Origin of the sequence: Amycolatopsis sp. CB00013, assembly GCF_001905755.1 — a bacterium.
GTDB classification, from domain to species: Bacteria; Actinomycetota; Actinomycetes; order Mycobacteriales; family Pseudonocardiaceae; genus Amycolatopsis; species Amycolatopsis japonica.
This window is the reverse complement of sequence record NZ_LIWC01000004.1, coordinates 113,513-168,895: the sequence shown is the minus strand read 5'-3', so window position 1 is coordinate 168,895 and position 55,383 is coordinate 113,513. Positions and strand designations below refer to the sequence as shown.

Here is a 55,383-nt window from a genome sequence, read left to right as displayed (position 1 = left end):
CCGGCGAAAGGATGTTGTTCGCCGACAGCATCAGGATGCGGGCCTCGGCCTGCGCCTCCGCGGAAAGCGGGAGGTGCACGGCCATCTGGTCACCGTCGAAGTCCGCGTTGAACGCTTCACAGACCAGCGGGTGCAGCTGGATGGCCTTGCCTTCGACCAGCTGCGGCTCGAAGGCCTGGATACCGAGGCGGTGCAGGGTCGGCGCACGGTTCAGCATCACCGGGTGGCCGGTGATGACCTCTTCGAGCACGTCCCACACCTGCGGACGCGACCGCTCCACCATCCGCTTGGCGGACTTGATGTTCTGCGCGTGGTTCAGGTCGACCAGCCGCTTCATGACGAACGGCTTGAACAGCTCGAGCGCCATGTCCTTCGGCAGACCGCACTGGTGCAGCTTCAGCTGCGGACCGACGATGATGACCGAACGGCCCGAGTAGTCGACACGCTTGCCGAGCAGGTTCTGACGGAACCGGCCCTGCTTGCCCTTGAGCAGATCGGACAGCGACTTCAGCGGGCGGTTACCGGGACCGGTGACCGGGCGGCCGCGGCGGCCGTTGTCGAACAGCGCGTCGACGGCCTCCTGCAGCATCCGCTTCTCGTTGTTCACGATGATCTCGGGCGCGCCGAGGTCGATCAGCCGCTTCAACCGGTTGTTCCGGTTGATGACCCGGCGGTAGAGGTCGTTCAGGTCGGAGGTGGCGAAGCGGCCACCGTCGAGCTGGACCATCGGGCGCAGGTCCGGCGGGATCACCGGGACGGCGTCGAGCACCATGCCGCGCGGGTCGTTGCCGGTGGCCTGGAAGGCCGCGACGACCTTGAGCCGCTTCAGCGCGCGGAGCTTCTTCTGCCCCTTGCCGTTGCGGATGGTGTCGCGCAGGCTCTCGGCCTCCGCCGCGACGTCGAACTCGGTGGCCAGCTTCTGGATGGCCTCCGCGCCCATGCCGCCGGTGAAGTACTCGCCGTACCGGTCGATGAGCTCGCGGTAGAGCAGCTCGTCGGCGATCAGCTGACGCACGTCGAGCTTGGTGAAGGTCGTCCAGACCTCCTCGAGACGGTCCAGCTCGCGACCGGCGCGGTCACGCAGCTGACGCATCTCGCGCTCGCCGCCTTCCTTGACCTTGCGGCGGACGTCGGACTTCGCGCCCTCCGCCTCCAGCTCGGCCAGGTCGGCTTCCAGCTTCTGCGCGCGTGCCTCGATGTCCGCGTCGCGCTTGGTCTCGAGGTTCTTGCGCTCGACGCCGATCTCGTTCTCGAGGGTCGGCAGGTCGTTGTGCCGCAGCTCGGTGTTCACACCGGTGATCACGTAGGCCGCGAAGTAGATGATCTTCTCGAGGTCCTTCGGCGCCAGGTCGAGCAGGTAGCCCAGGCGGGAGGGAACACCCTTGAAGTACCAGATGTGGGTGACGGGAGCGGCCAGCTCGATGTGGCCCATCCGCTCACGGCGCACCTTGGCGCGGGTGACCTCGACGCCACAGCGCTCGCAGATGATGCCCTTGAAGCGGACCCGCTTGTACTTACCGCAGTAGCACTCCCAGTCCCGGGTCGGGCCGAAGATCTTCTCGCAGAAGAGGCCGTCCTTCTCGGGCTTGAGCGTCCGGTAGTTGATGGTCTCCGGCTTCTTCACCTCGCCGAAGGACCACTGACGAATGTCGTCGGCGGTGGCGAGGCCGATGCGGAGCTCATCGAAGAAGTTGACGTCCAGCACGTCTTTACATCCCCTTGGGGTTGATGCGACTAGAGGAGTTGGCGAGCGGAGGCGGGAGCCCACGGGAGGCAGGCTCCCGCCTCATCGCGGGTCAGTGCACGACGTCGTCCACCGAGGGCGACTCGTTGCGGGACAGGTTGATGCCGAGGTTGGCCGCGGCACGCTCGAGGTCCTCGTCGTCGGAGTCGCGCATCTCGATCGCGGCGCCGTCGCTGGACAGCACCTCGACGTTGAGGCAGAGCGACTGGAGCTCCTTCAGGAGCACCTTGAACGACTCGGGGATACCCGGCTCGGGGATGTTCTCCCCCTTGACGATGGCCTCGTACACCTTGACGCGGCCGACCACGTCGTCCGACTTGATCGTCAGGAGCTCCTGCAGGGTGTATGCGGCGCCGTACGCCTGCATCGCCCAGCACTCCATCTCGCCGAACCGCTGGCCACCGAACTGCGCCTTACCACCCAGCGGCTGCTGCGTGATCATCGAGTACGGACCGGTGGACCGGGCGTGGATCTTGTCGTCGACCAGGTGGTGCAGCTTCAGGATGTACATGTAGCCGACGGAGACCGGGTACGGGTACGGCTCGCCGGAGCGGCCGTCCAGCAGCGTGGCCTTGCCGTTCTGCTTGACCATGCGCTCGCCGTCGCGGTTCGGCTTGGTCGCGCCGAGCAGCCCGGTGAGCTCCTCTTCCTTGGCGCCGTCGAACACCGGGGTCGCGGTGTTCGTGCCGGGGTCGACGTCGTAGAGCTCCTCGTTGAGGTTCTTCGCCCAGTCGGGCTGCCCTTCGATCTTCCACCCCTGCGACGCCAGCCAGCCCAGGTGAAGCTCCAGGACCTGGCCGATGTTCATACGACGCGGGACACCGTGGGTGTTCAGGATGATGTCGACGGGCGTGCCGTCCTCCATGAACGGCATGTCCTCGGCGGGGAGGATCTTGCCGATGACACCCTTGTTCCCGTGGCGGCCGGCGAGCTTGTCGCCCGGCTGGATCTTCCGCTTCTGGGCCACGTAGACGCGGACCAGTTCGTTGACGCCCGGGGGCAGCTCGTCGTCGTCCTCGCGCGAGAACACGCGGATGCCGATGACCTTGCCGGTCTCGCCGTGCGGCACCTTCAGCGAGGTGTCGCGGACTTCGCGGGCCTTCTCGCCGAAGATCGCGCGGAGCAGGCGCTCTTCCGGGGTCAGCTCGGTCTCGCCCTTGGGCGTGACCTTGCCGACCAGGATGTCGCCGTCGCGGACCTCGGCACCGATGCGGATGATGCCGCGCTCGTCGAGGTCGGCGAGGACCTCCTCGGAGACGTTCGGGATGTCCCGGGTGATCTCCTCGGCGCCCAGCTTGGTGTCGCGGGCGTCGATCTCGTGCTCCTCGATGTGGATCGACGTGAGCACGTCGTCCTGCACCAGGCGCTCGGAGAGGATGATCGCGTCCTCGTAGTTGTGGCCCTCCCACGGCATGACCGCGACGAGCAGGTTCTTGCCGAGCGCCATCTCACCGTTCTCGGTGGACGGGCCGTCGGCGATGACCTGACCCTGCTCGACCCGGTCGCCCTCGTTGACGATCGGGCGGTGGTTGAAGCAGGTGCCGTGGTTCGAGCGACGGAACTTGTACAGTCCGTAGCTCTTCCGCGTGCCGTCGTCGTGCATGATCGTGATCAGGTCGGCCGAGAGCTCCTCGACCACACCGGCCTGCTCGGCGACGAGCACGTCACCGGCGTCCACCGCGGCACGCAGCTCCACGCCGGTACCGACCAGCGGGGCCGAGTTGCGCAGCAGCGGAACGGCCTGACGCTGCATGTTCGCGCCCATGAGCGCGCGGTTCGCGTCGTCGTGCTCGAGGAACGGGATCATCGCCGTCGCGACCGAGACCATCTGTCGCGGCGAGACGTCCATGTAGTCCACGTCCAGCGGGTCGATCAGCTCGACCTCGCCGCCCTTCTTACGGACCAGGACGCGGTCTTCGACGAAGGTGCCGTCGTCCGAGATCGGCGCGTTGGCCTGCGCCTTCACGAAACGGTCTTCCTCGTCCGCGGTGAGGTAGTCGACCTGGTCGGTGACGCGACCCTCGACGACCTTGCGGTACGGGGTCTCGATGAAACCGAACGGGTTGACCCGCGCGTACGAGCAGAGCGAACCGATCAGGCCGATGTTCGGGCCTTCCGGCGTCTCGATCGGGCACATGCGGCCGTAGTGCGACGGGTGGACGTCACGGACCTCCATGCCGGCGCGCTCACGCGACAGACCACCCGGGCCGAGGGCGGACAGACGACGCTTGTGCGTCAGCCCCGACAGCGGGTTGTTCTGGTCCATGAACTGCGACAGCTGCGAAGTACCGAAGAACTCCTTGATCGCCGCCACGACGGGACGGATGTTGATCAGGGTCTGCGGCGTGATCGCCTCGACGTCCTGGGTGGTCATCCGCTCGCGGACGACGCGCTCCATCCGGGACAGACCCACGCGGATCTGGTTCTGGATGAGCTCGCCGACGGTGCGGAGACGACGGTTGCCGAAGTGGTCGATGTCGTCGGTCTCGACCGGGATGACCTGGTCGCCGACGGTCGCCTTGTCCTCGCCCGCGTGCAGGCGGACCAGGTACTCGATCGTCGAGACGATGTCCTCTTCGGTCAGCGTCCCGGTGTCGTACGGCGTGGTCAGGCCGAGCTTCTTGTTCAGCTTGTACCGGCCGACCTTGGCCAGGTCGTAGCGCTTCGGCTTGAAGAACAGGTTCTCCAGCAGCGTCTGCGCGCTCTCCTTGGTGGGCGGTTCGCCCGGGCGCAGCTTGCGGTAGATGTCGAGCAGCGCCTCGTCGGTGCCGGCGGTGTGGTCCTTCTCGAGGGTGGCGAGCAGCGTCTCGGAGAAGGAGAAGCGCTCGCGGATCGCCTCGGTGGTCCAGCCGAGCGCCTTCAGCAGCACGGTGACCGGCTGGCGGCGCTTGCGGTCGATGCGGACGCCGACGGTGTCGCGCTTGTCGACGTCGAACTCGAGCCACGCACCCCGGCTCGGGATGACGCGGACGTTGAAGACGTCCTTGTCCGTGGTCTTGTCGACGCTGGTGTCGAAGTACACACCCGGCGAACGGACCAGCTGGGACACGACGACACGCTCGGTGCCGTTGATGACGAAGGTGCCCTTGTCGGTCATCACCGGGAAGTCACCCATGAAGACCGTCTGGCTCTTGATCTCGCCGGTGTTGTTGTTCACGAACTCGGCGGTCACGAACAGCGGGGCCGCGTACGTCATGTCCTTGTCCTTGCACTCCTCGACGGAGGCCTTGACCTCGTCGAAGCGCGGGTCGGAGAAGGACAGCGACATGGATCCGGAGAAGTCTTCGATCGGCGAGATCTCGTTGAGGACCTCTTCCAGGCCGCCGACCGGGTTTTCTTCACCTTCTTCGACGCGGCGTTCGAACCACGCCTCGTCGCCGGTGAACCATTCAAAGGACCTGATCTGCACGTCGAGCAGGTTCGGGGTGCTGAGCGGCTCGCGAATCTTTGCGAAGGAGACCCGCTTGGGGGCTCCCGGGATTCCCGTGGACTCCGAGCGAGATACAGCCGAGGTGGTCGCAGCAGTGGCCTGGTTCGCGGGAGAGACTGCCAAGATGCGTCCTTCCGGGGACAATGAGCGGTGAGCAGCCGCGTCAGCAACAGCTGATGCGGTCTGTCAAGGGTGCCGTGTGCCCACTATCCTAACTACCGGCTCCGGGCAGCCTGAAAGAGGGCAGCGCAAAGAAGCAGTCTAGCCCGAACGTCGCGGTCTGTCCAGGGGGCGCTCCCGATGGGGCCCAGCCTGCATCGCAACGTCTTCAGGTATGCCTCTCCTCGGCCTCCCCGGGCCGTCCCTCCCGCAAGGGCACCGCCGGTTCTCACCGTTGCCAGTAAGCGTGACCCCACAGGGGCTCTGAGTCAAGATGCCGCGCGGTGGTCCCGCCGGTTGGCGCAGCGTGGAAGTAGCTCCGCAGCGGGCGCTTCACAGGACGATCATCCTGGTTACCGCCCGGTACCCGCAGGTGACGGCGCCGGCGCGCCGACCTGCGTTTAGCGGGCTAAACGCGATCCGGCCGCCGGGGCTTCCCGGACGGTCACCGGGTCGGGCCAGGCGACCGGCGGGGTGCCCATGGCGGACTCGGCCCGTGTGACCGCTGTGACCGGTGGGCCGTCTGGTGCGGTGCACAGGCGACGCGACGCACCTGCGTTTCGCGGGCTAATCGCGACGCGCGCCGGGTGGGCGCTGCCAGACTGGGCGGCGTGAGCGAAACGTGGGAGCAGGACGCCAGCGCCGAGATGCCCCCGGTCTTTCTGCGGCCGGAAGCCGAACTGCGGCAAGCCGCGGAGCGGAGCCCCCTCCTCGGCGAGGTCCTCGGATACGTCGCCGGGGCAGCCGGCGACGATCCGCTGATTGCCCGATGGGCGGAGGTGGCCGGGCTGGTCCGCGACGTCGACGGCAAGCACGTGCCCGTCGAGGAGAACGCGACGCTCGTCGACGACCCTCTCCGGCTCTGGGAGCGGCTGTATTCGACGATCGGCGAGGCCGAGCGTCTGCCCTTCGGACTGGTCGCGACGATCACACTCACGCTCTACCGATCTGGTCCGGTCGCTGTGCCGGTCGAGCTCCTTTTCGAAGCCCTCGAACTCGGGCAGACAGCGGACGAGTCGACGCGGTACACCTCAACTGTCGCGCTGGACCTGTTGGAACGGCTCGGCGCGATCGAGAAGGGCACCGCGGACCCGGCCGGGCTCGCACTGATCGCCGAGATCGCCGGGAAACCCGATCCCTCCCCGTTGCTCCTCAGCCTTACCCCGATCGCCGTCTGGGCGATCAACAGGGAGCTTCGCGAGGCCGGAATGAGCGCGCCGGTCATCGGTGAGGCGGCGGAAAAGAGTCTCGGCGAGCTGAGCCCACGCCTCGCCGAGTCCGGGCCGGGGATCATCGACGCGGAGCTGAAGGCCTGGGTGCGGCACCGGTCACCCTCCGACGCGGCAGCGGAGGCGAGTGAGTTCCTCCGCACGGCACGGCTCCCCGTGGAACGACTGTTCGCCTTGATCGTGCTCGGGGAAACCGGCGAGTTCGGCCTCGAGACCGCTGCCGGAGTCCGAGCCGAAGGCGGTCTGGTCGGCGCGGCCGCCGCGATGTGGCTGTCCGAACGTGGCGCGGTCGACCGGGAAACGATCACCCGCGACGAGGTCGTCCTCGGGATGGCCGACCATTACGCGGCGATGCACGCGCTCGGCGCGTTCGTCCATCAACTCGCCGACATGGACGACCGCTTCGACATCGTGGACCTGCTGACGTCCTCCGGCCATCCGGACCGGCTCCAACTCCTGAACGTCGTCGGCACGGACCACCCGGACCCGAAGATGGCCAAGAAGGCACGCACGGCGAGCTACAAGCTCCGGTCGAGCGGTGGCGCCTGAGCCCCCTGGTCAGCGCGCCGACGCGTGACGTTTAGCCCGCGAAACGCAGGTCAGCGGGGTCGCGGAGCCGGATCGCGTTTAGCGGGCTAAACGCGATCCGGGGCGGGTCACTTCGAGGGGGCCGGGGAGGCCGGGGGTGAAGCGGGGGCCGAGGAAGCGGTGGGGTTCGGCGGAGCGGCGTAGGTGTTCATCGCCGTGATCTTCCACTTGTCGCCCTGCAGCTCCGCGTTCAAGTGCAGCTGCGCGCTCCCGGCGGTGGTCTTGTTCGTGTCGGCCCGCGTCGAGCTCTGGTCGACGAACACCATCACGTCGGCCCGGTCGCCTTCCAGCCGGATGACGGCGCTGCGGGTGACCTTGCACGTCACGACCATCTTCTGCTGCGGGGCCAGCCGCTTGACCTCGCCCATCAGCAGGTTGTACTTCGCCCGGACGTCGTCGTTGACCAGCAGATCGGCCGCCGCGGTCTCGGTCTTCGCGATGTTGTTGTAGTCGTACGAGAACAGCGCCTCGGTCGCCTTCGCGACCTGGTCCTTGACCTGCGCGGTCTTCGCGACGTCCAGCAGCGCCGTGTTGTTCGTCGAGCTGGACACGTCGTCGGCCTGGATCTTGAAGAGCACCGCGGTCGCGGCCAGCAGCAACCCGACGACGACCAGCGCGCCCGCCAGGATCAGCTGCTTCGAGCCCGGCTTCTTCTCGTCCTCCGAAGATTCGTCGACGTCGGCTTCGGCCTCTTCGAGGTCGTCCGGCTTCTCCTCGGCGACCGCGCGGGCCTTCGCACGCGGGGTCGGCTTCGCGACGACCTCTTCTTCGGGAGCGTCGGGCTCTTCAGCGACCTCGGTGTCCTCAGCGGACTCAGCGGACTCAACGGCCTCGGTGTCCGAGACGTCCTCGTCGACCTCAGGCTCCGGCTCAGGCGTGGGCTCCGGCTCAGGAACCGGAGCCGGCCGCGGCGACGGACGGCGAACCGGCGCCGGCTTCGCCACCGGCGTCTCGTCGACCTCGACCTCCGAAACAGAAGCCTCCGAAACATCCGAAACAGGAGCGGAAGCAGGAGACGCACCGGGCCGTCGCAGGCCGGCCACCCGGGGGCGGCGCACCGGCGGAGTGCTGCGAGGGGGCTGGCGACGGGAGGGGGGCACTACGTGGCTCCGTTCTAGGTGACGCTCTTACTGACCGGCCGCGACGAGGGGCACGTTGTCGATCCCGGACAGCTTCCACTCATCGCCGACCCGGGTCATCGAGACCTCCAGGCGCAACGCCTTCGAGCTCGCCTTGTCGCCCTGGGTGACCTGGGTGGAGATGGCGGCGAGGAAACTCGCCTTGCCCTCGTGGTCGTCGAGTTCCTCGACCGCGATGTCCTGGATGGTGGTCACGACCTTGGTCTTCGCGTCGCCGAGCGCCTTGCGGTAGGTCGGCTCCAGCTGGGCCAGCTGCTGGCTCATCTTCTCGTCGGAGACGGCCTTCTGCTTGTTGAAGAACTCGTCGAGGTTCTCGAAGTCGACCTCGGTGTACGCCTTGATCGCGGTGCCGCCCGCCTTGACCACGTCGTCCCGCGAGCGCGCCAGGTCGGCGTTGTCGTCCGACGCGGCCACGGCCCACATGACACCGAAGATCGCCGCGGCGAGGAAGGCGGCCAGCGCGAACGCCGCCGCCCCCAGTACCAGGGTCCGCGATCGAGAAGAACTCATGACACTCCAGGGTAGGTATACGGTCTCGGGCTCAGCCGGGCAGGCCCAGCAGCGTGCCGAGGGTGGGCAGGCTGACCCCGGGGCTCTGCAGGACGCTCGGCATACCCTGCGCCGCGCGCAGGCTGGCCAGCTCCTCGGCCGAGCGGCCCGCGTTCGCCGCGACGTCGCCTTCCGACGGGATCTGCGGGACCCCGTTGTACGGCACGTTCTGCGAACCGCGCACGTTGATCGGGCTGCCCTTCGGCTCGGCGCAGTATGCGTCGTCCTTCGGCGCGCGAGGCGTCGTGTCGGTGCCTTCGCGGTACTTGTCGAGGCCGATGTAGCCCTTGGTGCACGAAGGCGGGTTGAACAGGTTGAGCGCGAGGCCCAGGTGCGCGGTGCCGTCGTTGGCGACGCTGTTCGCGCCCGCGGCCAGCATCGGGTACGTCACCAGGCCCTGTTCGAGCCCGTCGAGCCGGGTCACCAGCAGGTTCGACGTCGTGAGCAGATTCGCGGTCAGCGCGCCCAGCCCCGGTCCGGATTCGGCGAGCACCTCGCTGATCTGGGTCGCCACCTGCGGGGTGATCCCGATCAGCTTCCGGATGTCGGCGTCGGAGTTCTTCAGCGTGCCCGAGAGCTTGTTGAGGTCCGCGCTGAACGACTTCATGGAGCTCGACATCTCGTTCTGCGTTTCGAGGACCTGCCCGCCCTTTTCCAGCAGCTGGATCGTCTGCGGCAGGTACTCCTGCGCGGTCGTCGTGAAGCTCCGCGCGGTGTCGAGCAGCCGCTGCAGGTCCGGGCCGGTGCCGTTGAAGGCGTTGTACGACTCGTCGACGACCTTGCGCAGCGAGTCGGTCGGCACCGAGGCCGCGAGGCTGTCGAGGTCGCCGATGAGCTGCTCGGTCGGCACGGGCGTCTTGACCTTGTCGGCCGGGATGACCGAACCCGCGTTCAGGAACGGTCCCTTGTCGCTCTTGGGCTTCAGGTCGACGAACTGTTCGCCGACCGCCGACCGGTTCGCGACGACGGCGTCGAGATCGGCGGGCACCAGCGGGGCGTCCGGTGAGATGTTGAGGTCGGCTTCCAGTCCGGTCTTGGTCAGGCGCAGCTCGCCGACCCGGCCGATGTTGAAGCCGCGGTACGTGACCTCGGCGTTGGTGAAGATGCCGCCGGATTGCTTGAGCTGCAGCTTCACCGTATAGCCCTCGTCGCCGAAGACCTGGCCGAGCCCGGCGAACCGGATCAGCGCGTACACGATGGCGACCACGGAGATGATCGCGAACGCGACCAGCTGGATCTTCGTCCTACGGACCAGCATCAGCCGGCACCTCCCGAAAGCACGCCGAAGATACCGGCGGGTCCGGTCTGTTGCGGCTGCCCGCCACCCTGCGGCGCGCTCGCCTGGCCGCCGGCGACACCGCCGACGCTGTCCGGGATCGGCAGCGGCGGATTCGCCCCCGGTCCCTCCGTCCCGCCGGTGAGGCCCGGCACCGGGATGACGTCCTGGAGCGGGTTCTGACGGCTGCGGCCGAGGTTCTTGAGGATCTCGTTCAGGTTCAGGTCGATCTTCGCGAACAGGTTGAAGTAGTCGCCCTTGACGCCGTCGTAGGCGGCGTCGCTGAACGGGAAGGTCAGCAGGATCTCCAGCGCCTTCGGCAGATCCGCGCCAGCTTCGCCCAGCTTCTGCAGCGTCGGCTGCAATGCCTTGAGGTCGGCGACGAGGTCTTCCTTGCTCTTGTTCACCGTGTCGACGGCGACACCGGAGAGGTGGTTGAGCGCGTTCAGCATGGTCACCAGCTGACCGCGCTGCTGCTCCAGCACACCGAGCCCGGGGCCGAGGTTGTCGACCGCGCCGACCAGCTTGTCCTTCTGTCCGTTGAGCGTGAGCGAGAGCCGGTTCAGCCCGTCGAGCGCCCGCGTGATGTTCGCGGACTGCTTGTCGAGGTTCGTGACCAGCTCGTTGGTGTTGTTCAGCAGCGCCTTGAGCTCCGGCGAGCGGCCGGTGGTGGCATTGTTGAGCTCCTTGGTGATGGTGTTGAGCTGTTCCACCCCACCACCGTTGAGCAGCAGCGAAAGCGCGCCGAGCAGTTCCTCGACCTCGACGCTGCGGTTCGTGCGGGCCAGCGGGATCACCGCGTTGTCGGCGAGCTTCCCCTGTCCGTCGGGGGGTGCGGCCAGCTCGACGTACTTCTCGCCGAGGAGGCTCGACTGCTTGACGTTGGCGAGCGCGTTCGCCGGCAGTTTCACGTCGCCGTTGACCCGCAGGGTGACCTCGGCGTTCCAGCCGTCCTGGGTCAGGCCGATCGCTTCGACGCGACCGATGGCGACCTCGTTGACCTTCACCCCGGCCTGCGGGGTCAGGTCGAGGACGTCGCGGAACTGCACCTTGACGGTGTACGGGTGGTCGCCGAGCTCGGCGCCACCGGGCAGCGGGACGTCGTAGATCCCGCTGAACCCGCAGCCGCTCAACGTCAGCGCCGCGACGGTCCCGACGGCCACGAGGGCAATTTTCGTACGCATCACTTCGCCGCCGTTCCGTAGAGCTGACCCGCGATCGGGAGCGGCAGCGGCGGCAGCTGGCCCGCCTGCGACGACTGGATCACCTGCGCGATGGACGGCAACGGAACCAGCCCGTCGACCAGCCCGGCGACGCCCTTGCACGCGTCGCCCAGCGCGTCGAGCGCGTCCGGGGTCTGCTTGAGCAGGTTGCACACCATCACCAGCGGCGGCTGGGTGAGCTCGTTGAGGTTGGCCCGCGCGTCGAGCGTGCCCGACGAGGCGTTGTAGGTGTTGACCAGGTTCCCGAGGCCGACCGGGGCGACGTCGAGGATCTCGGCGAGCGCGCCGCGCTGGTCCACGAGCACCTTGGTCACACTGGCCAGCTTGTCCACATTGGACTTGAGCCGGTCGCGGTTCTTCTCGATGAACGCCTGCACCGCGGTGAGCGTGTCCGACAGCTGCTTCACCGTCGCCGAGAGGTTTTCCCGCTCCCCCGCGAGGAATCCGCTGACGTCGGCGAGCTGCCGCTCGAAGTCGCGGACCTGCTTGTCGCTGTTCACCAGCGTCTTCGAGAAGGAGCCGAGGTTCTCGACGGTCTTGAACAGGTCGTCCTTGTTGCCCGACAACGTGCCAGCGGCCTGGCCGAGCTTCGTGATCGTGTCGTGCAGCGCCTGCCCGTTGCCGTCGAAGTTCTTCGCGGCGGTGTCGAGCAGGTTCGACAGCGAACCGTTCTTGTTGGCGCCGTTGGGCCCGAGCGACTTGCTGACCCGGGAGAGGCTGGCGGCGAGCTCGTCGACCTCCAGCGGGACCTCGGTGCGGTCGAGGCCGATGACGGCGCCGTCGGCGATCCGCGGTCCGCCCTTGTACGCCGGGGCGAGCTGCACGTAGCGGTCGCTGACCAGTGACGGCGAGACGATGATCGCCTTCGCGTCCGCGGGCACCGCCACCGAACGGTCGTATTCGAGTTCGACGCGGACCTGGTTGCCCATCGGCTGGATCTTGGTGACCGTGCCCATGTCCACGCCGAGCATGCGGACACTGTTGCCTTCGTAGAGGCCGACGGTGCCCGCGAAGTACGCGGTCACGTGATTGCGGCCGGCGTCCTTGAGCGTCCACCACAGCGCGCCGGCGACGACCAGCGCGAGCACGATCGCGATGGTGAAGCCGCGCGCGAGGCTGGAACCGAGACGGGTACTCATTTCTCGTAGCACCCCTTGTCGTTGATCGGCCCGAACGACGGCAGGACCAGTCCGCAGATGTAGTTGTCGAACCAGCGGCCGTTGCCGATCGTGTTCGTGAACACCCGGATGAACGGCGCGAACCGCGCGATGCCCTGGCCGAGGGCGTCCTGGTTGCGCTGCAGCATCGAGGTCAGCTGGTCGAGCTGGGCGAGCACCGGGTCGAGCTGCGCGTCGTTGTCGTCGACCAGGCCCTTGAGCTGGGTCGCGAGATTGCGCGAGCCGTCCAGCAGCGCGGAGATCGCCTCCTTGCGCTTGGCCACCTCGCCGAGCAGCTTGTTGCCGTCGGCCAGCAGCTTCTGGAACTCGGCGTCCCGGTCGACGAGCGTCTGCGAGACCTGCCGCGTGTTCGCGAGCAGGCTCGACAGCTGCGAGTCCCGTTTGGCGATGGTGTCCGAGAGGCGGGAAAGGCCCGTCAGGGCGCCCTTCACGTCGGCCGGGGTGTCGGCGAAGGTCTCCGTGATGACGTCGAAGCTCTTCGCCAGCTGCGTCGTGTCGATGTCGTCGACGGTCTGCGAAAGACCGCGGAAGGCGTCGAGGACGTCGAACGGCGACATCGTGCGCTCACGCGGGATGGTCGCGCTCGGGTCGAGCGTGCGCTGCCCCTGCGGATCGAGCGCCAGGTACTTCTGGCCGAGGACGGTCTTGATCTTGATCGCCGCGCTGGTCTTGTCGCCCAGCCAGGCGTCCTTGACCTTGAACGAGATCCGGACCTTGTCGCCGTCGAGCTTGATCTCGGAGATCTTCCCGACCTTCACACCGGCGACCCGGACGTCGTTGTCCTCCTGCAGACCCGAAGCCTCGCTGAAGTCCGCGGTGTAGGTCGTCCCGCCGCCGATGACCGGCAGGTCCTCGGAGTTCAGCGCGGCGATGAAACCGAGCAGCAGCACCGAGATACCGACCAGCGCGATCGGGATCGGATTGCGTTTCTGGAACGACTTCATGCCGTGCACCTCGCCCGGTTCACCGGCAGCAGCGGCAGGTTGATCGGCTCGTTGATCAGCGGAGGCAGGGCGACGGCTCCCGTCATCTCACAGGCGAAGAAGTTGAACCAGGAGCCATAGTCGGCGGTGCGGGTCAGCGCCGTCACCTTCTGCGGCAGGAACTGGATGAAGTGCTCGACGATCGGCTGGCTGTCGTTGAGGTTCTTCGACAGCGTGCCGAGCGCGGCGATGTCCTGCTTGAGCGGCTCACGGGCTTCACCGAGCAGACCGGAGGTCGTCTTGGCGAGGGTGCCGAGCGAGTCGATGGCGTCGCCGATCGGCTCGCGGTCCGCGGCCAGCCCGGAGACCAGCTGCTGCAGCTTGACGATCAGGTCGTTCAGCTGCGGCGTGTGCGCGTTGACCGTGTCGAGCACCGAGTTCAGGTTGTCGATGACCTCGCCGATCACCTTGTCCTTGTCGGAGATCGTGGTGGCCAGCGACGCGGTGTGCTTCAGCAGGCTTTCGACCGTGCCGCCCTCGCCCTGCAGGACCTGGATGACCTCGTAGGACAGCTTATTGATGTCGTCCGGGTTGAGCGCGGTGAAAAGCGGCTTGAACCCGTTGAACAGCTGCGTCAGGTCGAGCGCGGGCGTGGTCCGCTCCAGCGGGATGTTCCCGCCGGGCTCCAGGTTCTTGCCGGAGGAGTCGGTGCCCTGCCCGAGCGAGACGTAGCGCTGGCCGACCAGGTTCCGGAACTTGATCTGCGCGGTGACCCCGGCGGGCAGTTTGCGCCCGGCGTCCACTTCGAACTCGACCTCGGCCTGGCGGCGGTCGACGATGCGGACGTCCTTGACCTGCCCGACGCGGACGCCGGCGATGCGGACGTCGTCGTTGGGCAGCAACAGGGTGGCGTCGCTGAACCGCGCCTTGTAGGCGTTGGTGCTGGTGGTGTTCACGTTGGCGATGCTGATCCCGAGGATGGTCGTGAACAGCACGGTGACCACGATGAAGGCGCAGAGCTTGATCAGCGGAGCGAGCAATCCCCTCACTGGACGTGCACCTCCGCCCCGCGATAGAGCGGACCGACGAGCAGCGATCCCCAGCCGGGCACGTCCGAGGCGGACATGCCGACCTGCGGCGCGACCAGCTGCGCGAGGAAGTCCGATTCGGACGCGCTGTAGGACGGGCTACCGCCGGGCGCTCCCCCGCCGTTGTAACCGCCGACGTTCGCGAAGCCGTTCGACGGCGAAAGGCCGTCGTTCGCCGAGCGTGCCGGCTGTTTGACCGTGCTGCCGTCCTTGATCGGGCCGTCCGGCGGGTACTGCGGGAACGGGTCCGGGAACTGCTTCAGGTCGTAGCAGCGCGGACCGCGTTTGTCCTCGAACCGCGGCTCGTCCTTGCCCGGCAGGTACGGCCCGCGGTTGACAGTGACCTCGATGGTCGCGTGCAGACCGGGCCGGTCGGTGCCCTTGCCGAGGGCCTTGTCGATCTTCGGCAGGTTGGCCGCCATCTGCCCGATCACGCACGGGTATTCCGGCGCGTACTTCGCGAGCAGCTCCGCCGTCGGGCGGGCCGTGTCGGCGAGCCGGATCAGGTTGTCGGCGTTGTTCTGCAGGAACGTCTGCAGATCGACCGAAGCCTGCGTGACGCTGCCGTAGAGGTTCGCCAGGTTCATCTTCTGGTCCACCACGGTGCGGGTGGTGGTGCTCAGGTTGTCCAAGGTCTGCACCAGGTCCGGGGCGACGGCGTTGAGGTTGTCCGAGAACTTCGCGAGCTCTTTGAGGTTCTGCTGGAGCTTCGGCTCGTGCGGGTTCAGCTGCCCGACGTAGTCACCGAGCTGCGCGAGGGTGTCGCCGAGCTGGTCACCGCGGCCGTTGAGGGCGGTGGAGATCGCCGAAAGCGTGCTCGACAGCTTCTGCGGCTGGACCGCCTGCAAGACCGGCATCAGATGAGCGAAGGCCTGCTCCAGCTCGACCGCGCCGGACGTACGGTCCTGAGTGATCACGTCGCCTTCGGCGATCGTCTTCTCCGACGGCGCGTCCGGGATCTCCAGGGAAACGAAACGCTCACCGAACAACGTCTTCGGCAGGAATCGCGCCGAAACGTTCTGCGGGATCAGTTTCGCCGACTCGGGATTCAGCGCGAGCGTGAGCTCGGCACCGTCCGGCGTCGCGGCGATGTCCTGGACCGAACCGACGATGAGGCCGCGGACCTTCACATCGGACTGCTTCAGCAACTGGTTTCCGATGTTGCCCGACTGGAGCTTCACGCTGACGACGGGCGTGAACGCCCTTTGGTACAGCGCGATGCTCAGCGCCACCCCGCCGATGAGCACGGCGACCAGAAGCAGGCCCAGTAGCCTGCGCCGGACTGTCGCGATCATCCTGCGATCCTCACCGTGACGTCGGTTCCCCAGATCGCGAAACCGATGAAGAAGTTCATGATGGACACCGTGACGATGCTCAGCCGGACCGCTTTACCGACGGCCACGCCGACACCGGCGGGGCCACCGGAGGCCCGGTATCCGAAATAGCAATGGGACAGGATGATCAAGACGCTGAACAACAGCACCTTGATGAACGAATACAACACATCCTGTGGTGGTAGGAACAGGTCGAAATAATGGTCGTAGGTACCCGCTGACTGGTTGTAGATGTAGATAACGACCAACCGCGACGCGAGATACGAACTCAGCAGGCCGATGACGTACAGCGGGATGACCGCGACGAAACCGGCGATGATCCGCGTCGTCACCAGGTACGGGAGGCTCGGCACCCCCATGACCTCGAGCGCGTCGATCTCCTCCGAGATCCGCATGGCGCCCAGCTGGGCGGTGAAGCCCGCGCCGACGGTCGCCGAAAGCGCGAGGCCGGCGACCAGCGGGGCGATCTCGCGGGTGTTGAAGAACGCGGTCAGGAAGCCGGTGAAGGCCGAGGTGCCGATCGAGTTCAGCGCCGAGTAGCCCTGGAGACCGACGAGGACACCGGTGAACAGGGTCAAGCCGACCATCACGCCGACCGTGCCGCCGATGACGGCGAGCGAGCCGGAACCGAAGCTCACTTCGGCCAGCAGCCGCAGGACTTCTTTCATGTAGCGGCGAAGCGTCCTCGGCGTCCACAGCAACGCGCGGCCGTAGAACGACATCTGGTCACCGAGGTTGTCCAGTGTCTGCAAAGGACGGTTGGCGACCCGCTTGGCGCCCTGGAGGAAGGTCATGCGTCAGTCCAGCTTTCCGGGCACGATCTGCAGGTAGATCAGCGTGATCACGAAGTTCACCACGAACAGCATGAGGAACGTGATGACGACCGACTGGTTCACCGCGTCGCCGACGCCCTTCGGGCCGCCGGACGGGTTCAGTCCCCGGTAGGAGGCGACGACCGCGGCGATGAAGCCGAAGATCAGCGCCTTCAGCTCGCCGACCCAGAGGTCCGGCAGCTGGGCCAGCGCGGAGAAACTCGCCAGGTACGCACCCGGCGTCCCGCCCTGGAGGACGACGTTGAAGAAGTACCCGCCGAGCACGCCGATGACGCTGACCATGCCGTTCAGCAGGAGCGCCACCAGCATCATCGCGAGCACACGCGGCACGATCAGCCGCTGCACCGCGGAGACGCCGAGAACCTCCATGGCGTCGATCTCTTCACGGATGGTCCGCGCGCCGATGTCCGCGCAGACCGCGCTACCGCCGGCGCCCGCGACCAGCAGCGCGGTGACCAGCGGGCTGGCTTGCTGCACGGTGGCGAGCACCGACCCGGCGCCCGTGTAGGACTGGGCACCGAGCTGGCGGGCGAGCGAACCGAACTGCAGCGAGATGACCGCGCCGAACGGGATCGCGACGAGCGCCGTCGGCAGGATCGTGACACTCGCGATGAACCAGGCCTGCTGGATGAACTCCCGCAGCTGGAACGGGCGCTGGAAGATGCCACGAACGATGTCGAGGCCGAGAGCGAACAGGTTCCCGGTCTCGCGCACCATGCCGATTCCGGGGATCTTCGCCGATGAAGCGGGAGAGCTCACGCGCCACCTGACCCCGGATCTTGTGGCCGCAAGCGGTGGTTGCCCGCTCTCCCGGGGTGCGGGATGTGGGCGACCTGGTCGTCGGGCAGCTGGCCCTGGTGGTGGTTCGGGATCGAGCTGTCGACCGGCGCCGACCGGTGGCCGGCGGTGGCGAGACGCTGCGGGCGGACGCCGTAGCGCTGCTGCTCCTCCGGGGAAAGCGACTCGATGATGCTCTGCTGCGCCTCGGGCGGCAGGCCGTGCAGGATCTGCATGACGCGGTCCTTGCGGCGGACCGCGCCCATCCGGGTGGGCACGCCGGGCGTCGGCTGCATCTGCGGCGGCACCCCGCTGACGTCCTCGACACCGCCCGCGTGGTGACCGGCCTCGAACATCGCGCGCTCCGCGGCGAGCTGGGCCGAGTCCTTCTCCTCGCTCATGCCGATGGGGCCGTCCATCTTGCCGTTGAGGAACTGCTTGACGACCGGCTCCTCGCTGGTCAGCAGCACCTCGCGCGGGCCGAACATGACCAGTTCCTTGCGGAAGAGCATGCCAAGGTTGTCCGGGACGGTGCGGGCGAGGTTGATGTTGTGCGTGACGATCAGGAACGTCGCGTCGATCTGCGCGTTGACGTCCAGGAAGAGCTGGGAGATGTAGGTGGTGCGGACCGGGTCGAGACCGGAGTCCGGCTCGTCGACCAGGATGATCTGCGGGTCCAGCACCAGCGCGCGGGCGAGACCGGCGCGTTTGCGCATACCGCCGGAGATCTCGCCGGGCAGCTTCTTGTCGGCGCCGTTGAGACCGGTCATCTCGAGCTTCTCGAGCACGATCCGGCGGACCTCGGTCTCCGACTTCTTCGTGTGCTCCCGCAGGGGGAAGGCCACGTTGTCGTAGAGGTTCATCGAGCCGAACAGCGCGCCGTCCTGGAAAAGGACGCCGAAGAGCTTGCGCACCTCGTAGAGCTGGTGTTCGGAGCACGTCACGATGTCGACGCCGTTGATCATGCACCGGCCCTTGTCGGGCTTGAGCAGACCGATCATCGACTTCAAGAAGACGGACTTACCGGTTCCGGACGGTCCGAGCATCGCCGAGACCTCGCCCGGAGGCAGGGTCAGCGTGACGTCCCGCCAGATGGCCTGCTTACCGAAGGACTTGGAAAGACCTTCGATGACCACCTCGGCACCCATCGCACCTCCAGGAGCTGTTCCGCGTCGTCGCGCACTGCCTTCCCGTGCCACTGGCCCGAGAGGACGCATGCGTTCGCGCAGCGATACCCGCGTCAACCAGGTGCAACGAGCTGAGTGCGAACAGGTTACTCACCAGTTTTCTTTTCTGGCCAGACCCGCGGGTAACTTTTCGCACAGCCCGCCGCCTGCCCGTGCACCGCTTGCAGCACCGTAGTGCACGTCACTCCCGCGCGCAGATCCACGACCTGCCCCGGCCCAGGCCGGATCGCGATTAGGGGGCTAAACGCAGGTCGTGGGCACAGCGAAGGGGCGGGCACCCGTGTGGATGCCCGCCCCTTCGACGGTGCTGCGGTAGGCGCTGACGCGCCCGAGATCACTTGATGGCGATCTTGGCGCCCGCGGCCTCGAGCTTCTCCTTGGCGGCCTCGGCGGCCTCCTTGTCGACCTTCTCCAGGAGGGCCTTGGGAGCGGCCTCGACCAGCTCCTTGGCCTCCTTCAGGCCCAGACCCGAGACGACCTCACGGACGACCTTGATGACCTGGATCTTCTTGTCACCGGCGGACTCGAGAACGACGTCGAACTCGTCCTGCTCCTCGGCGGCCGCGGCGGGGGCGGCACCCGGGGCGGCGGCGACGACGGCAGCCGGGGCGGCCGCGGTCACGTCGAAGGTGGTCTCGAATTCCTTGACGAACTCGGACAGCTCAAGAAGGGTGAGCTCCTTGAAGGCGTCGATCAGCTCGGCGGTGCTCAGCTTCGCCATGGTGGCTTTCCTCTCTGAAACGAACTAAAAGTTCGGGGTGGGGGGTGTTCAGCTCTCGGCGGGTGCTTCGGCTGCTTCGGTACCGGCGTTGCGCTGCTTCTCCTCCAGCGCGGCAGCCAGGCGAGCGACCTGGGACGCCGGCGCCTGGAACAGCGCGGCGGCCTGGGACAGCTTCGCCTTGAACGCGCCCGCCGCCTTGGCGAGCAGGACCTCACGGCTGTCGAGATCGGCGATCTTGGTGATCTCGTCCACGGACAGCGTCTTGCCGTCCATGTAGCCGCCCTTGATCACAAGCGCGTTGTTGTCCTTCGCGAAGTCGCGAAGCGCCTTCGCGGCGTCAACAGCTTCACCTTCGACGAAGGCGATCGCGGTCGGGCCGACGAACAGGTCCTCGAGACCCTCGATGCCGGCGTCCGTGGCGGCACGCTTGACGAGGGTGTTCTTCGCGACCCGGTACTTGGCATTGGTGCCGAGAGCGCGGCGCAGCTGGGACAGCTGGGACACGGAGAGGCCGGTGTACTGGGTAACGACTGTGGCCGAGCTGCTGCGGAAGCTCTCCGCGATCTCGGCGACGGCCGCCTCCTTGTCGGGCTTCGCCATGGTCGCCTCCTCTCTTGGCTAGTGGTCCACTGGCCTTGAGAGCCCTGAAACGACGAAACGCCCCAGCGCAGACAGGCGCGGGGCGTCAGGGCACACGACGACATGCATCGTGGGCGAGCCTCGTTCCTCCTGCGCGGGTCGCCCGCCCTAGCGGGGCCTTCGTTCTCCAGGCCGTATGACCAGGAGAAGACCAGCGGTCTTCGGTAGAACCTTGACAAGGGTACGTGACCCTCTTCCGCCCTCCGCACGGACCCCCTTCCGGAGCGCGTTTAGCGGGCTAAACGCGACCGGCGGAGTGCGCGGGAGGCCTCGCGAGGCATCATGGTGACGTGGCGGAGCAGCGTGATGACGGAAAGCCGGGTAGCGAGCCCGGCACGGACATCGAGCCCAAGGCGGGAGGTCAGCCCGCGCCCCGGCTGGATGAGGAGCAACTGCGCCAGTTCCAGCAGTTTCAGCAGTTCCAGGACTATCTGAAGTTCACCGAGGCGCAGCAGCAGGGCCTCGTGCCGTCACAGACCACGCAGCCCGTGACCCAGCACTACGGCGGGCAGCCACCGGCACCTCCGGGACCGCCGCCCGGCGAACTCGTGCACGCCCCTCGCCCGCGCATGCCGCGCTGGCTGCGACGTCTGGGCGGGAAACTTCTCGCCTGGATCATCGTGATCGTGCTGCTCTGCGTCGGCGCCACCATCGTCTACCGGCAGATCTTCCCGAGCGACGCCGGGCAGGACACGGCGACGTTCGTCCAGGGCGGCGGCGGCAAGCACCACACCAACCGCGTGCTCGCCAATAATCCGTGGGAGGCCGTGCGTGCCATCTACGACACGATCGGCAAGCCGTACCCCCCGGATGTCCGGGTCGAAACGGTCTGCCTGGCGATGACCGAACAGGCGCAAGCTCAGTTCGCCCGCGACCTCGGCTATCCGGACTGCGCGACCGCCGTCCCGGCGCTGAACGCCAAGGTCACCGACATCACGCCGTACATCTACGCGGTGCGCCCGATATCGAGCGTGGTCCCGCGCCAGAACCTGACGATCCACTCGTGCTGGTACAACATCCGCGGTGGCCCTCTCCTGGGCAGCTTCACACTGCAGGAAGTCGAGATGGGCCAGTGGCTGATCACCGGCCACGCGAACTCTCCCGCCCCCTGCCCCGCCCCGCCGACCACCAACTGACCTGCACGTCTTCCCCCACAGATCGCGTTTAGCCCGCGAAAGGCGACGCGCCCGCCAGATCGCGATTAGCCCGCGAAACGCAGGTGCGGGCGCCGGATCGCGATTAGGGGGCTAAACGCAGGTCGCGTCAGAGGTCGTGCGAAGTCAGGAAGCCGGTGAGGGCGGAGCCGAAGGCGGGGTGCATGACGGCGGCCATGTGATCGCCGGGGACGCGCACGAGGCGGGCGCCGGCGATGGCGGCGGCCAGGCGTTCGGGTTCCGCGGCCAGCGGATCGGTGTCCCCGGCGAGGATCAGGGTCGGCACGGCGATCGCCGTCAGATCCAGTTTCGGATTCGCCGTCCCGCGCGCGACGGCCGCCAGCGCGATCCGGTCCGCCCGCAAAGCGTCGGCCAGCGCGCGGAAAGGCGCCGAAGACGGCGGAAGCGTCGAAGGGTCCGAAGCGAGCAACGCCTCGCTGATCGCCTCAGGCGTGACGACGCGGGTGTCGACGCCGCCGAAGTCGACGATCCCCGACCCGACCCCGCCGATCGCGAGGCACCGGATCCGCGGGTCCGCGGCCACCGCGCCGAGCGCGATCATCGCGCCCATCGAGTAGCCGACCATCGACACCTCGTCGAGCCCCAGGGAGTCGAGCAGCGCCGACACGTCACGCACCATCGCGTCGTCACCGTAGCTCGCCTCGTCGTGCGGTTTCGCCGACCGCCCGTGGCCGCGCGCGTCCAGGCTGATCACGGTCAGCCCCGCGTCCTGGAGGGTGTCGACGACGCCGGGAGCGATCCAGTTGGCGTTCGTGTCCGCGGCGAAGCCGTGCTGCAGCAGTACCGGACGCCCACGGCCTTCCCACACGGTGTAGCTCAGCTGAAGCCCGTCGAAGGACGCGAAGGTAGGCATGCCCTCCAGCAAACACGAAAAAGGGGCGGCCCCGCCGTAGCGGGACCGCCCCCTTCTCAGTGATGTCTAACTCAGACTCACGCGTCCTCGGAGAGGAGGTTGCGGGTGCGGGCCGGGTCGACCGGGACACCCGGGCCCATCGTCGTGGAGATCGTGACCTTCTTCAGGTAGCGACCCTTCGCCGACGACGGCTTGGCACGCAGGATCTCGTCCAGCGCGGCCGCGTAGTTCTCCACCAGCTTGTCGGTGTCGAACGAGGCCTTGCCGATGACGAAGTGCAGGTTGGCCTGCTTGTCCACGCGGAAGTTGATCTTACCGCCCTTGATGTCCGAGACGGCCTTCGCGACCGCGGGGGTCACGGTGCCGGTCTTCGGGTTCGGCATCAGGCCACGCGGGCCGAGGATGCGGGCGATACGGCCGACCTTGGCCATCTGGTCCGGCGTCGCGATCGCGGCGTCGAACTCGAGCCAGCCACCCTGGATGCGCTCGATCAGTTCGTCCGTGCCGACCACGTCCGCGCCGGCGGCCTCGGCCTCAGCGGCCTTGTCACCAACGGCGAAAACGATGACGCGGGCGGTCTTACCGGTGCCGTGCGGCAGGTTCACGGTGCCGCGGACCATCTGGTCGGCCTTGCGAGGGTCGACACCGAGGCGCATGGCGACCTCGACGGTGGCGTCCATCTTCTTGGAGGAGGTCTCCTTGGCCAGCTTCGCGGCCTCGAGCGGGGCGTAGAGCCGCTCGCGGTCCACCAGCTCAAGAGCCTGACGGTAGGCCTTGCTGTGCTTGGGCATTGCTTCTGTCCTTAACTCTTCAACGGATCAGTGTGGTGTTGGAGCCAGCACTGGCTCTCCCACGGTGGTGCTGGGTGGAACTCAGTCGACGACCGTGATGCCCATCGAACGGGCGGTGCCGGCGATGATCTTCGCGGCCTGGTCGATGTCGTGCGCGTTCAGGTCGGATTCCTTGGTCTTCGCGATGTCGCGGACCTGGTCCCAGGTGACCTTGGCGACCTTGGTCTTGTGCGGCTCGCCGGAACCCTTCTCCACGCCCGCGGCCTTCAGCAGCAGCTTCGCGGCCGGCGGCGTCTTGAGCTTGAAGTCGAACGTGCGGTCTTCGTACACGGAGATCTCGACCGGGACGACGTCCCCGCGCTGCGACTCGGTCGCGGCGTTGTAGGCCTTGCAGAACTCCATGATGTTGACGCCGTGCTGACCCAGCGCGGGGCCGACCGGCGGCGCGGGGTTGGCCGCACCCGCCTTGATCTGCAGCTTGATGATCGCCGCAAGCTTCTTCTTCTTGGGTGGCATTTCGTTTGTTCCTTCTTACTGACTTGAGTCCCCCGCACACCTGCCAGTACGCGGGGACTGCCGGCCGTCTGGCGGCCGTCAGATCTTGGAGACCTGGTTGAACGACAGCTCGACCGGGGTCTCCCGGCCGAAGATCGACACCAGGACCTTCAGCTTCTGTCCGTCCACGTTGACCTCGGAGATCGTCGCGGGCAGCGTCGCGAACGGGCCGTCCATGACGGTGACCGACTCGCCGACCTCGAAGTCCACCTCGACCGCGGGGGCACCCAGCTGAGACTCAGCGGAAGCGGCCTCGCCCTTGCCGGGCTTGGCGGGGGCGGCCGTCTCGACCTTGGGCGCGAGGAACTTGAGCACCTCGTCCACGGTCAGCGGCGACGGACGCGACGTGGCGCCGACGAACCCGGTGACACCCGGCGTGTTGCGCACCGCGCTCCACGAGGCGTCGTTCAGGTCCATCCGGACCAGGATGTAGCCGGGCAGCACCTTGCGCTGCACCTGCTTGCGCTGGCCGTTCTTGATCTCGGTGACCTCTTCGGTCGGGACCTCGATCTGGAAGATGTAGTCCTCGACGTCCAGCGTCTGGGTCCGGGTCTCGAGGTTGGTCTTCACCTTGTTCTCGTAACCCGCGTACGAGTGCACGACGTACCACTCACCGGGAGCGGCGTTGAGTTCCGCGCGCAGTTTGGCGACCGGGTCGACGTCCTCGTCGGCCTCGGGCTCGGCGGCGGTGTCGTCGTCCTCGGTGTCGTCGGTCTCGACGGACGCCTCGTCGGCCTCCGCGACATCTCCGGCTTCGTCGACCTCGTCGCCTGCGGCGGGCACCTCGACGGAGTCCAGGTGCTCGGACTGCTCGTCGCCGAGTGCCGCGTGCACCTGCTCGTCGGAAAGCTCGGTCAGCTCATGACCGGCTGCTGTGCCGTTCTCGGAGGTCACGTTCCGTCCTCTCAGTTGATCGGTTGCCGTGGCGCAGAGGCCACCGTGCGGCGCCCTCAGGCACCGCGAACGGCTGCCTCAGCTGCCGAAGACGGCACCGACGACCTCTTTGAAGGCCAGGTCGAGGCCGCTCACCAGCGCCACCATGAACACCACGAAGACCAGCACCACCGCGGTGTAGGTGACCATCTGCTTGCGGTTCGGCCAGATGACCTTGCGCAGCTCGGCCCAGACCTCACGGATGAAGCGCATGAGCCGGGCGAAGATCGACGCCTGCTTCGGCTTGCGGTCGCGCTTCGGGGTCGCCGTGCCTTTGGCGTCCTTGGACTTCTCGGTCTTGTCCCCGGCCTTCGCCTTGCCGGCGGGGCGGGTCTTGTCGTCCGACTTGGCGTCGGCCTTACCGGACGGGCGCGCGGACGCACGGCGCTCACGCCGGGCAGCGGCGGTCACCGGGCGGGACTGCTCGTCGGGCTTCTGCCCGGCGTCGTCCTGCGCCTTCTCACCGCTGGCGTCGCTGTCGCTCACGACCACTCCTCCGCCTTCACCAGTTCGCTTACGCAGGGGTGACAGGACTTGAACCTGCAACCTGCGGTTTTGGAGACCGCTGCTCTGCCAATTGAGCTACACCCCTTTGGAACCCCGATGCTCTGGAGCTCCCGAGGACGCATTCCATCGTCCCCACCGCCGTGGCGGGGATGACCGTAGTGCGTTCCGAGACCAGAAGTCTACGGCAACCCCCGAACAGCTTCGCAACCGCGCCCCTCAAAGCGGCGCGGAGCAGCCTTCCGCGGGGAAACTCCCCCACGGCCGACCCCATGATCGTGCCACGATGTCGCCATGAGCGCTCCCGCACCCTCGCCTTCGCCCGCCGCTCGCGTTTCGGCCCGCATCGGCGGCATCACGCCGTCGGCCACGCTGGCCGTCGACGCGAAGGCCCGGGAGCTCAAGGCGCAGGGCCGTCCCGTGATCGGGTTCGGCGCGGGGCAGCCGGACTTCCCCACCCCGGCCAACGTGCTCGAAGCCGCCGAGGCGGCGGTCCGCGACAAGGTCAATCACGGCTACACCGCCGCGGGAGGGCTGCCGGAGCTGCGCGAGGCGATCGCGGCGAAGACCGTCCGCGACTCCGGGTTCGAGGTCGACCCCGGCCGCGTCCTGGTGACCAACGGTGGCAAGCAGGCGGTCTACTCGGCGTTCGCGACGCTGCTCGACCCCGGCGACGAGGTGCTGCTTCCCGCGCCGTACTGGACCACGTATCCGGAGTCGATCGCCCTCGCCGGCGGTGTCGGAGTGCAGGTCACGGCGGACGAGACGACGGGCTACCTGGTCACCGTCGAGCAGCTCGAAGCCGCCAGGACGCCGCGCACGAAGGTGCTGCTGTTCGTGTCGCCGTCGAACCCGACCGGCGCGGTGTACCCGCGCGAGCAGGTCGAGGCGATCGGGCGCTGGGCGCACGAGAACGGCCTCTGGGTGATCACCGACGAGATCTACGAGCACCTGGTCTACGACGGCGCCGAAGCGCCTTCGATGCCGGTCTTGGTCCCCGAGCTCGCCGACCGCACGATCGTCCTCAACGGGGTCGCGAAGACGTACTCGATGACCGGCTGGCGGGTGGGCTGGCTGCTCGGTCCGCAGGACGTGGTCAAGGCGGCGACCGCGTACCAATCCCACTTGTGCGGCAACGTTTCGAACGTCGCGCAGCGCGCGGCACTGGCCGCGGTGAGCGGGCCGCTCGACGCCGTTTTCGCCATGCGCGAAGCGTTCGACGCCCGGCGGAAGAAGGCGCTGTCCCTGCTTTCCGAGATCCCGGGAGTCGAGACTCCGGTGCCCCTCGGTGCTTTCTACGTTTATCCGTCGATGAAAGCGTTGCTGGGCAAGGAGATTCGCGGCGAACGTCCGGCCGACACGGTGGCGCTGGCCGATCTGATCCTGCGCGAGGCCGAGGTCGCCGTGGTGCCCGGCGAGGCGTTCGGGACACCGGGCTACTTCCGGATTTCCTATGCCCTGGACGAAAACGATCTCGCCGAGGGGATCGCCAGGATGGGCCGTCTGCTCGCGGAAGCACGGTGACCGTGGTGCGCTTGGGAATCGCTCTTCCGCAGTACGGTCCCCTGGCGTCGATGGACGCCGTCACCGGTTTCGCCGCGGCGGCCGAGGAGCTCGGCTACGAGTCCCTGTGGGTCGGGGATCGGGTGCTGGCGCCGGTCTCGCCGTCGGATTTCTACCCCGGCGGCACACCGGAACGGCCGTATCCGCCCGAATTCGTCACGTTCGCCGATCCGCTGATCCTGCTGACCGTCGCCGCGAGCGTCACGAACAAGGTCCGGCTGGGCACCAGCACGCTCACCGGGACGGTGTACCCGGCCGTGGTGCTCGCCAGGATGCTCACGTCACTGGATCAGGTGAGCGGTGGCCGTCTGGACGTCGGGCTGGGCATCGGGTGGCTTCGCGACGAGTACACGGCGACAGGCACACCCTGGAAGGGGCGCGGCGGGCAGCTGGAGGAGCTTCTGGACGTCCTTCGGAAGTTCTGGACCGGCGACCCGGTCGAGCACGAAGGCGAACGCTGGCGGATCCCGGCGTCGAAGGTGGGGTTGCGACCGGCTCAGCGCCCTCATCCGCCGGTGTTGCTCGGCGGGCTGTCCCCGGTGGCGCTGGATCGCGTCGGCCGTCGCGCGGACGGCTGGCTCCCGGCGGGACTGCCCGCGCCGTATCTGGCGAAGCTCTGGGACACCGTGGTGACCGCGGCCGAGAAGGCGGGCCGTGACCCCGGCACGCTGCGCCGGGTGCTGCGGATCAACCCGAAGCCGGGAACGGACCTCAAGGACGTCGCGGCTCAGCTGGAAGCGGCCGCCGAAACCGGGATCGCCGAAGCCTTCGTCGACCCGCACTACCTCGCGCGGGACGTCACGCACGCCCTCGATCTCGCCGCCGAGCTGCGCGACCTCGTCCCGAACGGCTGAAGGCCCTCCCCGTTCGCCGGGAAGGGCCTTCAGAAGGTCAGGATTCGCCGTCGGCGAGCTGGACGAGCGCGTGGGCCTTCGCGGCGTACTTCCAGTTGCCGAGGTCCCGGATGGTCTTGATCTTGAGCTCGGCGAGGAGTTCGTCGTGCTTCTTGGTCAGGCCTTCGAGCGCGGACGGCGGCGCGTCCAGCAGCTCACCGATGCCCTTGTCCTCCCATGCCTTGTCCACCAGCTTGTTCAAGTTCAGGCTCACGGTTTTCCGCCTTTCCTCGGGGGCAGGTACGCGCACCACCCTGAACGTGATCCACGTCTCAGGCAACCGGAGATCACCCGTTCACGCTCAGTTCACCGACGGTCGGACCGATGACAAACGTGACCCAGGTCGCGTACAACGAACGGGTGACGCAGCGGAGAACGGGCGGCGGCTGCCTCTTCCTGGTGATCGTGCTGTCCGTCCTGGGGATCGCTTACCACCTTTGGGAGCGTGGAACGGCGGTGACTCCGCCGGGGGTCACCACTTCGGACGGCGCGGGCCGGTACGTGGCGCTGGGCGACTCCTACACGGCCTCGCCGGGCACCGGACGGCCCGCGGGCGCGCCGGCGGGCTGCGATCGCTCGGACAACAACTACCCGAGCCTGCTCGCCGCGAAGCTGCGTCCGGCCGAGTTCGTCGACGTCAGCTGCGGCGGCGCCACGACCGAGCACCTCACCGGCGAGCAGAAGACCCGTGACGGCACGAACGCTCCCCAGCTCGACGCCGTCGACGGCGACACGACGCTGGTGACCGTCGGGATCGGCGGCAACGACGTGGGCTTCGTCGGCTTCGCGAGCCAGTGCGCGACGCAGGTGCAGACCGCTTCGCCCTGCAAGACCCAGCTGACCGCGGGCGGACGCGACCAGCTCGCCGAACGGATCACCGCCGCGGCGGACCGGCTGGGCGGGATCCTGGACCAGATCCGCGCGAAGGCCTCTTCGGCGCGCATCGTGATAGTGGGGTACCCGACGGTGCTTCCGGACGACGACGCGGGTTGCTGGCCCGTTCTGCCGGTCGGCGCGGGGGACGTGGCGTACTTCCGCGACTCGCTCGAACGGCTCAACACAGCCTTGCAGGACACTGCGAAGGCGCACGAAGCCGGCTTCGCCGATATGTCGACCGCGAGCAAGGGGCGGGACATGTGCAGCGCCGCGAACCGGCGCTGGGTCGAGGGCCCCGCGCCGTCGGTGCCCGCGGCGCCGCTGCACCCGAACGCCCGGGGTGCGGCGGGGATGGCGGAAGTCCTCGAGAAGCTGCTCAAGCTCGCGTAGAGCAAGGGACCTATGCTACCACTTACTTAGGCACGCTAAGCGAGTGGTAGCAAAGGTCCCTTGCTCCCCTGAGCGTCAGTTGCGGACGACCGCCTGCGCCTTGCCGAGGACGGCCTTGCCCTCGAACTTGGCGGTGATGTCGACGCGGGCGGTGCCGTCGTCGTTGACCACGGCGACCTTCCCGGTGAACTCGATCGTCGCCGCGCCTTCGTTCGGCACGACCACAGGGCGCGTGAAGCGCGCGAAGTAGTCGACGAGGCGTCCGGGGTCGCCGAGCCAGTCGGTGACGAGCCTCGCGCCGAGCGCCATGGTCAGCATCCCGTGCGCGATGACGTCGGGAAGGCCGACCTCCTTGGCGAAGGCCTCGTTCCAGTGGATGGGGTTGAAGTCGAGCGACGCGCCGGCGTAGCGCACCAGCTGGTCACGGGTGACGTCGATGGTCAGCGGCGTCAGTTCTTCCCCGACGGTGAACGTGCTCACGCGTCCTCCCCTCGGACCACGAGCTGGGCGTTCGTGGTGGCGATCAGGCCGCCGTCGGCGCCGGAGATCTCGGCGCGCAGGTTGATGAAGTCGTTCCCGGCGCGGGCCATGATGTTGTCGATATACGTGGTGAGCGACAGGACGTCGCCCGCGTGCACCGGCCGCGTGTAGGTGAACCGCTGATCGCCGTGGACCATCCGCGAGTAGTCGAGACCCAGCTCGGGGTCCGAGACGATCGCGTTGATCGAGGCGAGGTTGATGATCGTCAGGAACGTCGGCGGCGCGATGACGTCGGGGTAGCCGGCCGCCTTCGCCGCTTCGGGGTCGCGGTAGAGCGGGTTCGTGTCGCCGAGCGCGTCGGCGAACTCCCGGATCTTCTCGCGACTCACTTCATAGGTACTGGTCGGCGGGTACACCCGCCCGGTGAACGACTGGTCCAAGGCCACCCGAGCAGGCTACCGAACCCGAAAAATACCCGAAGCCGCCCTGGTGACCAGGGCGGCTTCGGGTAAGACAGGTAGAACCGCTAGACGCTCAGCGGGTCTCTTTGTGAGTCCGGTGCGTACCGCAGTTCGGGCAGAACTTCTTCATCTCCAGGCGATCCGGGTTGTTGCGCCGGTTCTTCTTGGTGATGTAGTTGCGGTGCTTGCACTCCTCACACGCGAGCGTGATCTTCGGTCGCACGTCAGTGGCAGCCACAGCATTTCCTTCTCTACTAGGCCTGGGATACCCAGGATTACCGCGTAGCGGTGGCCGGACTTGAACCGGCGACACAGCGATTATGAGCCGCTTGCTCTGCCAGCTGAGCTACACCGCCTTACATGAACCTGGCCGCGACACGCTTGCGTGACGCGGCTGAGGTTCTGAGCCCCTTTACGGAATCGAACCGTAGACCTTTTCCTTACCATGGAAACGCTCTGCCGACTGAGCTAAAGGGGCCTGGCCTCTCGCGAGGACTTGGAAAGATTAGCAAGTCCTCGCGCGGGCCTGAAACAGGGGGGTACGTTACCGCGAAACCTCAGGTCAGCAGGGTAAGGACGGTCTCGGAGTGGCGTCCGGGCGAACGCGCCGTGCGGGCCTGCAGCCACGCCTCGAGGCGGTCCTCCGGCAGCGGCCGCGAGATGAGGTAGCCCTGGGCGACGTCACAGCCCATCGCTTCGAGCTGATCCCGCGCGACGTCCTCCTCGACCCCCTCCGCCACGACCGTGAGGCCGAGCGAGTGGCCCAGCTCGACGATGGAGCGCACGACCGCGAGGTCGCCGAGGTCGGTGCCCATGCCGAGGACGAAGCTCTTGTCGATCTTGACCTGGTCGACCGGGAGCTGCCGCAGGTACGCCAGCGACGAGTAGCCGGTGCCGAAGTCGTCGACGGCGAGCACGATGCCCAGCGAGTGCAGCTCCCGCAGGATCGGCAGCGCCTTCTGCGGGTCGGACATCACACCGGACTCGGTCAGCTCGAAGGTGAGCAGCTCGGGCGGGATGCCGAAGCGGTCGAGCTCGCGCGCGACCTTCGTCGGGAAGTCCTCGTCGGCCAGGTTCCGCACGGACAGGTTCACCGCGGCGGAGATGCGCAGGCCCTCGTCGAGCCACTTGCGCACGCGCTTCAACGACTCTTCGAGCACGAACGACGTCAGGACGCCGATGAGGCCGGCGGCTTCGATCGCCGGGACGAACTCGTCCGGGCCGAGCCTGCCGAACTCCGGGTGAACCCAGCGCACGAGCGCCTCGACACCCTGGATCTGCCGATTCGGCAAGGTGATCTTCGGCTGGTAGTGGACGCTCAGCTGGCCTTCTTCGAGCGACTGCCGGAACTGCGTGACCATCTGGAACCGGCGCATGAAGATCTGGCCCATGCTGGCCATGTAGCCACGGACCTCTTCGCCGCCCTTGGTCGCGCGGACGGCGACGTCGGCGCGCTGCAGGAGCCCGTCGACGTCGACCTGCTCGTCGTCTTCCGCCGAAGAGGTGGCGTAGCCGATCATCGCGTTGGCTTCGACGGAGAGCCGGTCGACCGGGTACGGGGCGACGAGTTCCGCGCGAAGCAGTTCCGCGGCGGCCTGGGCGCGTTCCGGCGCGCAGCCGACGAGGAGCGCCGCGAACGACGCGCCTTCGAGCCTGGCGAGCGGGACGTCGGGGCCGAGCGCGTCGCGGATCCGGCGGCCCGCGGCGATGACCATCCGGTCGGCCCAGACGTAGCCGAGGGCGTCGCTGACGGTGGAGAAGACGTCCAAGTCGACCCGGAGCACGACCGCGTCGACCTGTTCCCGCAACGGTTCCTTGGCGACCTGGCGGAAGCCCGGCCGGTTGAGCAGGCCGGTCAGCGGGTCGTGGTACGCGTCGTGGCGCAGGGTCGCGAGCAGGCGCCGGTTGTCCAGCGACGTCGCGAGGTGGCTGGCCATCGTGCCGAGCAGTTGGACGTCGTACTTGCCGAACCCACGCCAGCGGCTCAGCCTGTCGTGCGCTTCGACGACGCCGAGGAGCTGGTTCGCGCTGCGCAGCGGGACGACCAGCGCCTCCTGCGCGCCGCGGTCGAGCAGCGCGGAGCGGACGTCGGGATTGGCTTCGGTGATCCGGAAGTGACGGACGTGCGCGCCGGGCAGGCGCAGCAGCGGGTCGTCGGCGGCCGGGTCGACAGGCGGCAGTTCGTCGCCCGCGACGACCATCCGCATGGTGTCCTTCGGCTCCAGTCGAAGCCTCAGCACGACGCGGCCGGCGGCGAGTTGGTCCTTGATGCGTTCGGCGATGGTCGCCCACTCACGGACATCGACGCCGCCGACGAGTTCGTCCGCGCGCCCGGCGGGCCGTGCGGCGGCCTGCTGACCGGAGCGCGCGACCATCAGGCTGACGTCGGACAACGCTTCCATGTCGCGTTGCTCGCGCAGCAGATCCGAGTACGCCCAGTACAACGCGGTGAGCCCGAGGAACACGGCGAGCACGAGCGGCCAGGCCTTCGGCGTCCCGGAAATGACCAAATAACCGGAAAGACCGACCGAGGCGTTGACGAAGCCGACGACGAGGATGCGGCCGGTCAGCCGGATCGCGGTGCTGACGCGCATGCGGCGGCGCAGCACGCGGACGGCGGCGAGCGCGAGCAACGTGCTGACCAGCGGCGCGGTCAAAGTACCGGCCAGCGCGGCGATCCAGGTCATGTCGTGGGCGCCGGAGGCCTGTTTCACCAGTCCTGCCACGGCGAACGCGCCGGTGATCTCCAGCAGGAAGGCGCCGGCGTTGTAGAGCACGCGTCCGGCGACCTTGCGGGCAAGCAAGGTCCCGATCCCCGCCGCGAGATGCGCGGCGAGCACGACTTCGAAGGGAGCGACGAAGAAACCGATGACCAGCGGGATCTCGGTGAACGAGATCGTCCACGAGATGCCGCTGCGGACGTCGACGTTGATGCCGAGCTGTTCGGCGAGCAGGAACGCGAGGGCGAGGATCGGCCCGATCCACAACAGATCGTCCGAAGCCTCGAAGTCCAGCCAAAGGCTGACCGCGGCCGCGGCGGCGATGCCCATGGTGAGTACCGCGAAGGTGTAGACGCGGAACCGTCGCTCGTCGGTACGAGCCTCCGTAACGGCGCCTCCCTTGCCCGCTGTCGCCTGTGCGGCGCTCCCGGGCCTGCCGTTCGTGTCCGGCATCCGACCTTCCTTCCCGGCTGCCCAACCGGTCTTGTCCTACCGCGACCTCGGGGACGAGGGCAATACAGTACCCCGGAGGGCGTACCCAAGTCCCATTCGAGACAGTATGAGATCACCCCAGGGTTAACAATGGGCGCGTCGCGCTGACCTGCGTGGACCAAGGGGTGAAATGGGAGCGTTATTCGCGTTCCTTCCGACTACCGGAAGTCACCTGGCGCCACGCTCCGGCCAATCTCGTGAAGTTCCCGGCGGACCCGTCAGTAGGGGCTTGAATAGCCCTATGAATAGCCACGCCATCGCCGCCGGGCACGCCGAGCGGCTCGCCACCGTGGACGCCCTGCTCCCCGAAATGCCTGCACTGGAGCCTGTCGAGGGCTCCGTGTCACTCTCCGCGACGGCAGGCGACTCGGCCGCCGCCGGATTGTCGGTACGGACCGAGGCGGGTCCCGATTCCGTTGACTCTCCGTGGCGGGCCCTCGTCGAGCATCGCCTCGAAGCCCGCCTCACCGGACCCCGCCCGGAAGCCGCCCTCGACGCATTACTCACCCGATGGGATGAACATCTGAAGACCGTGGCCCCACCTGGGGATGTCGAGACGGCGGCGACCGTGGTGCGGCCCAGCCGGGACTCCCCCGGCTCGGCCGAATTGCTGCGCCGCGGCTTCGCACCGGTGCTGGTGATCGCGGTCCGCCCGGCCGACCGGCTCGCCGTGACCGGACCGCCCGCCACTCCCGGGGTGCACATCCGGCCCGCCGAAGCGGATGATCTCGAAACCGCCGTCGGACTCGAACTGGAATTGCAGCGTTATGACGCGCAGTTCGGTTCTGTCACTTTGCGCGAGGGCGCGGAGGAAACGATCACGGCGGACCTGTCGAAACAGTTGGGCCGGGAAAATCCGACGTTGTGGATCGCCGAGCTGTACGGCCGTCCGCTGGGCATGGTGCGGGTGCAGTTCCCCGGCGACACGGCGTGGATCCGCGGCCGGGTCGCGGCCGAGAAGGTCGGCTACCTGTCGTCGCTGGCGGTGGCGGAACAGGCGCGGTCGAGCGGGGTGGGGACGGCGCTTGCCGCGCACGCGCACCAGGTCTTCGACGAATGCGGCACCGACGCCGTGCTGCTGCACCACGCGCTGGCCAATCCGCGCTCGACGCCGTTCTGGTATGCGCAGGGCTACCGGCCGCTGTGGACGTACTGGCAGCGGCGTCCCGCGGTGCCTTGATCCGGATAGGCTCGTTCTCGTGAAGAGGGACGATGACGCGGCCCCGGTGGCGCCGACCGGGGTCGACACCGAAAAGCCGTCCGCGGCGAGGATCTACGACTGGTTCCTCGGCGGGACCCACAACTGGGCGGTCGACCGCGAGTTCGCCCGCGCGCTGGAAAAGCAGTGGCGCTGGGTCAAACCGGGCGCGCGGCACAACCGCGAGTTCATGAACCGGGTCGTGCGCGCGGCGCTGGACGCGGGGATCCGGCAGTTCATCGATCTGGGCTCCGGTGTCCCGACGGCCGGGAACGTGCACGAGATCGTGCAGGAAGAACTGGAGCCGGGCGAGACGGCGAAGGTCGTGTACGTCGACTACGAGCCGGTGGCGGTGGCGCACGCGGAGCTGATCCTCGAACGCCACGAGGCGACCGACTGGGCGGGGATCGTCCATGCGGACATGCGGCGGCCGAAGGACGTCCTGCGGCATCCGGAGACGCTGCGGCTGATCGACTTCGACCAGCCGGTATGCCTGATGATGATGGCCGTCCTGCATTTCGCCGGCCCGCACGACGATCCGCCCGCGCTGGTCGCGACGTACCGGAACGCGCTCGCGCCGGGCAGCTGGCTGGGGCTGTCGCACATGAGCTTCGGCGGCCAGACCGGCGAGGACGCCGACGGGCTGCACTGGATGGTCGAGCAGTACCGGAAGACGAGCAACCCGGTGTGGATGCGGGACCGCGAAGAGATCGAGCCGCTCTTCGGGGACTGGCCGCTGCTGGAACCCGGCATCGTCCACCTGCCCGACTGGCGGCCCGTGCGGGAGCTGCGGCGGGACGAAGAAGGCGCCCGCCCGTTCGCCTGGTGCGGTGTCTCGGTGCACCCCTGACCTCCGACCTCTCACTGGTTCGCGTCGCGTTTAGGGGGCTAAAGGCGACGCGGACCGAGCAGAGGTCGGATGAATGAGTGATCGCTGACGGCGAACGCGGAAAGGAAACAAACGGGTCGATCGGAGAGTTGAGCTAGGCAGACTCAACTAACCGAGGAGTGCACAGATGACCGACAACCGCCTCCTGCCCGTCCTCCCGCTCGATGACGACGTCGTGCTGCCGGGCATGATCGTCCCGCTCGACCTCGCCGACACGGAGACGCGCGCCGCGGTGGAGTCCGCCCAGGCCAACACGCCTGCCCAGGCTTCCTTCCCGGGGATCCGGTCCAGCGCCGCCACCAAGGCCGAGGTGCTGATCGTCCCCCGCGTCCACGGCGAATACGCCGAACTCGGCACCATCGCGACCGTCGAACGCATCGGGCGCGTGCCCGGCGGCAAGACCGCGGTGCTGTTGCGCGGTACCCGCCGCGCCGTCGTCGGCCGCATCGCCGACGGTCCCGGCGCCGCTCGCTGGGTCCACGCCGAGGTCGCCACCGAGACCACCGACGACAACTCCGCGAAGCTCGCGTCCGAGTACAAGAGCGTCGTCCTCGCGATCCTCCAGCAGCGTGGCGGCTGGCAGATGATCGACGCCGTCCAGGAGGTCGAAGACCCGTCCGCGCTCGCCGACCTCGCGGGCAACTCGTCATACCTCAAAACCGAGCAGAAACTCGAACTGCTCTCCACCCTCGACGTCTCGGCGCGGCTCGAGAAGGCCCTCGAGTGGAGCCGCGAACAGCTGGCCGAGCTCGAGGTCACCGACACCATCCGCAAGGACGTCCAGGAGGGCATGGAGAAGCAGCAGAAGGAGTTCCTGCTGCGCCGCCAGCTCGAAGCGATCCGCAAGGAGCTGGGCGAGCTCGACGGAACGGCCAACGACGACGACTACCGCGCCCGCGTCGAGGCCGCCGAGCTGCCGGACGCGGTCAAGAAAGCCGCACTGTCCGAAGTGGACAAACTGGAGCGTACTTCCGACCAGTCCCCCGAGGGCGGCTGGATCCGCACTTGGCTGGACACGGTCCTCGAACTGCCGTGGAACGAGCGCACCACCGACGTCCACGACATCGCCGCCGCGCGCGACATCCTCGACGCCGACCACGCCGGCCTCGACGATGTGAAGGAACGCATCATCGAGTACCTGGCCGTGCGCAAGCGTCGTGCGGAGTCGGGGCTCGGCCCGGTCGGCGGACGGCGGTCGGGCGCGGTGCTCGCGCTCGCGGGTCCTCCGGGGGTCGGCAAGACGTCGCTCGGCGAGTCCGTGGCGAAGGCGATGGGCCGCAAGTTCGTCCGCGTCGCGCTCGGCGGCATCCGTGACGAGGCGGAGATCCGCGGTCACCGCCGCACGTACGTCGGCGCGCTGCCCGGCCGGATCGTCCGCGCCATCAAGGAAGCGGGTTCGATGAACCCGGTCGTGCTGCTCGACGAGATCGACAAGGTCGGCGCCGACTACCGCGGCGATCCGACGGCGGCGTTGCTGGAGGTGCTGGACCCGGAGCAGAACCACACGTTCCGCGACCACTACCTCGAGGTCGAGCTGGACCTGTCCGACGTCGTGTTCCTGGCGACGGCGAACGCGCTCGAGACCATTCCCGGCCCGCTGCTGGACCGGATGGAGCTGGTCACCCTCGACGGCTACACCGAGCACGAGAAGGTCACCATCGCCCGCGATCACTTGCTCCCCCGCGAGCTGGAGCGCGCCGGTCTCGGCAAGGACGACGTCACGCTGACCGACGGCGCGTTCAGCCGCATCGCCGCCGAGTACACGCGGGAGGCCGGGGTGCGCAACGCGAACCGGACCATCGCGAAGGTACTGCGCAAGGTGGCGACCAAGGTCGCGCTGGACGAGGTCGCGCTGCCGCTGACGATCGACGCCGACGGGCTGGAGACCTACCTCGGCCGCCCGCGGCACCTGCCGGAGTCCTCGCTGCCCGCGTCGACCCAGCGCACGTCGACCCCGGGGGTGGCCACCGGGCTGGCGGTGACCGGCGCCGGCGGTGACGTCCTCTACATCGAGGCGTCGCTGGCGGATCCGGAGTCCGGCTCCACCGGGCTTCAGCTGACCGGCCAGCTGGGCGAAGTGATGAAGGAATCGGTGCAGATCGCGTTGTCGTACCTGCGTTCGCACGGCGCTGAGCTGGAACTCCCGGTCGGCGACCTGAAGGACCGCGGCATCCACGTGCACGTCCCCGCGGGCGCGGTGCCCAAGGACGGGCCGAGCGCCGGCATCACGATGACGACCGCGCTGGCGTCCCTGCTTTCGGGCCGGGTCGTGAAGTCGGACGTCGCGATGACCGGTGAGGTGTCGCTGACCGGGCGCGTGCTGCCGATCGGCGGGGTCAAGCAGAAGCTGCTGGCCGCGCACCGGGCCGGGATGAAGACGGTGATCATCCCGCAGCGCAACGAGCCCGATCTGGACGACGTCCCGGCCGAAGTGCTGGCACAGCTGGACGTCCACGCCGTGGCGAACGTCCGCGACGTGCTGGACATCGCGCTGGCCCCGGCGACGGCTCCGGTCGCCCAAGCGGCGTAACGGCGCGAGGCCGAAGCCCCGGATCCCCTCGTGGGTCCGGGGCTTTCGGCTTGCCGAGATCCGGACGAACCCGGACATTGACTCGCCTTAAACTCCCTATCACGTTTTGATAACGTACATTGCGTGCCACCCAGCCGGGGTGCGTGATCCTTGAGAGGGCAAGGTCATGAGTCAAGGAATTCTTTCCCCGTTGCGGCCGAGGCGCAGGTGCGTTTCGGCCGGTCAGATCGTCTGCCTGAGCATCCTCACCGGATTCACCGCGACGCTGACCTTCGCCGGCACCAGCGCCACTATCGCCGCGGCGATCGCCATCACCCTGTTCGGCGCCGTTCTCCGTCACCCCGCGCCCGCCAAGGCACCCCGATGAACACGGAAACGGAGTTCATGGCGCGACTGCGCGAACTCCGTGACCGAAGCGGCCTCAGCATCCGCGCGCTGGCCGCCGCGACCGGTTGGTCCCGCAGCACCTTGGCCGACCTGTTGGCGCGGAACACCTTGCCCGGCAACGAAAACCAGATGCGAGTCCTGTTGCGCGCCCTGCTCCGGACGGTCCCCGACGAGCGCGGGGTCGACGAGTATCTCACCGACTGGCGTCACCTGATCGGACGTCGCCACCACCGCAATGGCGGATGCGCACCGCTCGACCGGATACTCGTCGCCCTGGAAATCGCGGCACAGCGCGGCGGCTCCGACGCACCGGGCCTACGCAAAGCGAAAGAAATAGTGCTGCACGAAGGTTCCCTACGAAAGTTCCCTCCTCGCGGTGAATACGCCGCGAATTCACCTGGATGTCCCGTTCCGCCCGTACTCTCCGACCCGCTCCATCCCGCACCACCACATCAGCGGATGTCTCGGAGGCACGAGTGAAGCGACGGAATTTCCTGCGCGCGGCCGTGGTCGGCGCCGGTGTCACGGCGTTCGGCAACAGGCTCTCGGGAGCGGCTCTCGCCGCGCCCGCCCAGAACGGACCCAGCCCGTACGGCGCGCTCCAGGCCGCCGACGCGAACGGGATCCAGCTGCCGGCGGGATTCACCAGCCGTGTCATCGCCAGGTCCGGCCAGAAGGTCGCGAGCACCGGGTACACCTGGCACAGCGCCCCGGACGGCGGCGCGGTGTTCGCCGACGGCAGCGGCTGGATCTACGTGTCGAACTCGGAGATCACCCCCGGCGGGGGCGCGAGCGCGGTCAAGTTCGACGCGAGCGGGAACATCACCGGCGCCCACCGCATCCTGGCGAACACCCGCCAGAACTGTGCGGGCGGCAAGACTCCTTGGAACACCTGGCTTTCCTGCGAGGAGACCGATCTCGGGTTCGTCTACGAATGCCAGCCGAACGGCCCGGCCACGGCCGCCGTCCAGCGGCCCGCGATGGGGAAGTTCAAGCACGAGGCCGCGGCGGCCGACCCGGTGCGCAAGGTCGTCTACCTGACCGAAGACACCTCCGACGGCTGCTTCTACCGCTTCGTCCCGACGACCTGGGGCGACCTCTCCGCCGGGACGTTGCAGGTGCTCAAGGCGGGCACGGCGACCTCGGGCAGCTTCACCTGGGCGAACGTGCCCGACCCCGACGGCTCCCCCACCGCCACCCGCAACCAGGTGTCCGGCGCGAAGCGGTTCAACGGCGGCGAAGGACTGCACTACGCCAACGACACCGCGTGGTTCACCACCAAGGGCGACAACCGCGTCTGGCAGCTCAACCTGACGAACAGCACCTACGAGCTGGCCTACGACGACTCTCTGGTCAGCCCCGGTTCGGCCCCGCTGACGGGTGTCGACAACGTCACCGGGACCTCGTCGGGTGACCTGTACGTCGCCGAAGACGGCGGCAACATGGAGATCTGCATCATCACGCCGAACGACATCGTGGCCCCCTTCCTGCGGATCAACGGCCAGAGCTCGTCGGAGATCTGCGGCCCCGCGTTCACTCCGGCGGGAAACCGGCTGTACTTCTCCTCGCAACGCGGTACCTCCGGTTCGTCGTCGGGCGGGATCACCTACGAGGTGACCGGCCCCTTCCGTTCCTGAAAACCGGCGTGCGGGGGCGTCGACGGCCCGGCGCCCCCGCACGGCTCAGGCGTTGGTGCGGTTCTTCTCCCGCAACCGGTTCACCACGAAGAGGGTCAGGGCGATCGCGACGGCGGCGATCACGAAGTACTGGAAGAACCCGGCGTATTCCTCGACAAGATGCCAGCTCTCCCCGAGGGCGTAGCCCGCCAGGACGAACACCGTGTTCCAGATCAGGCTGCCCAGCGTGGTCAGGGTCAGGAACCGCCAGAACGGCATGCGTTCGATTCCGGCGGGCAGGGAGATGAGGCTGCGGAAGATCGGCACCATCCTGCCGAAGAACACCGCCTTGGTGCCGTGTTTCTTGAACCAGGCTTCGGTCTTGTCGAAGTCGGACGCCTTGACCAGCGGGATCTTCGCCATCCAGCGCCGTGTTCGGTCGCGGCCCAGCAGCAGGCCGAGGTAGTACACGATGATCGCGCCCGCGACCGAGCCGAACGTCGTCCACACCAGTGCCTCCATCAGCGTGAACGTGCCCTGACTGGCCGAGAACCCGGCCAGCGGGAGCACCAGTTCGCTGGGGATCGGCGGGAAGAGGTTGTCCAGGCCGACGATGATCGCGGCTCCAGGACCGCCCAGCGCGTCCATCACTGACACCGCCCAGCCGGCGAGTCCTCCCATCGGTTCACTGGCGGTTTGGGCGAGGAGGAGGTTCATGGCGGCCTTTCGTGGTCGTCTGCGGATGTCAACGAACGTACGAATCGCCCGGGTTCCGCACACTGGGGTGAAGCGGCACAAATCACTGCGGTAAACCGCAGTACCGATCTCCGGCTACCCCGCTAACCTCGCGTTATGCCCATTCCGCCCGCGATGCGCCGCTTCCTGCGCAGAGCACTCCGCGGCACACTCGGTCTGGCGATCGGCGCCATGACCGCGGTCGCGGAGTTCTTCTATGTGCTCTTCGGCGGCCTCGCGCTCACGGTTCCCGCGCTACGGCAGCCTGTCCTGGCCGGTGCGCGTGTGCTGTCCGAAGTGGAACGGCGACGGCTGGAGAAGTACTTCGGCGAAGAGAACTCCACGAACTACACCGATCGCCGTGCGATGGCCTACCTCGTCCCGCGGTGCGTCATCGGACTGCTCTGCGCCGCGATCTTCGTCCTGATCCTGCTGGGCGCCGCATCCGGGGTGATCATCACCGCTCAGCTCTTCGCGGGTCAGTCGCCCGGAGGAGGAGCACCGGCCGACTGGTACGACCCGGTCACCACCGCCCTCTTCGGCGGGTTGCTCGTTTTCCTTGCCTTGCAAGGACTTATCGGAGCCGCGACGCTGGACGTCAGGCTGGCGAAGCGCTTTTTCGGTCCCAGCAAGAGCGAACAGTTGCGCCGGCGACTCTCCGAACTCACGACCAGCCGGGCGGAAGTGGTCGAGGCGGTCAACGGTGAGCGCCGCCGGATCGAACGTGACCTGCACGACGGCGTCCAGCAGCGGCTCGTCGCGCTCGGGATGCTGCTCGGCCGGGCCCGTCGCGCGACCGACCCGGAACACGCGTCGGATCTGCTCCGGCAAGCGCACGAGGAATCCCAGCGCGCCCTGGTGGACCTGCGAGAGGTCTCGTGGCGGGTGTATCCGATCGCGCTGGATTCGGACGGACTGCATCCCGCGCTGGAGGCGCTGGCGGAACGCTCGGGCATCCCAGTCCACCTGCGGGTCGACCTGCCGGAACGGCCACCGGCGGCCATCGAGACCGTCGTCTACTTCGTCGCTTCCGAGGCGGTCACCAATACGATCAAGCACGCCGCGGCGACGCGGATCGACATCGACGTGGAGCGGGACGGGAGCAAGGTGCGGGTACGGATCACCGATGACGGCACGGGCGGGGCGAGGGAGTCGGGCGGCGGGCTTTCCGGCCTCGCGATGCGCGTCGCAGCGGCGGACGGACGGTTCACAGTGGACAGTCCGCTCGGCGGCCCGACCGTGGTGACCGCGGTGCTGCCGTGCGGGTGATCCTCGCGGAGGACTCGACCCTCCTGCGCGAAGGGCTGGTCCGGCTGCTGGTCGAAGAGGGACACGAGGTCGTGGCCTCGGTCGGCGACGGCGACGCGCTCCTCTCGACGACGGCCGCCTACCGGCCGGACGTGATCGTCACCGATGTCCGGATGCCGCCGACCCACACCGACGAGGGCCTTCGCGCGGCGCTCGAGATCCGGAAACGCTGGCCGGAGATCGGGGTACTGGTGCTCTCGCAGTACGTCGAGAAGCGCTACGCCACCGAACTGATCACCGGTGACAGCGAACGCGTCGGCTATCTCCTGAAGGACAGGGTCGCTCAGGTGGGCGAATTCCTGGACGCGCTCGAACGGGTCGCCGCGGGCGGTGCCGCGTTCGATCCGGAGGTGGTGCGACGGCTGCTCGCGCGGACCACGCACACCGATCCGCTCGCGAAACTGACCCCCCGCGAACGTGAAGTGCTGGAGAAAATGGCGCAGGGGCACACGAATCCCGGAATCGCCGAGTCGTTGTTCATCTCGCTGAGCGCTGTCGAGAAGCACGTGAACGCTCTCTTCGACAAGCTCGAACTGGCCAGCACCGCCGGCTACAGCCGTCGCGTCCTGGCCATCCTGCGCTACCTCGGGTCCTGACCCCGAGTTGACAGGCAAGTGACGGCTTGCCTATAACTGAGTCGTGGACGGCGACCTGTTCAAGGCGATCGGCGACGCGACACGACGCACCATCCTGGACGAGCTGACCGAAAAGGACGGTCAGACCCTGTTCGAGATCTGCGGCAGGCTGACCATGAAGCATGGCTTGACCTCGTCACGGCAGGCCATCTCGCAGCATCTCGCGATGCTCGAACAGGCGGGCCTGGTGCGCACCCGGCGACAGGGCCGCTACAAGTTCCACCACATCGACACGAGCCCACTGCGGTCGATCGTCGAGCGGTGGCCCATCGACCGAGAGGAACCGAACCCGTGATCCGGATCAACATCACCAGCGTCTTCGTCGACGACCAGGCGAAGGCCCTCGACTTCTACACCGAAAAACTGGGGTTCATCAAGAAGAACGACGTACCCGCCGGGGACGCCCGTTGGCTCACCGTCGTCTCCCCGGCCAATCCCGACGGCGTCGAACTGCTGCTGGAACCGGACGGGCACCCCGCGGCGAAGCCGTTCAAGAAGGCGCTGGCCGACGACGGCATCCCGTTCACCCAGTTCGCCGTCGACGACGTGTACGCCGAGGTCGAGCGACTCAAGGGGCTCGGCGTCGAGTTCACCCAGGACGCCGTGGACATGGGCCCCGTGGTCACCGCCGTCTTCGACGACACCTGCGGCAACTTGATCCAGCTCGCCACGATGAAGTAGACCCGGCGAGGCAAAGCGGGGCTTGGCCCACTGTGGACCAAGCCCCACTTTGACGTTTCCCTACTGCTGCACCCACTCCACGAGCTCAACGGGCACGCCGTTCGGGTCGGTGACCATGAAGAGACGCTCTCCCCACGGTTCTTCCCGCAGCGGCAACGTGATCTCGACACCTTCGTCGCGCAGGCGCTTCTCCTCGGCCTCGAGGTTCTCGACCGTGAAGGCCACGATCACGCCGGACGCGCGCTGCTGCCGCAGGTTCTCCGGCAAGACCTCGATCCCCGCCTGAAGCAGGACGATGCTCACCTTCGCGGTTTCGTGCCCGAGGGAGACGAAACCCTCCGCGGCCATCTGCTCGGTGAAGCCGAAGTGCTCGGTGAAGAAACGGCTGGACGCGGTGACGTCGTCGACGGTCAACGAAATGGTGGAGGCAAGGACGTTCATGGGCTATCCCCTTCGGTCGGCGTTGAGTTTTCGGATGAGCTGAGCGGTCAGTACGACCGGCGGCGCGGGACGCCGATCGAGCGGCGCACCGGCATCGAGCGGCCGGGGAACGGCTGCTGATGACGGCGGTCGTTCCGGCGGACCTGGGCGCGGTTGGTGCCTTCGTTGCCTTGGGGGATTCGAGCGGTCAAGGAGCCTCTTCTCTCGTGGTCGGTAGTACGGACGTAAGTTTACATCCGACCTACTGGAAGTCAAGAATATTTTTACGACGGTGGTAAACTTCGCTCATGACCAGCACGGATGTGGGCCTCCGGGAGCTCAAGAAGCAGGAGACACGGCAGCTGATCTCCGACCAGGCGACGCTTCTCTTCATCGAGAAGGGCTTCGAGGAGACGACGATCGCCGAGATCGCCGCCGCGGCGAGAGTCGCGAAGAAGACCGTCACCAACTACTTCGCGCGCAAAGAGGACCTGGCGCTCGACCAGCACGAGGAGTTCACGAACGGGCTGGCGAACGCCGTCCGCGACCGGAAGCCGGGTGAGTCGGCGCTGGCCGCGCTACGGCGCACCTTCCTCGACGCGGTGGCGGAGCACTCTCCCGTGATCGGCTTCACCGGGCCGGTCTTCGCGAAAATGGTGCTGGAGAGCCCGACCCTGACCGCACGGCTGCGTGAACTGCACGAACTGCGCGAAGCCGCGCTCGCCGACCTGCTCGCGACCGAGACCGGAGCCGACGCGGACGACGTCACGCCGGTCATGGCCGCCGCCGAGCTCAACGCGATCGACCGCGTCCTCTTCCGCGAGGTCCTCCGGCGTTCCCACGCCGGCGAGAGCAACGACGAGATCGCCGAGGCGCTGACGAAGGCCACCAAACGAGCTTTCGAGCTGCTGGAGCCCGCCTTCGGCGACTACGCGATCCGCGAATAGCCCTGGGTTTTGTCGGGGGTAACCGCTAGGTTTCGCCTCATGTCTGAGGGGACCTTGCTCGACGTCGTCTACTGCGAAGGCTGGGACCCGGCCGCCCGCGCGCTGATCGGAAGGTTCTCCCCCGGAATCGCGCGGGAACGCGACGCCTCCGGGGAGCAGTACGCCGTCGCGTTGGTACGTCCCGGCTCCGGAGTTCCGTTGGTACTGGTCGAAGTCGCTTGGAAGCACCACTTCGCCCGCTCCGCGCACTTCGACGAGCGGAGCAGACGCCGTGGGTTGTTCGAGTTCCGTGTGCTCGAAGACGGCTCGCTGTTCCTAGTGAAGGTCGAACAGTGGACCTACCATTTCGATGACCAGGAGGAATTCGACGAGCAGAACGCCGGCCGTGTCGAGCTGTCCTTCGGCCCCGACGGCGACGGCTGGATGCACAAGGCTCCTCGGGGTTACGGCGGCGGTTCCAGCAGCGGCCGCGTGCGAAAGCCGTTGTCCGAGCTGAGGATGCCGAAGCCCACCTTCGGTGACTGGGAACCCTTCACGAATTCCAAGGAGCTGACTCTGCGGACGCCGGACACCCCGGTCACCGATCCACCGCTTCCGGTCGAGGAACGCCCTTGGCGGCCCTCCGTTCCCTTGCGCCCGTTCGGTATCGACGAGATGTTCACGGCGGGCACGCGCTTCTCCCTGAGCGGCGGCCATGGCGTCGTCGAGATCGGGCTTCGGGACGCCGGGACCCTCCGCATGACGAGCGGCAGGCTCGTCGCGGCGGATCCGGCCTTCCTGGATTCGGACGCCGCGCACTTCACGGTCACCGTGCCTCCCGGCGAGTACCGGGTGGTGGTCTCGGTGATCCGGTTCGTCGACGAGCCGTCCCACGAACGGGTCGTGGCCGCGAAACTCGTCGTCGCCGACGTCCCCGTCGCCACCTGGGAAGCAGCGCTCTGGCCAGGGCAGAACGCGCTTTTCCTCGGTGACGGGGAGTTCTACGGCTATGGCGTGGACAGCGGCACGGGCTGCTTCACCGATGCCGACGCCCTTCCCGAAGAGATGGACGACGAGCTGCTCGAGAAGTTCGAGGAGGTGGACCCGCATATCGACGTCACCCCGGACGGCGCCGACGGCAACATCATCGCGTTCACCACCGGCTGGGGAGACGGCAGTTATCCGACCTGGATCGGCCGGGCGGCCGACGGCACGCCGGTCTGCTTCGTCACCGACATGCTGATCCTGAACCGTGCCCGGATTCTCACGGCCTGAGCGGGGATCATGGCGCCATGACCTTCACCGGAGAAGAGATCGCGTACCTGCGCTCGCAACCGTTGGCCCGCTTCGCGACCCTGTCGGAGGACGGTGAACAGCCCGACGTCGTCCCCTTGGCGTTCGAATTCGACGGAACGGATTTCTGGGTTGGCGGCGCGGGCGCATCGGTCCTGGCGACCCGGAAGTTCCGCAATATCCAAGCGGGACAACGCAAAGTCGCCTTGCTCGTCGACGACCTCGTCTCGCTCGACCCGTTCATCGCGCGCGGTGTCCGGATCTACGGAGAGGCCGCCGACCCGGTCGAACGGATCGGAATCGTCGGCCCGGGCATCTACTCGCGCGTGACGCCGAAGGTGTCGTGGAGCTGGAACATGGCGGGCGAACCCGCGGGCGAGGCTTGGTATCCGTCGAGGCGAGCGGTTCACGGCGACACGTAGAGGAGCATGTCCATTCCTCGGCTTGTTGCGAGGTCGGATGCGCGGGAAGGCCACCGATGAGCGGGATGTAGGGATCTTCGCCGAGTTCCAGGGCGAGCCCGACATCAGCGTCGGTGAACTCGCGAAGGACGACGGATCCGTGGGCGGGCGGCTCGGTCATCGGTCCATTCTTGTCGGTGGGTGGCGGTACCTTCGAATCCATGCGGGAGCTGATCGTCACCGAGAACTGCACGATCGACGGCGTGATCGAACTGACGGGCGACTGGTTCAGCCCGGGCGACACCGATCCGGACGTGGACCGGTCCGACGTTCTGGCCACGCTCCGGGAACAACGTGAGAACGCCGACGCGTTCCTGCTCGGACGCGTCACCTTCGAAGACATGCGCGGGTACTGGCCGCACCAAACCGAAGACACGACAGGCATTTCCGCTTATCTCAACACCGTGAACAAGTACGTCGTCTCGAGCACGCTCACGGAGCCGGAGTGGGAGAACACCACCGTGCTCTCCGGTGAGCTGCGCTCGGAGATCGAGAATCTGAAGGCCAGTGAAGGCAAGGACATCGTGACCACCGGCAGCGTCTCGCTGGTGCGATCGCTCATCGCCGACGGGCTCGTCGACGAGTACCGGTTGTTCGTCTATCCCGTCGTGGTCGGCGAAGGCCGTCGACTGTTCGAGGGCGCCACCGGTGTCCCGAAGCTTCGGCTGGTGGAGGAGAGGTCGTTCGCTTCGGGAATCGTGCTGCTGCGCTACCGGGCGGCGTCGAACTGACGGCTTCACCGGGTCGTGCGGCGGGAATTCCCTGCTCACCCGCTGCTGAGTAGGGTCGTGCTCCGGTTCGGCGACGGGAGAACGACGGAGGTGGCGCGCATGGCCGACGCGTCGAAGTTCACGGCCGAGGTGTTCCGTCGCGCGTCGGAACGGCCCGAGGTCCCACCGAGGCTGGCCCGGGCGGCGACCTGCGTCCGGGAAGGCAAGTTCACTTGGGAGGAGGTCGCTACCGGGAATTGCGAGCACCCGCTCGCGCAGGCGTTGTTCGCGCCCAGGGCCCAGGAGAAGCTGTGGCCGCTGCTGGCCGAGGTCGCTGCCGAGCTCGAGTCGGAGCCTCCGCCCGCCGAACCCCGGCGCGCGCGACGAGCACCGACGACGGACGACGACTTCAGTGAGTACACCTACCTCGAAGACCTGGCCGACCAGAACACGCGTCCCGCATGGCCGCAAAAGCGGGGGCGTGGCCGGTGAGCGTCCCCCGTAAGAAAACAGGATGAGGAGCGCACGGTCCCGCGCGTAGCGTCGGCGACCGTGATCGGTGAGACGGGCACAGGAGACGACCCTTCGGACGGCTGGTTTCCCGAGAGCGTGGCCGCGAACTACGACGAGCCGGGCGGAGCGAACGCACCCGACGTGGTGACGCCCGCGGTGGAGGTCCTCGAAGACCTGGCCGACGGCCCGGTGCTCGAGTTCGCCGTCGGAACCGGACGGATCGCGATCCCGCTGGCCGCGCGTGGCGTGCCGGTGAGCGGTATCGAACTGAGCCGGGCGATGGCGGCACGGATCGCGGGCAAGCCGGGGGGCGGCGCGGTCGGCGTCACGATCGGAGACATGACGGAAACGCGGGTGGACGGCGAGTTCTCGTTGGTCTACCTGGTGTTCAACACGATCGGCAACGTGACCACCCCGGACGGGCAGGTCGACGTCTTCCGCAACGCGGCGGCGCATTTGCGGCCGGGCGGGCTGTTCCTCGTCGAGGTGGGCCTGCCCGCTCTGCGCCGCCTGCCGCCCGGACAGGACACCGTCCCGTTCGCGATGGCGCCGGGCTATGTCGGTTTCGACCAGTACGACGTGGTCACGCAGGAGTTCACGTCGAACCACGTCACCGTGGCACCGGATGGGCAGGGGCGGTTCCGCCGCATCCCCTTCCGGTACGTCTGGCCTGCCGAACTGGACCTCATGGCACGCATCGCCGGGATGCGCCTGAAGCACCGTTGGGCGGACTGGGACCGCTCGGAGTTCACTGCCGAGAGCACGAAGCACGTGTCGGTCTGGGAGCGCGGTTCGTGAGGATGATGGCCGCGCTGACGGCGAGCAGAGGCAAAGCCCACAGGGCCGTCGTGAGGTAGCCGGCCCGGGAAGGGAGCAACGTGCCGTCCGGGGTGGCGGCGGCGAGCAGGAGACCGGCGAGAGCACTGCCCACGGCCATCCCGATGCTGCGGGCGATCTGGTTGATCGAGAGCACGCTGGCCGTTTCCCCTTGGGGCACACCGGCCAGAACGAGTTTGGGCATCACCGCGAAGACACCTCCGACGGCGAAACCGAGCAGGGCGATCGCGACGAGGACGAGAAGGAACGACCGGTTGCCGATGGCGAACAGCAGCGCGCTCGCCACTGCGATCAGGACCGCGAACGCGTAGGTCCACCGTTCGGTGAGGCGTGCGATGAGCCGCGGGATCGCTTTTCCCGCAACGAATCCGAGCAGTGAGAAGGGGATCAACGCCGCACCCGCGGCGACTCCAGGAAGCGCGAAACCGTAGTGGGCGCCGGCTGGCGTCTGCACGTAACGAGTGAACAAGCTGAACAGCAGGTACAAACCCGCACCGGCCACGAGAATCGCCAGATTCGCGCGGAGGATGCCGCCTTGGCCGAGCAACCGGAGGTTCACCAGCGGCGCCGTCGTGCGCAGTTCGATGAACGCCCACACGGCCAGGACCGCGATGGACCCGGCGAGAACACCGATGCCCAGCCACGCGGTCGTCCAGATCGACGGCTCGGCGATGACCAGGAGGATCCCGAGCGTGCCGAGTGCGAGCAGCAGCGTGCCGGGAACGTCGATCCGAGGAAGCTCACCGGGTGCTTCGTCGGGCAGGAACCGCCAGGCGATGACGAACGCGACAGCGGAAAGGAGGAAGCCGAAGCCGTATGCGACACGTAGTCCCGCGAGCTGGTCGAGAAGGCTGACCACCGGGTAGCCGACGCCAATGCCGACCGTCGACGCGACCGAAAGGGCGGCGATCGTCGATGTCGCGCGCTCAGGCGGCAGGTGTGCGCGGGCGACGCTCATCAACAGCGCCCCGGCCGCGACCCCGAGGCCCTGCATGCCGCGTCCGATCAACAGCGCCGCGTACGGGAGCGGGAGCACCGTCAGCAACCCACCCGTCATGACCAGGGCCAGGGTGCCCAGGATCGTGGCGCGGCGGTACGGGCCGCTGCCGAGCCTGCCCAGCACCGGGCCCGCGATCGCGCCGCTGAACAACGTCACCGTCAAGGTCCACTGCGCGGCGTCCAGCGAGACGTGCATGCCCGTGGCGACCGGAGTGATCAGGGGCGCCCCGACGCTGCCGATCACCGCGCCCGCCAACGCCGTGCACACCAGCGCGGGGCTCAGCCGCTCGTCGTGCCGGACGGGGACACTCATCGGTTCGTCTCGGTGGTGATGTGGGTGAACAACCCAGGCTGGATCCGGGTGCGGACGCCCTCGGCCCAGGCGTCGCCGACCTGCTCGACGTCCATCGCGGCGCCGGTGTTGAGCAGCATTCCGAAGGCGAGGAACGTCTTCACGGTCACCGGGTCGAGCCCAGTGCCGTCCTCGGTCGTGCCCCACATCCGCGCGAAACAGGACCGCACCGTGTCCCGCACCTCCGGGTCACCACACGCGGCGAAGCCCTGAAGCTGCAACAACAACCCGGTCCGGTCGGCCAGGAGGTCGTAGTACTGCGCGCCCATCGCCGAGAGCGCGTCCAGGCCGGTCTTCCCGTCGCCCGCGTCCCGCATCGCGTCGCTGAGCCGCTCGAACGCGGCTTGGACCAGCTCCAGGAACAGGGCCTTCTTCGTCCCGAACATCCGGAAGACGTACGCCTGCGTGATCCCCGCCGTCTTCGCGATCGCTTCCGTCGACGCCCCGTGCAGCCCGTGTTCCGCGAACTCCTTCGCGGCGATGGCCAGTACTTGGGCACGTCGTTCGGGTCCGCTCATCCGTCCAGCCATCCCTCTAAGTTACTGGTTACTAACCACTAACTAAAGGTGGCCTACGCAACAAACAAAGCGGCCCCGTGACTGGGTCACGGGGCCGCTTTGGTGTGGCGAGTGAGGGATTCGAACCCCCGAAGGCAGTGCCGTCTGATTTACAGGGAAACGACTGCAACGCGCTGACCTGCACGTTTGCCGATCTATACCCCAGTGCGCCCGCAATGCGCCCGTCGGGAACTCTCAGCGCGCCGTCCCAGCGTCTTCGCGCCGCGGCTTCAGCGCGTTCGCCAAGATCCACTGGCGGTGCCATGAAGCACCCTCTCCGGGCGTTCCGAGAGGGTACGTGACCCAACCAACCCAATGCCCCGTGACGGTGATGGCCCATGTGCTCAAAGTCCCGGGGACGATGCCCGTGAGGTCAAGCCCGTCCGGAAGCGACCCCCGCGGGACTCCGACCGGGAACACGCGACGCAGATCGACCCAAACAGGCTTGGGCGGCTCCACCTCATGCACGTACGGCACACCATCCGCAGGCGTCGTCAGATCAGACACATGTTCGAGTATGCGACCAGCGACCTGCTGAACCAAGGGCACACACCTGGGGGCTTGCAGCCCTCCAGCACTAGGACCAAGATCGGCGAAGTGAACGAGTTGGCGCTTACGAATGAACGTCGGGACGAGCTTGCAACGCTACTTGCCGATGAGCAGCGACTTCGTCGCGAATACCCGAAAGTTGCCGACTACCTCGACATGGCACCTCAGTTGCAGGGAACCGGCGATGAGCGAGTAGATGCGGCCTTCGATCTGCGAATCATCCACTACATGACCGCCGACCTGCCTATCGGCTCGAACCCATACTGGGACATCGTCGCCCCCTTCGTGTTCGAGCACGAAGGACGCCGCGTCGTGAACGGCGGACAGGCAGCAGGTAGCAGTCGCCTCAGCTATGCAGCAATGCTGTTACAGGCCGCATATGCTTACGCCATCCCATCACCGGAAACCCTCGAATGGGTATCTACTGAATCCGCAGGGCGCCCATTGATCGAATTGGGATCCGGCCGCGGGTATTGGGCCGCCCAACTAGCCCAACGAGGCCTGAAAATTGAGGCATACGACTTCGAACCCCCACATGCGACCAACAACCCTTCCTTCCCAAGCGCCCAGGGCCAGAGAGACGAATGGCACCAGGTACGAACGATGGAAGAATTTCAGCAACAACACCAGGATCAGGAAAACACGATCCTATTCTTATGCTGGCCACCCGGCTGGGGCAACGAGATGGCTTCGGACTCTCTGCATGCTTTCGAAAAGGCCGGAGGCGCCGAGATGATATACGTCGGCGAGCCAAAGGGCGGAAAGACGGCTAACGATCAGTTCTTTGATTTACTATCGAAGAACTGGACGCTTAGGTCTCAAGACGCAAACTTTGTCTCGTGGTGGAACTTGAAGGACACTGCCCAGTTTTGGACCAAATCCTAAATCGGGCAGGGCGACGGAAGTTCTGTCGCCCTGCCCGATTTCCAACTCGCCGCTAACCGCTCAGCGCAAGCGAGACGACTAGTCGAGCGTCATCCGAAACACGAATGCGTCGTATCGGTCACGCGGATATGAAACGTCCGAGATCATGACTACTTCACCATTCGCGTCAACGAACCGCTGATGTATCGACTTCACCAGGTCCCCCGAACCCACCCGCAGCCACTCCGCATGCTCCGGAGACGGAATTCGATCCCTGATCGTCTCTTCGAGGACCGTAGCCGTTGAAATACCCTCAACCCGCGCGGGCTGATAGGTGTCCGAAATCGAAATCGGCCGCCCACCCTCCGACGCCCGAGTAACGACTCGCGAAACTTCAGACCCCACCTCTAAGCCGAGCGCCTCGGCCGCGTCCGACGTAGCAGGGACCCGTTCGACATCCCGCTCAACTCGAACCTCCCGCTCGGTTTCATTTCCAAAGGTGGTTTCAGGGTCCTGCATCTGCCGCTCAGGTGAAATCCGGACGAGGTTAGTCCGACTGGCGACAAACACCCCCCGGCGACGCACAGAGCGCACTAGCCCCTGATTCTGCAATAACTCGATCGCTTTTCGGACGACAATATCCGAAACGTTGTTCCTTTCAGCAATTTCCGCATAGCTCGGCAACTGAGTCCCCGACGGAAGTTCTCCCGTCCGGATGCGACGCGCATAATCGCCCGCAATGGTGACATATGCTGGCTCCGCCACGGTTTAATCCCTTCATCGAACTCCGAAATACCCGGCTGACCATAGTATACCCAACTTCGTATACGTAAGCCAGATGAAGGCCATTCCCCGCCGCGCATTCCCGAAGTCGGGACGCCCGAAGCCGACGCTACTCATGTGACACGCGCTTACCTGAGTCACAACCTTGCCATTAGGCCAAACGAGTGAACCTGCGCCCTACGTATACGTAGAGCTTGTGCGTATACGAAGCTGCGTATACGTTGAAATGGCAAGGTTCACCGCCCCACCGGCGGCCCCCAGCGACCGCGACACATAAGGACCAAAACCATGAGGAACATGCGCCCGAGCCGCCGCCAGATCGAGATGAACGCCGACGACCTGGACTTCGACTTCTTCGCTGACACGACCGGCCTGGCCGGCGATGTGCCCACCTCGATGGCGTTCGGTGGTGTCGCTGACCTGGCCGACCTGTTCGCGGAGATTGCGGAGTTCGACCAGGAGCTGCGGCTGCTCGATGCCGAGTTGCTGGCGCACGAGGTTCACCACGCGGTGGGCGACGCCATCGTGCTCAAGCTCCGGCTCGGGGAGATCAGCACGGTGCGGGGGTGGGCGGCGTGATGACCATCGACCGCCTTTTCGTTCCGGCCGCGTTCTGTGGCCTGGTGGCGACGATGCCGCCCGCGTCGGCGACGCCGTTCGAGCGGTTGGAGTGGCTGGACCGCACCGTCGACCAGCTGCGCAGCGAGGTTCGCGGCCCGCACGGGTTGAGCGCGCTCCGGCTGGTCGAGGCGATCGACCAGGTACGTCACGCCACGCACGACGAATTCGCTTCCGCCGCCTGACCTTCTGATTCTGGGCGCGTTTCCGCGCCATATTCCCGAAATTTTCCGCATTCGTTCCGGGGCACCGCCATGCCTTGTGCCGGTTCCTCTTGCTCGGAAGGACTTCCCATGACTCGCACGGTGAACACCGAGATCGCCGCCCGGTTCCACGACCTGGCCGACACGCTGGTCCGCAATGCCGCGGTGCTGACCTCGGCGGGGCTGCCGGAGTCCGTGACCTCGGTCCGCGCGGCGGTCTATGGCGATGTCGCTGAGCACCTGCGGTTGCTCGCGGATGACGAGTTCGACGAGGGGCAGTGCTTCCCGCTGGCACGGCCGGTCGGGGAGGCGGAAGTAGCCAGCATGGTGGCGCGCCGTTTCGAGATGTTCGCCGGGTTGCTGCACGCCAACGCCCGTGTGCTGACCAGCGGCACGACGGAACCCGTGATGGCGCAGCGTGCCGCGGTGTACCGGGACGTCGCGTCCCAGATGCGCATCCTCGCCGGTGAGGTGCACCGGCTCGGTGAGCCTCGGTCACGCGTGTCCCGGCCGCCGTTGTCGAACGTGGCCCCGGTGAGCCCGGTGGTGGTGCGGGCCGCGACCCGGGCGCCGAAGGTCCGGCCGGCGTTCCTGGAGAACGTGGTGGCCGCGATCGCGAAGCGCCGTTCCCAGGGCTGGTCGGTGGCGCGCCTGACCCGCTGGCTGGGCACCAGCCTGCGTGACCCGCAGACCGACCAGGTCCACCCGTGTGCCCAGCGCTCCTTCGTCTCCTACGTCACCGACCTGCTGACCACCCCGGCCGCGACCGCCCGCGCCGCCTGACCCTGCTCGGTTCCTGCCCGCTGCTGCTCGTGTCCGGAAAGGACTTCTCCTGATGTCGCTGATCGGTTCGCTCGCCGCGAAGATCGCCGCGAAATTCGATGACCGTGACCCGGTGTTCTACGCCGCCGATGTGCTGCTGTTCGCCAAGTCCCGCACCGGCCTGGTGCACGTGCTGCTGATCGAACGGGGCTGGAACCCGCACAAGGGCAAGATCGCGGCCCCGGGCGGCCACGTCGATGCCGGGGAGACCTCGGCACAGGCGGCCCGCCGGGAAGCCGCCGAGGAAACCGGCCTGGACCTGACCGGGGTACGGCTGCACCGGGTCGGGATCTACGACCAGCCCGGCCGGGACACGCGGGGCCGGTACGTCTCGGTCGCCTACACCGCGCTCCTGCCGGACATGCCCGCCCCGATCGCCGGGGACGACGCGGCAGCAGCGGCCTGGATGCCCCTGCACATCGCGGCCCGGCTGGCCCGCCAGGGCCGGTTCGCCTTCGACCACGCGGACATGCTCCTCGACGCCTGCCGCATTCACCAGTGGTGAGCGGGAGACCCGCCCTCGCCGACGCCGCAAACTGTCCTGAAAGGACACGGACCGTGAGTCATTCGCCCTACTCCCACGAAGTCCTGCGCGAGATCTCCTACGCGATCAGCGACTTCGGCCAGCTGATGGCCCACGGGGCCATGAACCCGGACCTCCGGGTCGCCGAGCAGGCCGACCGTGTCGCCGCCCTGCTCGAAGAGAAGGCCCGCCACTTCCGCCAGGTCGCCGGTCTCTGGCGGCCGCAACGAGCGACGCAGGAGGAGCCGTGACACTGACCTTTCCCGCCACCGCCGTCCTGAACGGACAGCACCGGGTCCCGGTGTTCCTGACCTACGACGTCGCGGATCCGTGGGCGGTCACCCTCGCCGTCGGCGCGCGGCTGTGGCTGTTCGCCCGCGACCTGCTCGCTTCGGGCGTGTACGAACCCGCCGGGGACGGAGACGTGCAGGTCCGCCCCGACACCGGCGGCGCGTTCGACGCGGTGCTCGTAAGCCTGTCGAGCCCGTCCGGAACGGCGGAACTCGCGGTGCCGCGCGGCACTGTCGAGGCGCTGCTGGACGCCGCCGACGCGCTCGTGCCCGCCGGTCACGAACAGATCGACTGGGACACCGAGTGGTCCCGCCTCACCGAAGGTCCGGCCGCCGCCTGACCTCGCACACGTTCGTCAACCCCAACGTTCTTTCCTGGAAAGGGAATTCGCCATGGCTTACATCAAACTGACCGCCCACTATGCCGAGCAGTCCGGCGGTCGTGTCGCCGTCGGCGCCTGGCACCTGTACATCACGCTGAAAAACGGGACCAAGGTGGACTTCCCGGCCCCGTTCGTGCCGCTGAACGAGACGCTGGCGGTGACACCGGTCATCGAGCCCGACGGTGACGCCGGGGTGCGGATCGACTTCACCCGCTGGTCGCCGATGCGTTACGGCGTCGCAGGCAGCACCGGTTTCCCGATGTGGATGTCCTCGCAGGAGATGGCGGTGCGAGTGGCGCGCGCGTTCGACGCTGACCCGGCCACCCGCTGGTCCGACTCGCCCGACGACATCCGTACGTGGCTGCGGTCGTGGCTGGCGGCCAACGACGCGCCGCAGACGGCCTGAGGCGGGTGGCGTGATGAGCGTGTTCGAGATCGCGAAGGAGCACGGATCGTGGCGGTTGGCCGGGTTCGCGGTGGCGGTGCTGCTGTTCCTGGTCGTCGGGTTGCTGCGCTGGCCGCTGCTGCTGACCGCCAGGTTGCTGCTGGCGGTGCAGTCCGGGTTGGACGCCCGGATCACCCACAGTTTCGCCGGGAC

61 protein-coding genes and 3 tRNA genes (2 of these 64 only partly in view) are annotated in these 55,383 nt (G+C 67.4%); 30 read left to right on the top strand and 34 right to left on the bottom strand.

Going from position 1 to position 55,383, the window contains the following annotated elements; all coding sequences use genetic code 11:
- Together AMK34_RS27390 and rpoB are read right to left on the bottom strand one after the other, a co-directional pair.
- A protein-coding gene (locus AMK34_RS27390) for a DNA-directed RNA polymerase subunit beta' (protein ID WP_038519866.1) crosses the window boundary here: on the bottom strand, positions 1-1,705 show its 5' portion. 2,207 nt of this gene lie to the left of the window's left edge; only the first 1,705 of its 3,912 coding nucleotides appear in the window; the start codon lies at positions 1,703-1,705; its stop codon lies beyond the left edge, outside the window.
- A 91-nt stretch (positions 1,706-1,796) separates the two neighbouring features.
- A complete protein-coding gene (rpoB, locus tag AMK34_RS27385) occupies positions 1,797-5,297 on the bottom strand; it encodes a DNA-directed RNA polymerase subunit beta (RefSeq protein ID WP_038519869.1) in 3,501 nt (1,166 codons plus the stop codon).
- Between the two features lie 647 nt (positions 5,298-5,944).
- Here rpoB and AMK34_RS27380 point away from each other — a divergent pair.
- On the top strand, positions 5,945-7,111 hold the full coding sequence (locus AMK34_RS27380) for a hypothetical protein (RefSeq protein ID WP_083650016.1): 1,167 nt from the start codon (positions 5,945-5,947) through the stop codon (positions 7,109-7,111).
- A 107-nt stretch (positions 7,112-7,218) separates the two neighbouring features.
- Here AMK34_RS27380 and AMK34_RS27375 read toward each other — a convergent pair whose 3' ends face one another.
- The 13 genes from AMK34_RS27375 to rplJ form a co-directional block, all read right to left on the bottom strand.
- On the bottom strand, positions 7,219-8,094 hold the full coding sequence (locus AMK34_RS27375) for a hypothetical protein (protein WP_073847305.1): 876 nt from the start codon (positions 8,092-8,094) through the stop codon (positions 7,219-7,221).
- A 183-nt stretch (positions 8,095-8,277) separates the two neighbouring features.
- Complete coding sequence (locus AMK34_RS27370; protein WP_037332725.1) at positions 8,278-8,799, bottom strand: hypothetical protein; 522 nt, start codon at positions 8,797-8,799, stop codon at positions 8,278-8,280.
- A 31-nt stretch (positions 8,800-8,830) separates the two neighbouring features.
- Entirely contained in the window at positions 8,831-10,096 is a 1,266-nt protein-coding gene (locus AMK34_RS27365) for an MlaD family protein (RefSeq protein WP_073847304.1), read from the bottom strand.
- Positions 10,096-11,298 carry an MCE family protein gene (locus tag AMK34_RS27360; RefSeq protein WP_073847303.1) on the bottom strand — a complete coding sequence of 401 codons (1,203 nt, stop codon included), beginning with the start codon at positions 11,296-11,298 and terminating at the stop codon, positions 10,096-10,098. Before AMK34_RS27360 ends, AMK34_RS27365 begins: the two co-directional genes overlap by 1 nt.
- On the bottom strand, positions 11,298-12,476 hold the full coding sequence (locus tag AMK34_RS27355; RefSeq protein ID WP_073847302.1) for an MCE family protein: 1,179 nt from the start codon (positions 12,474-12,476) through the stop codon (positions 11,298-11,300). Before AMK34_RS27355 ends, AMK34_RS27360 begins: the two co-directional genes overlap by 1 nt.
- Positions 12,473-13,459, bottom strand: coding sequence for an MCE family protein (locus AMK34_RS27350; protein WP_038519881.1), 987 nt, complete (start codon positions 13,457-13,459; stop codon positions 12,473-12,475). Before AMK34_RS27350 ends, AMK34_RS27355 begins: the two co-directional genes overlap by 4 nt.
- Positions 13,456-14,487: an MCE family protein gene (locus AMK34_RS27345; RefSeq protein ID WP_073847301.1), complete on the bottom strand. Its 1,032-nt coding sequence runs from the start codon at positions 14,485-14,487 to the stop codon at positions 13,456-13,458. The genes AMK34_RS27350 and AMK34_RS27345 overlap by 4 nt, the downstream gene beginning before the upstream one ends.
- A complete protein-coding gene (locus AMK34_RS27340) occupies positions 14,484-15,821 on the bottom strand; it encodes an MCE family protein (protein ID WP_083650015.1) in 1,338 nt (445 codons plus the stop codon). The genes AMK34_RS27345 and AMK34_RS27340 overlap by 4 nt, the downstream gene beginning before the upstream one ends.
- Positions 15,818-16,654, bottom strand: coding sequence for an MlaE family ABC transporter permease (locus tag AMK34_RS27335; protein ID WP_016331063.1), 837 nt, complete (start codon positions 16,652-16,654; stop codon positions 15,818-15,820). Before AMK34_RS27335 ends, AMK34_RS27340 begins: the two co-directional genes overlap by 4 nt.
- Positions 16,655-16,657: 3 nt before the next feature.
- A complete protein-coding gene (locus tag AMK34_RS27330) occupies positions 16,658-17,410 on the bottom strand; it encodes an MlaE family ABC transporter permease (protein ID WP_125732839.1) in 753 nt (250 codons plus the stop codon).
- A 38-nt stretch (positions 17,411-17,448) separates the two neighbouring features.
- On the bottom strand, positions 17,449-18,618 hold the full coding sequence (locus AMK34_RS27325; protein ID WP_038519889.1) for an ABC transporter ATP-binding protein: 1,170 nt from the start codon (positions 18,616-18,618) through the stop codon (positions 17,449-17,451).
- Between the two features lie 373 nt (positions 18,619-18,991).
- Positions 18,992-19,378, bottom strand: coding sequence for a 50S ribosomal protein L7/L12 (gene rplL, locus AMK34_RS27320; protein WP_037332742.1), 387 nt, complete (start codon positions 19,376-19,378; stop codon positions 18,992-18,994).
- Between the two features lie 48 nt (positions 19,379-19,426).
- Positions 19,427-19,978 (bottom strand): 50S ribosomal protein L10, encoded by a 552-nt coding sequence (gene rplJ / locus AMK34_RS27315; RefSeq protein WP_034304192.1) that lies wholly within the window; start codon positions 19,976-19,978, stop codon positions 19,427-19,429.
- 329 nt (positions 19,979-20,307) lie between these two features.
- Here rplJ and AMK34_RS27310 point away from each other — a divergent pair, with 329 nt between their 5' ends.
- Positions 20,308-21,153, top strand: coding sequence for a hypothetical protein (locus tag AMK34_RS27310; RefSeq protein WP_073847300.1), 846 nt, complete (start codon positions 20,308-20,310; stop codon positions 21,151-21,153).
- A gap of 127 nt (positions 21,154-21,280) precedes the next feature.
- Here AMK34_RS27310 and AMK34_RS27305 read toward each other — a convergent pair whose 3' ends face one another.
- The 6 genes from AMK34_RS27305 to AMK34_RS27280 form a co-directional block, all read right to left on the bottom strand.
- On the bottom strand, positions 21,281-22,045 hold the full coding sequence (locus tag AMK34_RS27305; protein ID WP_038519895.1) for an alpha/beta fold hydrolase: 765 nt from the start codon (positions 22,043-22,045) through the stop codon (positions 21,281-21,283).
- A 77-nt stretch (positions 22,046-22,122) separates the two neighbouring features.
- A complete protein-coding gene (gene rplA / locus AMK34_RS27300; protein ID WP_037332749.1) occupies positions 22,123-22,836 on the bottom strand; it encodes a 50S ribosomal protein L1 in 714 nt (237 codons plus the stop codon).
- An 81-nt stretch (positions 22,837-22,917) separates the two neighbouring features.
- Positions 22,918-23,352 (bottom strand): 50S ribosomal protein L11, encoded by a 435-nt coding sequence (gene rplK / locus AMK34_RS27295; RefSeq protein ID WP_005152062.1) that lies wholly within the window; start codon positions 23,350-23,352, stop codon positions 22,918-22,920.
- Positions 23,353-23,430: 78 nt separating this feature from the next.
- Positions 23,431-24,285, bottom strand: coding sequence for a transcription termination/antitermination protein NusG (gene nusG / locus AMK34_RS27290; RefSeq protein ID WP_073847299.1), 855 nt, complete (start codon positions 24,283-24,285; stop codon positions 23,431-23,433).
- A 78-nt stretch (positions 24,286-24,363) separates the two neighbouring features.
- Entirely contained in the window at positions 24,364-24,816 is a 453-nt protein-coding gene (gene secE / locus AMK34_RS27285) for a preprotein translocase subunit SecE (RefSeq protein WP_037332751.1), read from the bottom strand.
- 27 nt (positions 24,817-24,843) lie between these two features.
- Positions 24,844-24,916 (bottom strand) — tRNA-Trp (locus AMK34_RS27280).
- A gap of 206 nt (positions 24,917-25,122) precedes the next feature.
- On the opposite strand from AMK34_RS27280, the gene AMK34_RS27275 reads away from it, so the two are divergent.
- Entirely contained in the window at positions 25,123-26,352 is a 1,230-nt protein-coding gene (locus AMK34_RS27275; protein WP_073847298.1) for a pyridoxal phosphate-dependent aminotransferase, read from the top strand.
- Complete coding sequence (locus AMK34_RS27270; protein WP_073847297.1) at positions 26,349-27,245, top strand: TIGR03619 family F420-dependent LLM class oxidoreductase; 897 nt, start codon at positions 26,349-26,351, stop codon at positions 27,243-27,245. The genes AMK34_RS27275 and AMK34_RS27270 overlap by 4 nt, the downstream gene beginning before the upstream one ends.
- 37 nt (positions 27,246-27,282) lie before the next feature.
- Here the strand turns inward: AMK34_RS27270 and AMK34_RS27265 are convergent, their stop codons facing one another.
- Positions 27,283-27,498 carry a hypothetical protein gene (locus AMK34_RS27265; protein ID WP_037332758.1) on the bottom strand — a complete coding sequence of 72 codons (216 nt, stop codon included), beginning with the start codon at positions 27,496-27,498 and terminating at the stop codon, positions 27,283-27,285.
- A gap of 119 nt (positions 27,499-27,617) precedes the next feature.
- Between AMK34_RS27265 and AMK34_RS27260 the strand changes: the two genes are divergently transcribed.
- A complete protein-coding gene (locus tag AMK34_RS27260) occupies positions 27,618-28,550 on the top strand; it encodes an SGNH/GDSL hydrolase family protein (RefSeq protein ID WP_143202634.1) in 933 nt (310 codons plus the stop codon).
- A 75-nt stretch (positions 28,551-28,625) separates the two neighbouring features.
- Here the strand turns inward: AMK34_RS27260 and AMK34_RS27255 are convergent, their stop codons facing one another.
- The 6 genes from AMK34_RS27255 to AMK34_RS27230 form a co-directional block, all read right to left on the bottom strand.
- Positions 28,626-29,030, bottom strand: coding sequence for a MaoC family dehydratase (locus AMK34_RS27255; protein ID WP_016331051.1), 405 nt, complete (start codon positions 29,028-29,030; stop codon positions 28,626-28,628).
- Positions 29,027-29,476: a MaoC family dehydratase N-terminal domain-containing protein gene (locus AMK34_RS27250; RefSeq protein WP_073847296.1), complete on the bottom strand. Its 450-nt coding sequence runs from the start codon at positions 29,474-29,476 to the stop codon at positions 29,027-29,029. Before AMK34_RS27250 ends, AMK34_RS27255 begins: the two co-directional genes overlap by 4 nt.
- A gap of 88 nt (positions 29,477-29,564) precedes the next feature.
- Positions 29,565-29,729 (bottom strand): 50S ribosomal protein L33, encoded by a 165-nt coding sequence (gene rpmG / locus AMK34_RS27245; protein ID WP_005152047.1) that lies wholly within the window; start codon positions 29,727-29,729, stop codon positions 29,565-29,567.
- 45 nt (positions 29,730-29,774) lie between these two features.
- Positions 29,775-29,847, bottom strand: a tRNA-Met gene (locus AMK34_RS27240).
- Between the two features lie 49 nt (positions 29,848-29,896).
- Positions 29,897-29,969: transfer RNA gene (locus tag AMK34_RS27235), tRNA-Thr, on the bottom strand.
- 79 nt (positions 29,970-30,048) lie between these two features.
- The gene (locus tag AMK34_RS27230; protein ID WP_038519907.1) at positions 30,049-32,664 is read right to left on the bottom strand and encodes a putative bifunctional diguanylate cyclase/phosphodiesterase; all 2,616 of its coding nucleotides are present in this window, start codon (positions 32,662-32,664) and stop codon (positions 30,049-30,051) included.
- Positions 32,665-32,944: 280 nt separating this feature from the next.
- Here AMK34_RS27230 and AMK34_RS27225 point away from each other — a divergent pair, with 280 nt between their 5' ends.
- The 6 genes from AMK34_RS27225 (at position 32,945) to AMK34_RS27200 (ending at position 39,344) form a co-directional block, all read left to right on the top strand.
- On the top strand, positions 32,945-33,883 hold the full coding sequence (locus AMK34_RS27225; RefSeq protein ID WP_038519910.1) for a GNAT family N-acetyltransferase: 939 nt from the start codon (positions 32,945-32,947) through the stop codon (positions 33,881-33,883).
- Positions 33,884-33,902: 19 nt separating this feature from the next.
- Complete coding sequence (locus tag AMK34_RS27220) at positions 33,903-34,751, top strand: SAM-dependent methyltransferase (protein WP_073847295.1); 849 nt, start codon at positions 33,903-33,905, stop codon at positions 34,749-34,751.
- A gap of 166 nt (positions 34,752-34,917) precedes the next feature.
- The gene (lon, locus tag AMK34_RS27215) at positions 34,918-37,320 is read left to right on the top strand and encodes an endopeptidase La (RefSeq protein ID WP_073847294.1); all 2,403 of its coding nucleotides are present in this window, start codon (positions 34,918-34,920) and stop codon (positions 37,318-37,320) included.
- Between the two features lie 166 nt (positions 37,321-37,486).
- Entirely contained in the window at positions 37,487-37,687 is a 201-nt protein-coding gene (locus AMK34_RS27210) for a hypothetical protein (protein ID WP_073847293.1), read from the top strand.
- Positions 37,684-38,187, top strand: coding sequence for a helix-turn-helix domain-containing protein (locus AMK34_RS27205; protein ID WP_083650014.1), 504 nt, complete (start codon positions 37,684-37,686; stop codon positions 38,185-38,187). The genes AMK34_RS27210 and AMK34_RS27205 overlap by 4 nt, the downstream gene beginning before the upstream one ends.
- Positions 38,184-39,344 carry an alkaline phosphatase PhoX gene (locus AMK34_RS27200; protein ID WP_038519924.1) on the top strand — a complete coding sequence of 387 codons (1,161 nt, stop codon included), beginning with the start codon at positions 38,184-38,186 and terminating at the stop codon, positions 39,342-39,344. The genes AMK34_RS27205 and AMK34_RS27200 overlap by 4 nt, the downstream gene beginning before the upstream one ends.
- Positions 39,345-39,389: 45 nt before the next feature.
- Here AMK34_RS27200 and AMK34_RS27195 read toward each other — a convergent pair whose 3' ends face one another.
- Positions 39,390-40,040, bottom strand: a complete 651-nt coding sequence (locus AMK34_RS27195) for a DedA family protein (RefSeq protein WP_073847291.1) — start codon at positions 40,038-40,040, stop codon at positions 39,390-39,392.
- Between the two features lie 153 nt (positions 40,041-40,193).
- Here AMK34_RS27195 and AMK34_RS27190 point away from each other — a divergent pair, with 153 nt between their 5' ends.
- From AMK34_RS27190 to AMK34_RS27175, 4 genes are read left to right on the top strand one after another with little or no spacing between them, the layout of a single operon-like run.
- Positions 40,194-41,327 (top strand): sensor histidine kinase, encoded by a 1,134-nt coding sequence (locus AMK34_RS27190; RefSeq protein ID WP_073847610.1) that lies wholly within the window; start codon positions 40,194-40,196, stop codon positions 41,325-41,327.
- Positions 41,318-41,962: a response regulator gene (locus AMK34_RS27185; RefSeq protein WP_073847290.1), complete on the top strand. Its 645-nt coding sequence runs from the start codon at positions 41,318-41,320 to the stop codon at positions 41,960-41,962. The genes AMK34_RS27190 and AMK34_RS27185 overlap by 10 nt, the downstream gene beginning before the upstream one ends.
- 43 nt (positions 41,963-42,005) lie before the next feature.
- The gene (locus AMK34_RS27180; protein ID WP_073847289.1) at positions 42,006-42,296 is read left to right on the top strand and encodes an ArsR/SmtB family transcription factor; all 291 of its coding nucleotides are present in this window, start codon (positions 42,006-42,008) and stop codon (positions 42,294-42,296) included.
- A complete protein-coding gene (locus tag AMK34_RS27175) occupies positions 42,293-42,682 on the top strand; it encodes a VOC family protein (RefSeq protein WP_037332784.1) in 390 nt (129 codons plus the stop codon). The genes AMK34_RS27180 and AMK34_RS27175 overlap by 4 nt, the downstream gene beginning before the upstream one ends.
- Positions 42,683-42,742: 60 nt before the next feature.
- Here the strand turns inward: AMK34_RS27175 and AMK34_RS27170 are convergent, their stop codons facing one another.
- Together AMK34_RS27170 and AMK34_RS43040 are read right to left on the bottom strand one after the other, a co-directional pair.
- Positions 42,743-43,123 (bottom strand): VOC family protein, encoded by a 381-nt coding sequence (locus tag AMK34_RS27170; RefSeq protein WP_037332786.1) that lies wholly within the window; start codon positions 43,121-43,123, stop codon positions 42,743-42,745.
- A 47-nt stretch (positions 43,124-43,170) separates the two neighbouring features.
- Complete coding sequence (locus AMK34_RS43040; RefSeq protein ID WP_158073309.1) at positions 43,171-43,314, bottom strand: hypothetical protein; 144 nt, start codon at positions 43,312-43,314, stop codon at positions 43,171-43,173.
- A 96-nt stretch (positions 43,315-43,410) separates the two neighbouring features.
- Between AMK34_RS43040 and AMK34_RS27165 the strand changes: the two genes are divergently transcribed.
- From AMK34_RS27165 to AMK34_RS27135, 6 genes are all read left to right on the top strand, one after another.
- Entirely contained in the window at positions 43,411-44,049 is a 639-nt protein-coding gene (locus AMK34_RS27165) for a TetR/AcrR family transcriptional regulator (protein WP_073847288.1), read from the top strand.
- Between the two features lie 39 nt (positions 44,050-44,088).
- Positions 44,089-45,303 carry a DUF4241 domain-containing protein gene (locus AMK34_RS27160; RefSeq protein WP_073847287.1) on the top strand — a complete coding sequence of 405 codons (1,215 nt, stop codon included), beginning with the start codon at positions 44,089-44,091 and terminating at the stop codon, positions 45,301-45,303.
- A gap of 17 nt (positions 45,304-45,320) precedes the next feature.
- Positions 45,321-45,743: a PPOX class F420-dependent oxidoreductase gene (locus AMK34_RS27155; RefSeq protein ID WP_073847286.1), complete on the top strand. Its 423-nt coding sequence runs from the start codon at positions 45,321-45,323 to the stop codon at positions 45,741-45,743.
- A gap of 200 nt (positions 45,744-45,943) precedes the next feature.
- Positions 45,944-46,513, top strand: coding sequence for a dihydrofolate reductase family protein (locus AMK34_RS27145; protein ID WP_073847609.1), 570 nt, complete (start codon positions 45,944-45,946; stop codon positions 46,511-46,513).
- 99 nt (positions 46,514-46,612) lie between these two features.
- A complete protein-coding gene (locus tag AMK34_RS27140) occupies positions 46,613-46,984 on the top strand; it encodes a hypothetical protein (protein WP_073847608.1) in 372 nt (123 codons plus the stop codon).
- 60 nt (positions 46,985-47,044) lie between these two features.
- A complete protein-coding gene (locus tag AMK34_RS27135; protein WP_073847285.1) occupies positions 47,045-47,803 on the top strand; it encodes a class I SAM-dependent DNA methyltransferase in 759 nt (252 codons plus the stop codon).
- Here the strand turns inward: AMK34_RS27135 and AMK34_RS27130 are convergent.
- Positions 47,754-49,154, bottom strand: coding sequence for an MFS transporter (locus AMK34_RS27130; protein ID WP_073847284.1), 1,401 nt, complete (start codon positions 49,152-49,154; stop codon positions 47,754-47,756). The genes AMK34_RS27135 and AMK34_RS27130 overlap by 50 nt on opposite strands.
- Entirely contained in the window at positions 49,151-49,723 is a 573-nt protein-coding gene (locus AMK34_RS27125) for a TetR/AcrR family transcriptional regulator (RefSeq protein WP_241832873.1), read from the bottom strand. Before AMK34_RS27125 ends, AMK34_RS27130 begins: the two co-directional genes overlap by 4 nt.
- Before the next feature lie 624 nt (positions 49,724-50,347).
- Between AMK34_RS27125 and AMK34_RS27115 the strand changes: the two genes are divergently transcribed.
- Positions 50,348-51,184 (top strand): hypothetical protein, encoded by an 837-nt coding sequence (locus AMK34_RS27115; RefSeq protein ID WP_073847607.1) that lies wholly within the window; start codon positions 50,348-50,350, stop codon positions 51,182-51,184.
- Positions 51,185-51,262: 78 nt separating this feature from the next.
- Here the strand turns inward: AMK34_RS27115 and AMK34_RS27110 are convergent, their stop codons facing one another.
- The gene (locus AMK34_RS27110; RefSeq protein WP_073847281.1) at positions 51,263-51,928 is read right to left on the bottom strand and encodes a GntR family transcriptional regulator; all 666 of its coding nucleotides are present in this window, start codon (positions 51,926-51,928) and stop codon (positions 51,263-51,265) included.
- 306 nt (positions 51,929-52,234) lie between these two features.
- Between AMK34_RS27110 and AMK34_RS27105 the strand changes: the two genes are divergently transcribed.
- The 8 genes from AMK34_RS27105 to AMK34_RS27070 all read left to right on the top strand — a co-directional run.
- Positions 52,235-52,525 carry a hypothetical protein gene (locus AMK34_RS27105; RefSeq protein ID WP_198941758.1) on the top strand — a complete coding sequence of 97 codons (291 nt, stop codon included), beginning with the start codon at positions 52,235-52,237 and terminating at the stop codon, positions 52,523-52,525.
- The gene (locus AMK34_RS27100; RefSeq protein ID WP_143202619.1) at positions 52,525-52,749 is read left to right on the top strand and encodes a hypothetical protein; all 225 of its coding nucleotides are present in this window, start codon (positions 52,525-52,527) and stop codon (positions 52,747-52,749) included. The genes AMK34_RS27105 and AMK34_RS27100 overlap by 1 nt, the downstream gene beginning before the upstream one ends.
- Before the next feature lie 108 nt (positions 52,750-52,857).
- Entirely contained in the window at positions 52,858-53,550 is a 693-nt protein-coding gene (locus AMK34_RS27095; protein ID WP_073847278.1) for a hypothetical protein, read from the top strand.
- A gap of 52 nt (positions 53,551-53,602) precedes the next feature.
- Positions 53,603-54,094 carry an NUDIX domain-containing protein gene (locus tag AMK34_RS27090; RefSeq protein WP_083650013.1) on the top strand — a complete coding sequence of 164 codons (492 nt, stop codon included), beginning with the start codon at positions 53,603-53,605 and terminating at the stop codon, positions 54,092-54,094.
- Between the two features lie 53 nt (positions 54,095-54,147).
- Positions 54,148-54,363 carry a hypothetical protein gene (locus AMK34_RS27085; protein ID WP_073847277.1) on the top strand — a complete coding sequence of 72 codons (216 nt, stop codon included), beginning with the start codon at positions 54,148-54,150 and terminating at the stop codon, positions 54,361-54,363.
- Positions 54,360-54,743 carry an SsgA family sporulation/cell division regulator gene (locus tag AMK34_RS27080; RefSeq protein ID WP_073847276.1) on the top strand — a complete coding sequence of 128 codons (384 nt, stop codon included), beginning with the start codon at positions 54,360-54,362 and terminating at the stop codon, positions 54,741-54,743. Before AMK34_RS27085 ends, AMK34_RS27080 begins: the two co-directional genes overlap by 4 nt.
- 52 nt (positions 54,744-54,795) lie before the next feature.
- Positions 54,796-55,191: a hypothetical protein gene (locus AMK34_RS27075; protein ID WP_073847275.1), complete on the top strand. Its 396-nt coding sequence runs from the start codon at positions 54,796-54,798 to the stop codon at positions 55,189-55,191.
- 13 nt (positions 55,192-55,204) lie between these two features.
- A protein-coding gene (locus AMK34_RS27070; protein ID WP_073847274.1) for a hypothetical protein crosses the window boundary here: on the top strand, positions 55,205-55,383 show its 5' portion. 28 nt of this gene lie beyond the right edge of the window; the window shows 179 of its 207 coding nt (coding positions 1-179); its start codon is at positions 55,205-55,207; its stop codon lies off the right edge, out of view.

What these genes read in the sequence shown, in the direction of transcription:
- AMK34_RS27105 (WP_198941758.1), top strand. Translation starts at nt 52,235, where the DNA reads ATGAGGAACATGCGCCCGAGCCGCCGCCAGATCGAGATGAACGCCGAC.
- AMK34_RS27330 (WP_125732839.1), bottom strand. Translation starts at nt 17,410, where the DNA reads ATGGTGCGCGAGACCGGGAACCTGTTCGCTCTCGGCCTCGACATCGTT.
- AMK34_RS27075 (WP_073847275.1), top strand. Translation starts at nt 54,796, where the DNA reads ATGGCTTACATCAAACTGACCGCCCACTATGCCGAGCAGTCCGGCGGT.
- AMK34_RS27100 (WP_143202619.1), top strand. Translation starts at nt 52,525, where the DNA reads ATGACCATCGACCGCCTTTTCGTTCCGGCCGCGTTCTGTGGCCTGGTG.
- rplJ (WP_034304192.1), bottom strand. Translation starts at nt 19,978, where the DNA reads ATGGCGAAGCCCGACAAGGAGGCGGCCGTCGCCGAGATCGCGGAGAGC.
- AMK34_RS27355 (WP_073847302.1), bottom strand. Translation starts at nt 12,476, where the DNA reads ATGAGTACCCGTCTCGGTTCCAGCCTCGCGCGCGGCTTCACCATCGCG.
- AMK34_RS27360 (WP_073847303.1), bottom strand. Translation starts at nt 11,298, where the DNA reads ATGCGTACGAAAATTGCCCTCGTGGCCGTCGGGACCGTCGCGGCGCTG.
- AMK34_RS27335 (WP_016331063.1), bottom strand. Translation starts at nt 16,654, where the DNA reads ATGACCTTCCTCCAGGGCGCCAAGCGGGTCGCCAACCGTCCTTTGCAG.
- AMK34_RS27275 (WP_073847298.1), top strand. Translation starts at nt 25,123, where the DNA reads ATGAGCGCTCCCGCACCCTCGCCTTCGCCCGCCGCTCGCGTTTCGGCC.
- rplL (WP_037332742.1), bottom strand. Translation starts at nt 19,378, where the DNA reads ATGGCGAAGCTGAGCACCGCCGAGCTGATCGACGCCTTCAAGGAGCTC.
- AMK34_RS27210 (WP_073847293.1), top strand. Translation starts at nt 37,487, where the DNA reads ATGAGTCAAGGAATTCTTTCCCCGTTGCGGCCGAGGCGCAGGTGCGTT.
- AMK34_RS27205 (WP_083650014.1), top strand. Translation starts at nt 37,684, where the DNA reads ATGAACACGGAAACGGAGTTCATGGCGCGACTGCGCGAACTCCGTGAC.
- AMK34_RS27195 (WP_073847291.1), bottom strand. Translation starts at nt 40,040, where the DNA reads ATGAACCTCCTCCTCGCCCAAACCGCCAGTGAACCGATGGGAGGACTC.
- rplA (WP_037332749.1), bottom strand. Translation starts at nt 22,836, where the DNA reads ATGCCCAAGCACAGCAAGGCCTACCGTCAGGCTCTTGAGCTGGTGGAC.
- AMK34_RS27090 (WP_083650013.1), top strand. Translation starts at nt 53,603, where the DNA reads ATGTCGCTGATCGGTTCGCTCGCCGCGAAGATCGCCGCGAAATTCGAT.
- AMK34_RS27230 (WP_038519907.1), bottom strand. Translation starts at nt 32,664, where the DNA reads ATGCCGGACACGAACGGCAGGCCCGGGAGCGCCGCACAGGCGACAGCG.
- AMK34_RS27130 (WP_073847284.1), bottom strand. Translation starts at nt 49,154, where the DNA reads ATGAGTGTCCCCGTCCGGCACGACGAGCGGCTGAGCCCCGCGCTGGTG.
- AMK34_RS27155 (WP_073847286.1), top strand. Translation starts at nt 45,321, where the DNA reads ATGACCTTCACCGGAGAAGAGATCGCGTACCTGCGCTCGCAACCGTTG.
- AMK34_RS27140 (WP_073847608.1), top strand. Translation starts at nt 46,613, where the DNA reads ATGGCCGACGCGTCGAAGTTCACGGCCGAGGTGTTCCGTCGCGCGTCG.
- AMK34_RS27225 (WP_038519910.1), top strand. Translation starts at nt 32,945, where the DNA reads ATGAATAGCCACGCCATCGCCGCCGGGCACGCCGAGCGGCTCGCCACC.
- rplK (WP_005152062.1), bottom strand. Translation starts at nt 23,352, where the DNA reads ATGCCACCCAAGAAGAAGAAGCTTGCGGCGATCATCAAGCTGCAGATC.
- AMK34_RS27170 (WP_037332786.1), bottom strand. Translation starts at nt 43,123, where the DNA reads ATGAACGTCCTTGCCTCCACCATTTCGTTGACCGTCGACGACGTCACC.
- lon (WP_073847294.1), top strand. Translation starts at nt 34,918, where the DNA reads ATGACCGACAACCGCCTCCTGCCCGTCCTCCCGCTCGATGACGACGTC.
- AMK34_RS27160 (WP_073847287.1), top strand. Translation starts at nt 44,089, where the DNA reads ATGTCTGAGGGGACCTTGCTCGACGTCGTCTACTGCGAAGGCTGGGAC.
- AMK34_RS27370 (WP_037332725.1), bottom strand. Translation starts at nt 8,799, where the DNA reads ATGAGTTCTTCTCGATCGCGGACCCTGGTACTGGGGGCGGCGGCGTTC.
- AMK34_RS27125 (WP_241832873.1), bottom strand. Translation starts at nt 49,723, where the DNA reads ATGGCTGGACGGATGAGCGGACCCGAACGACGTGCCCAAGTACTGGCC.
- AMK34_RS27305 (WP_038519895.1), bottom strand. Translation starts at nt 22,045, where the DNA reads ATGCCTACCTTCGCGTCCTTCGACGGGCTTCAGCTGAGCTACACCGTG.
- AMK34_RS27365 (WP_073847304.1), bottom strand. Translation starts at nt 10,096, where the DNA reads ATGCTGGTCCGTAGGACGAAGATCCAGCTGGTCGCGTTCGCGATCATC.
- AMK34_RS27095 (WP_073847278.1), top strand. Translation starts at nt 52,858, where the DNA reads ATGACTCGCACGGTGAACACCGAGATCGCCGCCCGGTTCCACGACCTG.
- AMK34_RS27340 (WP_083650015.1), bottom strand. Translation starts at nt 15,821, where the DNA reads ATGATCGCGACAGTCCGGCGCAGGCTACTGGGCCTGCTTCTGGTCGCC.
- AMK34_RS27325 (WP_038519889.1), bottom strand. Translation starts at nt 18,618, where the DNA reads ATGGGTGCCGAGGTGGTCATCGAAGGTCTTTCCAAGTCCTTCGGTAAG.
- AMK34_RS27165 (WP_073847288.1), top strand. Translation starts at nt 43,411, where the DNA reads ATGACCAGCACGGATGTGGGCCTCCGGGAGCTCAAGAAGCAGGAGACA.
- AMK34_RS27190 (WP_073847610.1), top strand. Translation starts at nt 40,194, where the DNA reads ATGCGCCGCTTCCTGCGCAGAGCACTCCGCGGCACACTCGGTCTGGCG.
- AMK34_RS27145 (WP_073847609.1), top strand. Translation starts at nt 45,944, where the DNA reads ATGCGGGAGCTGATCGTCACCGAGAACTGCACGATCGACGGCGTGATC.
- AMK34_RS27350 (WP_038519881.1), bottom strand. Translation starts at nt 13,459, where the DNA reads ATGAAGTCGTTCCAGAAACGCAATCCGATCCCGATCGCGCTGGTCGGT.